The following is a 56,524-nucleotide window of genomic DNA, read 5'->3' as shown; positions in this document are numbered from 1 at the left end:
CATCGGGCCCTCGCCCGACAAGATGCTGCTCGGCCGGCTGTTCTCGTACCCGGACACCCACCGGTACCGGATCGGCCCGAACTACGCGCAGCTGCCCCCGAACCGCCCGCGCTTCGGCCGGAACTCGTACGCGAAGGACGGCCCGATGCGGTACGAGCCGAGCCGTACGGGAGCGGTCTACGCGCCGAACTCCTACGGCGGCCCGGCCGCGGACACCGCGAGCTTCGGCGACCCGGCGGGCTGGGCGACGGCGGGCGAGATGGTCCACGAGGCGTACAAGCTGCACAGCGAGGACGACGACTGGGGCCAGGCGGGCACGCTGGTGCGCAAGGTGCTGGACGACGCCGCTCGGGAGCGGATGGTGGGCAATATTTCCGGCCATCTGCTGGACGGGGTGAGCGCCCCGGTCCTGGAGCGGGCGCTGCAGTACTGGCGCAACGTGGACAAGGACCTCGGCGACCGGATCGCCAAGAAGGTCAACGGCGGCTGAGAGCCTGTCGCGGAACGGAGTCAGGGGCGGTGCCGGCCGGCACCGCCCCTGACCTCTGTGTTTCAGCCCCTCACTGCCTGGGGGCGTTGTTGGCGACGCCGTTCTCGTCACCGTCGGCCGGTTTGCCGGGGACCACTCCCCCGGTCGGCGGCTCCGGGGACTGGCTCGGCGGCGGCACCTCGGGCGACTGGCTCGGCGGCACCTCGGGCGACTGGCTCGGCGACTGGCTGGCCGTGTCGCTCGGGCTCTGGGCCGGAGTGGAGGGCGACTGCGTGGTCGACGGGTCGGTGCTCGGCGACTGCGAGGGGCTCTGCGAGGCCGGCGGCAGGCTGGTCTCGCCCTGCTCGACGTCCTCCAGGTCGAACGTGGCGTGGGTGCCGTTCAGCGCGCCGAGCGTGTAGTCCGCCCAGATCTCCGCCGGGAAGCCACCGCCGTTGGCCCGGCCGGAGTTGGCGGTACCGGTCAGGCTGACCTGGCCGCCGCCCTCCTTGGGCGACTCGCCGAAGAGCGCGACGACCGTGGTCAGGTCCGGGGTGTAGGCGGCGAACCAGGCCGACTTGTTGTTCTCCGACGTACCCGTCTTGCCCGCCGCCTCGTAGGACGCGCTGGACGCCTTGCTGCCGGAGCCGTTCTGGACGACGCCCCGCAGGACGGAGGTGACGGTGTCGGCGGACTTGCGGCTGATGACCTGGCTGCCGACGCCCTCGACCGGCTCGACCGTCCGCTCGCGGTGCTTGGCGGACTTCACGATGAACGGGGTGACCTTCTTGCCGTGGTTGTCGAGCGTGGCGTACGCGCCCGCCATGTCCCAGGTCGAGGCGTTCATCGTGCCCAGCGTGATGGCGGGGCGCTCGGGGAAGTTCTTGTCGGGGACGCCGAGCGCGAGCGCGGTCTTCTTCACCTCGGCCGGGCCGACGTCGACGACCATCTGTGCGAAGGCCGAGTTGATGGAGGCGTTCATCGCCTTCTGCACGGTGACGTCGCCGTAGCTGCGGTCGTCCTCGTTCTGCGGGGCGAACGGAGTGGTGCTGCCCACGACGGGCCGCTTGCTGGTGCCGTCGTAGCGGGTGTTGACGCCGATCAGGTCGCCGTTCTGGGTCTTGGACCCGTTCTCCAGCGCGGAGGCGAACACCAGCGGCTTGAAGGTGGAGGCGGGCTGGTAGTCCTGGCGCGTGGCGTTGGAGTAGTAGTGCTTGACGTAGTCCACGCCGCCGTACATCGCGACGACGGCGCCGGTCTTCGGGTTCACGGAGGTGGCGCCGGCCTGGACGGTCGCGTCGACCTTGTTGCCCTCGCGGTCCAGCTTGGACTCCAGCTGGCGCTCGACCGAGGCCTCCAGCTGCTTCTGCCGCTTCTTGTCGATGTTGAGCGTGAAGGTCCAGCCGCCGGCCTGCCGCATCTCCGCGGTGACGCCCTGCTTGTCCAGTTCCTTGTTGGCCGCCTCGACGAGGTATCCGGTCTGGCCCTCCATGCCCTTGGCGGGCTTGGCCTTCTGCGGGACCGGGAACTTCAGCTTGTCGCGCTCGGCCTGGTCGAGCCATTTCATCTCGACCATGTTGTCCAGCGTGTAGGCCCAGCGGTCCTTGACCAGCTTCCTGCCGGTCTCGCTCGCGGTCTGCCAGTCGTACTGGCTGGGGGCCTGGAGCACGGAGGCCAGGTAGGCGCCCTGGGAGACGTCGAGGTCCTTGGCGTCGACCCCGTAGTAGGCCTGCGCGGCGGCCTGGATGCCGCTCGCGCCGCGACCGTAGTACGCGGTGTTGATGTACCCGGCGAGGATGTAGTTCTTGCTCTTCTTGCTGTCGACCTTGAGGGAGATCACCAGCTCCTTGAGCTTCCGGCTGATCGTCGGATCCTGCGTCAGGTAGTAGTTCTTCACGTACTGCTGGGTGATGGTCGAGCCGCCCTGCTTGCCCTTGCCGCTGAGCGTATTGAGGATGCCGCGGGTGGTGCCCTTCAGGTCGATGCCCTCGTCGTCGTAGAACGTCTTGTTCTCGGCGGCGACGAAGGTGTGCTGCACGTCCTCGGGAACCTCCCCGAGGTCCACGATCTGGCGGTTGACGCCGTCGCCGGTCCGGGTCAGCAGGGAGCCGTCGCTGTACTGGTAGACGTTGCTCTGCCGCTCGGCCAGGGCGTTGGCCTTCGGGATGTCCACGTACATGTAGAGCGCGACGAAGGCGCCCATGAGCAGCAGGCAGAGCCCGAAGAAGGTGCCCAGCATCTTCTTCCAGGTGAAGAGCCTGCGTATGCGGCCGCCATTGGGGGCCCGCCGCGCTCCGCGCCGCTGGGCTCGTCGCGCATCAGCTCGACCCATCGCTGTGTTGCTCCTGTTTCTCTGCTGGACCGGATCACTCGGCCCAGCCAGCTAACACCGTCGGCGAGGACAAAAAGCAAGCGATGCGGTCTTTCTCGGACGTGACAATCAGCACCCGTTCTCTAGGGAACCGACTCACGAGAGGTGCCCAGGGTTGCGAAGACCGTTAATGTGTAATCACATTGCTAGCACGAGCCAGCCGTACGAAACGGGGGATTCCATGACCGACCACAGCAATCCGCACGATGTGGCCACCCTGCCTGCCGAAATCGCGCCCGACGCCCCGCAGATGCCCGAGCCCCAGGTGAGAGAGGTGACGGCGCACAGCATTCCCGGCGGTCTCGGCCTGCTGCTGACCGTGCTCGGGGTGATCGCCGGCATCGGCCTGGCCGTCATCGGCGGCGTCGTCGGCTCGAACGGGAACAACGGCGTGGGCGTCCCGGTCTGCATCTTCGGGGTCCTGCTCGTCATCGCCTCGTTCTTCTGCATGACGGGTGTGAAGATGGTCGCACCGGGCGAGGCCCGGGTGATCCAGCTCTTCGGCCGGTACGTCGGCACGATCCGCACGGACGGACTGCGCTGGATCAACCCGCTCACCAGCAGCCGGAAGATCTCCACCCGGGTCCGCAACCACGAGACCGCGGTCCTGAAGGTCAACGACGCCTACGGCAACCCGATCGAGCTGGCCGCGATCGTCGTCTGGAAGGTCGAGGACACCGCGCAGGCCCTCTTCGAGGTCGACGACTTCCTGGAGTTCGTCGCCACCCAGACCGAGGCGGCCGTCCGGCACATCGCGATCGAGTACCCCTACGACGCCCACGACGAGGGCGGCCTCTCGCTGCGCGGCAACGCCGAGGAGATCACCGAGAAGCTGGCCGTGGAGCTGACCGCCCGGGTGCAGGCGGCCGGCGTCCGGATCATCGAGTCGCGCTTCAGCCACCTCGCGTACGCCCCCGAGATCGCCTCCGCGATGCTCCAGCGCCAGCAGGCCGGAGCGGTGGTCGCGGCCCGGCAGCAGATCGTCGAGGGCGCGGTCGGCATGGTCGAGATGGCGCTGTCCCGGATCGCCGAGCAGGACATCGTCGAGCTCGACTCGGAGCGGAAGGCCGCCATGGTCAGCAATCTGATGGTGGTGCTGTGCGGCGACCGCGCGGCGCAGCCGGTACTCAACACGGGCACGCTCTACCAGTGACCGGACAGCCCCCGGAGCGCAGGAAACAGCCGCAGCGCAAGCAGATGCTGCTGCGGCTGGACCCCGCGGTGCACGACGCCCTGGCCCGCTGGGCCTCCGACGAGCTGCGCAGCGCGAACGCCCAGATCGAGTTCCTGCTGCGCCGCGCGCTGTCGGAGGCGGGCCGGCTGCCGGGGACGGCCCGGCCGATCCCGCGCCGCGGGCGCCCGCCGAAGAACCGGCCGGAGCCGGACGAGGGCCGGGGACCGGACGCGGGCACCGGTACGGGCACTGGCACTGGCACTGGCACTGGCGACGACTGAGGGCACGGGTGCGCACGGGCGCGGGAGAGCGGGACCGGAAGGTGGGCCCCGGGCGACGGACCCTGGCCGGAACGAATCATTCCCAGAAGACGCGGGCGCGGGGAGAGGCTTTCCCCGCGCCCGTTCCCGTACCCCCACCCCCCGTATACACCCGAGGTATACACACCATGTACAGTGCTCCGCATGTCTATCGGCCACACCCTGCTCGGGCTCCTGGAGTCCGGCCCACGCCACGGCTACGACCTCAAGCGAGCGTTCGACGAGAAGTTCGGCCACGACCGCCCCCTGCACTACGGGCAGGTCTACTCGACCATGTCGCGGCTGCTCAAGAACGGGCTCGTCGAGGTCGACGGGATAGAGAGCGGTGGCGGCCCCGAACGCAAGCGGTACGCCATCACCGAGGCCGGCATCACCGATGTCGGCGCCTGGCTGGCCCAGCCGGAGAAGCCCGAGCCGTACCTCCAGTCGACGCTCTACACCAAGGTCGTCCTGGCCCTGCTCACCGGGCGCAGCGCGGAGTCCCTGCTGGACACGCAGCGCGCCGAGCACCTGCGCCTCATGCGCATCCTGACCGACCGCAAGCGCGGGGGCGATCTGGCCGACCAGCTGATCTGCGACCACGCGCTCTTCCACCTCGAAGCCGATCTGCGCTGGCTGGAACTGACCGCCGCCCGGCTCGACCGACTCGCCACGGAGGTGGGCGCATGACCCCCGCCGGTTCCCTGCTCAGTGCCGAGGGCCTGTACAAGACGTACAACCAGACGCCCGCACTCGACGGTGCCTCGTTCTCCATCCACCCCGGCGAGGTCGTCGCCGTGCTGGGCCCCTCCGGCTCGGGCAAGTCGACCCTGCTGCACTGCCTCGCGGGCATCGTCACCCCGGACCGGGGCACGATCACGTACGCGGGCCGCGAGCTGTCCGCGATGTCGGACGCCGAGCGCAGCGCGCTGCGCCGTACCGAGTTCGGCTTCGTCTTCCAGTTCGGCCAGCTCGTCCCGGAGCTGACCTGCGTGGAGAACGTCGCCCTGCCGCTCCGGCTGGCCGGCGCCAAGCGCAAGGACGCCGAGCGCACCGCCCTGCACTGGCTGGAGCGACTGGAGGTCGACACCGTCGCCGCCCAGCGTCCCGGTGAGGTCTCCGGCGGTCAGGGGCAGCGCGTCGCCGTGGCCCGCGCGCTGTCCGCCTCCCCGAAGGTGATCTTCGCGGACGAGCCGACCGGCGCCCTGGACTCGCTGAACGGCGAGCGCGTGATGCAGCTGCTCACCGAGGCCGCCCGGTCCACCAACGTCGCCGTGGTCCTGGTGACCCACGAGGCCCGCGTCGCCGCGTACTCCGACCGTGACGTGACCGTGCGCGACGGGCGGACCCGCGACCTGGAGCACATCGGATGACCATGCTCGACGAGAAGAACGCGGCGGCCCCGCCGGCCGCCCCGCGCCCCATCGCCCCCACCGGTCTCGCGGCCTGGATGCGCGACCTCGGCCTCGGCATGCGCTTCGGTGCCGGGGGCGGCCGCGAGGGCTGGATCCGTACCGCGCTGACCGCCGTCGGCGTCGGCCTCGGGGTGGCCCTGCTGCTCACCGCGGCCTCCGTGCCGCACATGCTCCAGGAGCGCTCCGACCGCAGCGCGGCCCGCGCCGCGAGCATCCTCGACGCCTCGTCGGGCAAACCCGCCTCGAAGTCCGACACCTCGGTGCTGCTGTCCGACGTCGAGACGGAGTTCCGCGGGCACGTCGTCGAGGGTTGGCTGATGCGGGCGGACGGTGCGCACCCGGCACGCCCGCCGGGCGTCGACCGCTTCCCCGCCCCCGGCGAGATGGTGGTCTCCCCCGCGCTGAAGGAACTGCTGGACTCCCCGGACGGCGCCCTCCTCCAGGAGCGGCTGCCGTACCGGGTCACCGGCACGATCGCCGGTCCCGGCCTGGTCTCGCCGAGCGACCTGGTCTACTACGCGGGCAACGACACCCTGGCCGCCGGGCACGGGGCCCAGCGGATCGCCGGGTACGGCGACCGGGGCATGGCCGAGGAGATGCCGCCCATCCTGATCGTGCTGATCATCATGATCTGCGTGGTGCTGCTGATGCCGGTCGCGATCTTCATCGTGACGGCGGTGCGGTTCGGCGGCGACCGCCGCGACCGCCGGCTCGCCGCACTGCGCCTGGTCGGCACGGACACCCGGATGACCCGGCGGATCGCGGCGGGCGAGGCCCTGTTCGGGGCGCTCCTCGGCGTGGTGACGGGCGTGGTGTTCTTCTTCGTCGGCCGGCAGTTCGTCGGCGGCATCGAGATGTGGAACGTCAGCGTCTTCCCGGCCGACCTGGTGCCCGACCTCCGGCTGACGGCCCTGGTGGTCGTCGCGGTGCCGCTGACGGCGGTGGTGGTGACGCTGGCCGCGATGCGCGCGGTGGTCGTCGAGCCGCTCGGCGTCATCCGCAACGGCCGCAGCCGCGGGCGCCGGCTCTGGTGGCGGCTGCCGCTGCCGTTCGCCGGCCTGGCGGTGCTCGGTCTGACCGGCAAGGTCGACATGTACGAGCCGGTCAACCCGTACCGGATCGCGGGCGGGGCGGTACTGGTCCTGGTCGGGCTCGCACTGCTGCTGCCCTGGCTGGTCGAGGCGCTGGTGAACCGGCTGCGCGGCGGCCCGGTGCCCTGGCAGCTCGCCGTCCGCAGGCTCCAGCTGAGCAGCGGGTCGGCCTCCCGGGCGGTCAGCGGCATCACGGTCGCGGTCGCGGGCGCGGTGGCGCTGCAGATGCTGACCGCCGCGGTCGCCGACGAGTTCACCAAGGTGACCCAGCAGGACGCCACGCGGGCGCAGTTCTCCTCGTACTCCGAGAAGGTCACCCGGGACGGCGCCACCCGGACCGTCGAGGCGCTCCGGGCCGCCAAGGGCGTGAAGTCGGCCATCGGCAAGGTCAACGTGTACGTCACCAATCCCGGTGACGCGAAGGGCAACCCGGAGGTCCAGCGGACCACCAGCCTGACCGTCGCCGACTGCGCGAGCCTGCGCGAGATGGCCCGGATCGACTCCTGCAAGGACGGCGACACCTTCGTCTCGCACCCCACGAAGAACAAGGAGATGTCCCAGTGGATCGACCAGACGGCCCGCAAGGGCGAGGACGTCATGGTCGACTCGGGGGACCTCAAGAGGTCGGTGCGGTGGACGCTGCCCGCCGACGCCCGGACGGTCACCGCCCGGAACACCGCGCTGGGTGACGAGACCAGCGGCATCCTGGCCACTCTCGGCGCGGTGGACCCGAGCACCCTGCCGGACGCGACCACCGAGGCGCACGTCCGGATCGACGAGAACGTGAAGGACGCCGCGGAGTACGTACGCAACGCCGTGGCCGAGGTCGACCCCATGGCCCGGGTCTCGTCCCTCACCTCGGAGGCCCGCGACCGGAAGTACGCCAGCGTGCAGCGCGGCCTCCAGGTCGGCGGCACGGCGACGCTGCTGCTGATCGCGGCCTCGATGATGGTCTCCCAGCTGGAACAGCTGCGCGAGCGCAAGCGCCTGCTGTCGGTCCTGGTCGCCTTCGGCACCCGGCGCTCCACGCTGGGCTGGTCGGTGCTCTGGCAGACGGCGGTGCCCGTGGTCATCGGGCTGGCGGTGGCGGTCGCGGGCGGACTCGGCCTGGGCGCGACCCTGATCCACATGCTCGACAAGGAGGTCACCGACTGGTGGCTGTTCCTGCCGATGGCCGGCGCGGGCGGCGCGCTGATCCTCCTGGTCACGCTGATCTCCCTGCCACCGCTGTGGCGCATGATGCGCCCGGAGGGCCTGCGCACGGAGTGACGGCACAGCGATGCACGAGGGGGTGCGGACCGACGGTCCGCACCCCCTCGGCCGCTCCGCGCGGCACCGTCACACCCTCCCGCGCCGGTCCTCACCCGACCGGCGCGGTCCTCATCCGTCGCCGTCCGTCACCCGTACCGGCAGCGCCTCCATCGCCTCCCGCAGTGCCGCCGCGAACTCCTCGAACTCCTCGTGCCGTGCCGCCCCCGCCCGCATCGCCAGGGCCACCCTTCGCGACGGTGCGGGGTCCGCGAAGTATCCGGTGGCCAACGCGTCGTTGCGGCCGGTCTCGACCGGTACGGCGGTGCGCGGCAGCAGCGTCACCCCCAGTCCGCCGGCCACCAGCTGCACCAGCGTGGAGAGCCCGGCCGCGGTCGTGGTGACCGGCGCCCCCTCCGTGCGCCCCGCCTCCCGGCATATGTCGAGGGCCTGGTCGCGCAGGCAGTGCCCCTCGTCGAGCAGCAGCAGCGGCAGCTCGCGCAGCGCCTCGCGCGGGATGTCGACCCGCCCGCCCAGCCAGTGGTCCCGCTCCATCACCAGCACGAAGTCCTCGTCGAACAGCGGGAGTTCGACGACCCCCGGCACCCCGAGCGGCACCGCGAGCAGCAGCAGGTCCAGCCGCCCCGCCGCCAGCCCCTCCAGCAGCGAGGAGGTCTGCTCCTCGTGCACCTGGAGGTCCAGTTCCGGGTAGCGCTCGTGGACCAGCCGCAGCACGGTCGGCAGCAGGTACGGGGCGACGGTCGGGATCACGCCGAGCCTGAGCACCCCGGTGAACGGCGCCCGGACCGCCTCGGCCTCCTCCATCAGCTCGCCGACGGCCTCCAGCACCGCCCGCGCCCGCACCGCCAGCCGCTCACCGGCCGGCGAGAGCAGCACCTTGCGCGTCGTACGCTCGATGAGCTGGACACCCAGTGCCTCCTCCAGCGCGGAAACGGCCCCGGACAGCGCGGGCTGACTCATCCCGATTGCTGCCGCCGCGTCCCTGAAGTGCAGATGTTCGGCGACGGCCGCGAAGGCGCGCAGCTGCGAGAGGCTGGGCTGTTTGGGGCGATTGGCCTGAATCCCTTGCGCCACTGATAGGCACCTCCGATCATCACAGCAAAGTGTAGCTATTTCCGTGATCAATGCACCCTGTGCCAAGGTGGACTCCGTCCAACCCTCAGGAACTCCCCCAAAAGGGGATTCCAACGCTGCAAGGAGAGCGCGTGCTCACTGTCGGTGACAAGTTCCCCGAGTTCGACCTGACCGCTTGTGTCTCGCTGGAGAGCGGCAAGGAGTTCGAGCAGATCAACCACAAGACCTACGAGGGCAAGTGGAAGATCGTCTTCGCGTGGCCGAAGGACTTCACCTTCGTGTGCCCCACCGAGATCGCCGCCTTCGGCAAGCTGAACGACGAGTTCGCCGACCGTGACGCGCAGGTCCTCGGCTTCTCCGGCGACTCCGAGTTCGTGCACCACGCCTGGCGCAAGGACCACCCGGACCTGACCGACCTGCCCTTCCCGATGATGGCCGACTCGAAGCACGAGCTCATGCGTGACCTCGGCATCGAGGGCGAGGACGGCTTCGCCCAGCGCGCCGTCTTCATCGTCGACCAGAACAACGAGATCCAGTTCACGATGGTGACCGCCGGTTCCGTGGGCCGTAACCCCAAGGAGGTCCTGCGGGTCCTCGACGCCCTGCAGACCGACGAGCTGTGCCCCTGCAACTGGACCAAGGGCGAGAACACCCTCGACCCGGTCGCGCTCCTCGCGGGCGAGTGAGCTGACAGCGACATGGCACTCGACGAACTGAAGGCCGCCGTCCCGGACTTCGCCAAGGACCTGAAGCTGAACCTCGGCTCGGTCATCGGCAACAGCGAGCTCCCGCAGCAGCAGCTGTGGGGCACCGTCCTCGCCTGCGCGATCGCCTCGCGCTCGCCGAAGGTGCTGCGCGAGCTGGAGCCGGAGGCGAAGGCCAACCTCTCCGCGGAGGCGTACTCCGCCGCGAAGTCGGCCGCCGCCATCATGGCGATGAACAACGTGTTCTACCGGACCCGGCACCTGCTGTCGGACCCCGAGTACGGGACGCTCCGGGCGGGCCTGCGGATGAACGTCATCGGCAATCCCGGCGTGGAGAAGATCGACTTCGAACTGTGGTCGCTCGCCGTCTCCGCGATCAACGGCTGCGGCCAGTGCCTGGACTCGCACGAGCAGGTCCTGCGCAAGGCCGGTGTGGATCGCGAGACCATCCAGGAAGCCGTCAAGATCGCCTCGGTGATCCAGGCGGTCGGCGTGACCCTCGACGCCGAGGCCGTGCTCGCCGAGTAGGCCGGGCAGTACCCTGTTGTACGAGTGGGGCCCCGTGGACGACCGACCGTCCCCGGGGCCCTTCTCGCATCCGCCCGGCCCGCATGCGCTCCGGCCGGCCCGTACGCGCTCCGGCCGCGCCGGGCCGCTCATCACGCGCTGCCTGCCGCTTCCCGCTCCGTGCCGCCCGCCCACGCGCCGGCCGGCTGCGCCGTCCGACGCCCGGTGGTCCGGGCGGTCTACGCGCCGTCCTCGGCCCCGCCCCGGCCGGACTTCCCGACGGGTGATCCCGGCGCGGGCGTCGAGGCGACGTCGACCGCGCTCGCGCCGCGCGGCTGCGGCGCGAGCCGCAGGGCCTCCTCCCGCCCGAACGTCCGCAGATAGCCGACCACCGTGTTGGTGACCGCGACCAGCGGCACCGCGACCACGGCTCCCCCGATGCCGGCGATGAGACCGCCGGCGGCGACGGAGAGCACGACGGCCAGCGGGTGCACCCGCACCGCCCGCCCCAGGATGAACGGCTGGAGCACATGGCCCTCGATCTGCTGCACGGCGAGCACCACGACCAGCACCATCAGCGCGGTGAACACGCCCTGGGTGACCAGTGCGACGACCACCGCCAGCGCCCCGGAGATCACGGCGCCGACCAGCGGGATGAAGGCGAAGAGGAAGATGAAGACGGCCAGCGGCACCGCCATCGGCACGTCGAGGAAGAAGATCCCGAGCCCGATGAAGATCGCGTCGATCAGCGCCACTATGACGGTGCCCCGCACATAGGCGGTCAGCGTCCGCCAGGCGCGCGGCCCGGCGCCCGCGACGCCCGGCCGGGCCTGGGCGGGCACCAGCTTCAGCACCCATTCCCAGATGCGCTTCCCGTCGTACAGCAGGAAGAGCGTCGAGAACATCGCCAGCAGCATCCCGGTGAGGATCTCCACCATCACCGTGACGCCCTCCAGCCCGGCGGAGGTGATCTGTTCGGTGTTGGTGCCGATGGTGTCGCTGAGGTTCTTCGCGATGTCGTTGATCTGCTGCTCGGTGACGTGGAAGGGGCTGTCGAGCAGCCAGCGCTTCAACTCGTCGATGCCGTCCCGCACCCGGTCGGACAAGGTGTCGAGGTTGTCCATGACCTGCCAGACCACGAACCAGCCGACCAGTCCGATGACGACGAAGCCCAGGACCGCGGTGACCGCGGTGGCCAGCCCGCGCGGCAGCCCGCGCCGGCGCAGCCGGGCGACCGTCGGCTGGAGCATCGCGGTGACGAGCAGCGCGGCGACGAAGGCCAGGACCACCAGTTCCACGGCGCTGATGATCCGCATCAGCACCCAGAGCGTGCCCGCGAGGACGAGCAGCCGCCAGCCCGCCTCGGCCGCGACCCGCATGCCCCAGGGGATCGCCGCGACCGGATCGGGCCGGGCGGCCACGGAGGGCGCGTACGAGGGGGGCGGCGGCACGTGGTCGGTGACGGCCGCGGCACCGGACCGGGCGCCCTCCGGCGACACGGCCCCGGCCGGCTCCGCTGATCCGGCGGACACCGCGGACACCGCGGGCACTGCGGCGGCCTCGGCCGGACCGGAGCCGGACCGTGCTGTCGTATCCTCCTCGGCCTCGGCCCGGCGCCGCTCCAACCGGTCGCCCAGTTCGGTCAGTTCGGCCCCGAGCCGGCCGAGCCACCCCGGAATCTTCGACATGATCGTTCCTCTTCCCCCGTCTTCTCCCCCACCGCTCCCCGCCGGGCGGTCCGGACCGACCGTACACGCGCGAAGCCCCCCACCGTAGGACGGCGGGGGGCTCTGCACGTTCGAACCGTGAACCTCTGGAGGTTCCGCAGGTCTAGTACCAGTGGTTGGCCTGCCAGAAGGACCAGGCACCGCACGGGCTGCCGTAGCGGCTGTCCATGTAGTTCAGGCCCCACTTGATCTGGGTGGCCGGGTTGGTCTGCCAGTCGGCACCGGCGGACGCCATCTTGGAACCGGGCAGCGCCTGGACGAGGCCGTAGGCACCGGAGGACGGGTTGGTCGCCCGGTAGTTCCAGGTGGACTCGTGGTTCACGATGTTGCTGAAGCACTGGAACTGGTCGCCGGGAACCATCTGGCGGGCCATCGCCTGGACCTCGGCCACGGTGTACGAGCCCTGCGCGGCGAAGGAGGAGGCGCTGCGGACCGAGGAGCGGCTGGCACGCTCGGCGCGCTCCTTCTTCTCCTGGCGCTCCTTCTCCACCCGGTCCTCGGCCGCCTGCTTCTTCGCCTTGGCGTCCTTGGCGGCCTGGATGCGGGCCGATTCCTCCGCGGACTTCTTCGCCGCGGCGTCGGCCGCGGAGGCCTGCGCGTCGGCCTGCTGAGTCAGCGAGGCCGTCTGCACCTGGGCCTGCTCGCCCGCAGGGATGTCGGCGAGAAGCGTCGTGTCGGCTGCGGTCGCCTCGAAGTTGTTGTCGTCGACAGCGGGAGTGCTGCCCGACGCAACGCCCACGACGGCGCCGACGGTGGTGACCGCAGTGGCAGATGCCACGGCGAATCCCCGGACCGAGATCCGGCTCACACGGTGTCCTTCCAGCATCGCCCGCTTAGGTGACCTCGCGGACGCAATCGTGCCCCTGGCGCTGGCCTCCCCACTGCTTGGGTCACGGGAGGCACGGGCCCGGTGGGCGACTCCGCGAAGGAGTGCCGCGTGGTACTCGCGGGCGGCATACGGACGGCGTTTGTTGAGTTGTGTGGTGCGTGGCACCTTTGGAGGTGCTCGTGTGCCGTATGCGGGGCCTGACGGAAGCAAGACTCTGCCGGAACGGGGCACCGGGAAGCAATTCTCCGTTGCGTGTGAAAGCTCACACCTCGTTCGGAGCAAGTGATTTACGAAAATACCGCCGCAGCACGGTGCCGCCCGGCTAAGCTACTGCGCTCGCCGGGCGGCACCAACTGTCGTATCCCGTATCAGATCTGGCCTTCCTCCAGCATTTCGGTCACCAGTGCGGCGATGTGCGAGCGCTCGGAGCGGGTGAGCGTGACGTGCGCGAAGAGCGGATGCCCCTTCAGCTTCTCGACCACGGCGACGACCCCGTCGTACCGGCCGACCCTGAGATTGTCCCGCTGGGCCACATCATGCGTGAGGACGACCCGGGAATTCGCCCCGATCCTGGACAACACGGTCAGCAGGACGTTCCGTTCGAGCGACTGCGCCTCGTCGACGATCACGAAGGCGTCGTGCAGCGAACGGCCCCGGATGTGGGTGAGCGGCAGGATCTCCAGCATCCCGCGCCCCAGCACCTCCTCGATCACCTCGCGCCCGGCGACCGCCGAGAGCGTGTCGAAGACCGCCTGCGCCCAGGGGCTCATCTTCTCGGCCTCGGTGCCGGGGAGGTAGCCCAGCTCCTGCCCGCCGACCGCGTACAGCGGACGGAAGACCATCACCTTGCGGTGCTGCCTGCGCTCCAGGACGGCTTCGAGGCCGGCGCAGAGCGCCAGCGCCGACTTGCCGGTGCCGGCCCGGCCGCCCAGGGACACGATGCCGACGTCCTGGTCGAGGAGCAGGTCGAGCGCGATGCGCTGCTCGGCGCTGCGGCCGTGGATGCCGAAGACCTCCCGGTCGCCGCGCACCAGGCGCACATTGCCCTCGGCGGTGACCCGGCCGAGCGCCTTGCCGCGCTCGGACCGCAGGACCAGCCCGGTGTGCACGGGCAGTTCGGCGGCCTCGGGCACGTACAGCGTCTCCTCCCCGTACAGAAGGTCCACCTGATCGGCACCGAGCGGGAGCTCCGACATGCCCGTCCAGCCGGAGTCGGTGATGGCGAGTTCGGCGCGGTACTCCTCGGCGAGGAGGCCGACCGAGGACGCCTTGATGCGCAGCGGCAGGTCCTTGGAGACGACCGTGACGTCGTACCCCTCGGCCTGGAGGTTGCGCGCGACCGCGAGGATCCGTGAGTCGTTGTCCCCCAACCGGTAGCCGGCGGGCAGCACGCCGGGGTCGGAATGGTTGAGTTCGACGCGCAGCGTCCCGCCCAGATCCCCGAGCGGGATCGGGGCGTCCAGCCGGCCGTACCTGACCCGGAAGTCGTCCAGCAGACGCAGGGCCTGCCGGGCGAAGTAACCGAGCTCCGGATGGTGCCGTTTGGCCTCCAGTTCCGTGACCACGACGATCGGGAGCACGACTTCGTGCTCGTCGAACCGGGCCATGGCGTTCGGATCGGCCAGCAGCACGCTGGTGTCGAGAACGTAGGTGCGCCTGTCGGGCATGCGGCGCTTTGTGCTGGTCACCACGGAAGGACGTACCCCCTCGGACGAGGTTGGGGTGCGACGGCGTCGCGGAGCATCCCAATGGGAGAGAACGGACCGGGCTCTGGCCCCGTTGCGCGGGCCGAGCACCGGCCCTCCGCGTCGGCCGCACGGTGTGTACGGTCCTTCGTGTGCAAAGGGCCTCCCGGGCGAGCGGACTCCATGCCGCTCATCTGGACACGACATCCGCCTGGTTCCTGACCGGATGTCGACCTGTCAGGGGTATTCCCTCGAACACGCGAAGCCATGCCGCCCGGGGCGGGTGAGCTGGGAGTTGTGCCCCGGCCGCATGTGATCCGGGATGCGGTCCGGGGCCTGTCCGGGATGCGATCCGGGGTGTGGTCCGGAATGTCCGTCCGTACCGTTGTGCCCCCGCGCCCCGGACGGGCCGGGGGGCGGCGAACGCGGCGTCAGCCGCCGTAGCGGCGGTGGCGGGCCGCGTAGTCGCGCAGGGCACGCAGGAAGTCGACCCGGCGGAAGGCCGGCCAGAAGACCTCGCAGAAGTAGTACTCGGAGTGCGCGCTCTGCCAGAGCATGAAGCCGGACAGCCGCTGCTCGCCGCTGGTGCGGATGACCAGGTCCGGGTCGGGCTGGCCCCGGGTGTAGAGGTGTTCGGAGATCAGGTCGGTGGAGACGATCTCCGCGAGGTCCTCGAAGGACGTCCCCTTGGCGGAGTGCTCCAGCAGCAGCGAGCGGACCGCGTCCGCGATCTCCTGCCGCCCGCCGTAGCCGACCGCGACGTTGACCAGTATTCCGTCGATCCCGATCGTGGCCTGCTCGGCCTCCTTGAGCACCGTCTGGGTGTGGGAGGGCAGCAGGTCGAGCGTGCCGACGTGGTGGACCCGCCAGCGGCCGTCCGCCGCGAGGTCGCGCACCGTGTTCTCGATGATCTTGAGGAGCGGGGTCAGCTCGGCCTCGGGCCGGTCGAAGTTGTCCGTGGACAGCAGCCAGAGCGTGACGACTTCCACGTCCGTCTCGCTGCACCAGCCGAGGAGTTCCTTGATCTTGTCCGCACCCGCCTGGTGGCCCTGCGCGGCCGTGCCGCCGGACGCCTTCGCCCAGCGCCGGTTGCCGTCGAGGATGACGCCGATGTGCTTGGGCACCTGGGTATGGTCCAGGCGGGACTCCACCCGGCGCGCGTAGAGCCCGTACACCAGGTCGCGCAAGTTCACTGAGTTCACCTCTCGGTTCCGTGCGGGCCCGCCCGCCCCTGTGCCCGGGGTCGTCCCCCCGGGTCACCGCGCCGGTACACAGAGTCCGTCGCCACCGCCATGTCATGACGGCCCCCCGAAGCCGCCACATTACTGCGCAGGGGGCGTACCGGCCCAACCCGGTCTGTCACAAGTCCGTGATAAGGAGAGAAACGTGACTGATTCCCCTCTCCATTACCTGGCCGCCGGTTCGCGCTACGACTCCATGGAGTACCGCCGCACCGGCCGCAGCGGTCTCAAGCTGCCCGCCGTCTCGCTCGGTCTCTGGCACAACTTCGGCGACGACCGCACGCTGGACTCCCAGCGGGCGATCCTGCGCCGCGCCTTCGACCTGGGCGTGACCCACTTCGACCTGGCCAACAACTACGGGCCGCCGCCCGGCTCCGCCGAGCTCAACTTCGGCAAGATCTTCCACCAGGACTTCGCGCCGTACCGGGACGAGCTGATCGTCTCCACCAAGGCCGGTTACGAGATGCACCCGGGCCCGTACGGCGAATGGGGCTCCCGCAAGTACCTGCTGTCCTCGCTCGACGCCTCGCTGAAGCGGATGGGCCTGGACTACGTCGACGTCTTCTACTCCCACCGCTTCGACCCGGAGACCCCGCTGGAGGAGACGATGGGGGCCCTGGCCTCCGCCGTCCAGCAGGGCAAGGCGCTGTACGTGGGGGTGTCCTCGTACAACGCGGAGCAGACCGCCGAGGCGGCCCGGCTGCTCCGGGAGATGGGCGTCCCGGCCCTGATCCACCAGCCGTCCTACTCGATGATCAACCGCTGGATCGAGGACGACGGCCTGCTCGACACCCTGGAGGAGGCCGGCATGGGCTGCATCTCCTTCGTGCCGCTCGCCCAGGGCCTGCTCACCGGCAAGTACCTGACGGGCATCCCCGAGGGTTCGCGCGCCACCCAGGGCAAGTCCCTGGACCCCGGCCTGCTCTCGGACGAGGTGGTGCGCCGGCTGAACGGGCTGAACGACATCGCCCGGCGGCGCGGCCAGTCGCTCGCCCAGCTGGCGCTGTGCTGGGTGCTGCGCGACCCCCGGATGACCTCCGCCCTGATCGGCGCCTCCAGCGTGGCGCAGCTGGAGGAGAACGTCGCGGCGCTCGCCGGGGCCCCGCTGTCCGACGAGGAACTGGCCGAGATCGACACCTTCGCCGTGGACACCGCGGGCACCAACATCTGGGCCGGGCGGAGCTGACGGAGGACGGGCCGCGCGGGACCGGTGCGTGACCGGTCCCGCGGCCCGAAAGAAAACGGGCCGGTCCGTGGGGGGGGATACGGACCGGCCCGAGGGGGGGTTTCCACCATAACCCTTCGTAAGTGATGCTGCGCGCCACGCCACTCCACAATTACTCTCCGAGTTCACTGAACTCCGTTGCGCGCGCGTCACCGGGTTGACGGCCCGCGGGCCGCCCGGCGGGCTCTCAGTGGCCCCCGACCGGCTTCACACAGCCGGTTCCCTCCAGGTACTTGCCGTGCGTCTCGGCCTTGACGACCCCGCCGGTCTCGCCGTCCAGCGACCCCACCACGCAGAGCCTGCCGAGGTCGAGGATGAAGGTGGTGCGGTGGGTGCCGAAGGTGCCGGTGGATATGGACCCGGGCGGGTAGCCCAGGTCGGTGAGCGCGGTACGGACCCGGGGTTCGGTGCTCCTGCGGCCCTCCGCGATCCCGGAGAGGCCCGCCACGACCTTCTTCACCTCGGCGTCGCCCCGCTCCCGGTCGGCCGGGGACAGCTCGGCGGTGGACTGGAAGGCGTGGTTCTCCCGGTACTTCGAGGCGTCGCTGCCGTCGACGGGTCCGTCGGCCCCGGCACTCCCGGCGTTCCCGGCGGACGGGGCGCCGCTCGTGCCGGACCCGTCGGTCCCGGACCCGGATCCGGCCCGCTCCGTGCCGCAGCCGACGAGGGCGAGGAGGGGTACGAGAACGAGTGCCGTCGCGGTGGCGGCGGTTCCTGCCGCGCGTCTCACAGAGGTCATGCGCCGAGTATGGGACAGGGCCCGGCCCCGGGGGCCGTCCTCCCCGAATCGTCCGGCACCGTCCGGATCGCGGTCATCTGCCGGGCGGGGGCGCGGAGTTGGGGTCGGGGTCCGGATCGGGTCCGGGGTCGGTCGCGGGAACGCGGGCGGGGCGGTTCAGGGGTCGGCGGGGGTGTGGGTGCGGGTGGGGCGGTCGCCGGGGTTCAGGCGGTGGCCGGGGCGCCGCGGTGGCCGCGGGTGAAGCGGATCGTCATGGTGTCGCCACCGGCGACCACGAAGCTGCCGCCCTCGCAGCGGATGACGGCCTCGCGCACCTCGCCCCGTTCGTCGCCGTGCTCCTCGGTGCGGGTGACGGTCCAGCCGCCGTCGGGCGGCGGCGGCAGGTTCGTCACGGGGGCGAACTCCCACTGCCCCGAGGGCACGCACCAGTCGGGCAGCCGGGGCCAGGCACCCGGGCCGACCCGCAGGGCCCCCTCCGACGCACAGGTCAGGAGCACCGACTGGCCGTCGGCCAGCAGGAACTCGACGGCCTCCGGTTCCCCGACCCGCCCCTCCGGCCGGTAGAAGACACCGAGCACCCCGACGATCCGGGCACCCCTGAGCCAGTCGGCCCTCCTCTGCCGCGGGACGCGCGGTGCCCCGTCCTCGTTCCCCGTCCTCATGACGATCCCCTTCCCCGGCGCTCACCGTCCAGGGTCGCACCCTTCGCGGAGTACGGGGCGGTGATCGTCCGGGGCCGCGGCCGGTTTCCGCCCCGGTTCCCGCCCGGGCGGTCACCGCGGTTTGCGGGCCTCGATCAGGAAGCGGGTGGTGTGGGCGACGAACGGGCCCTCGGTCTCGATCCGGTGGTGCAGTTCGGCCAGCCGCGAGCGGTACTCCTCGACGGTGAAGCCCGGCACCATCCAGATCACCTTCCGCAGGAAGTAGACGACGGCGCCGATGTCGAAGAACTCGGTGCGCAGCCGCTCCGCCCGCAGGTCGACGACCTCCAGTCCGGCCGCCTCCGCCGCGGCCCGGGCCCGCTCGGGGTCCCGGGCGCCGCGCACCCGCGGCGGCTGCGGGCCGAGGAAGTACTCGACGAGCTCGAAGACGCTGGCCGGGCCGACCTGCTGCGAGAAGTACGTGCCGCCGGGGGCGAGCACCCGCGCGATCTCCTCCCACCAGGTGGTCACCGGGTGCCGGCTGACCACCAGGTCGAAGGCCTCGTCGCCGAACGGCAGCGGCGGCTCGTCCGGGTCGACGACCACGACCGCGCCGCGCGGGTGCAGCAGGGCGGTGGCACGGGCGACGTTCGGCGGCCAGGACTCGGTGGCGACGACGAGCGGCGGCAGTCTCGGCACGGACGCGAGGACCTCGCCGCCGCCGGTCTGGATGTCGAGCGCGGCCCGGGCCCGCCCCATCCGGTCCGCCATGGCGCGGGCGTACCCCCAGGAGGGGCGCTGCTCCGTGGCCCGGCCGTCGAGCCAGGAGAAGTCCCAGCCGGCGACCGGCACGGCGGCGGCCTCGGCGACGAGGGCGTCGAATCGCGCGCGTTCGGTCTCCGCCGCCGCGCCTGTCTCTTCTTCCTCGGGTGTACCGGCCATGGGGAAATGGTGTCAGCCGGGCGTCGGCCCGCGCGACCTCAATACCCCGGGGCCACCGCGGATCGTGGCGGGGCCGGGGACCGCCCGGCCGGTTCTCAGGCGGCCAGGGCTCCGAGCAGGATGCCCAGCAGCGCGCCCGTGATCATGAACGGGCCGAACGGGATGCCGGTCTTGCGCCCGGCCCGGCGCAGGACCATCAGCCCGAACCCGTACGCCGCTCCGAGCAGGAACCCGGCGAACCCGCCGGCGAACAGCACGGCCCAGCCGTACCAGCCGAGGGCCACGCCCAGTGACAGGGCGAGCTTGACGTCGCCGAAGCCCATGCCGTTCGGGTTGATGAGGAAGAGCAGGAAGTAGAAGCCGCCGAGCGCGGCCCCGCCGAGCAACCCGGACAGCCACGATCCGCCGTGCTCGGGAAGGAGCGCCGCGATGCCCAGGAGCACGGTGACGGCGCCGGCCGCGGGCAGGGTCAGCGGGTCGGGCAGCCGGTGGACGCGGCGGTCGACGGTCGCGAGGAGCACGCCGACGGGGGCCAGCAGCAGCCAGGCGGCGAGTTCGGGGCGGGCCCCGGTGGCGGCGGCGAGCGCGGCGCAGACGAGCGCGGTGACGACGGGGACGAGGGTGCCGGGGGCGTAGCGCGCCGGATGCGTGGGGGCCGGGGACCCGGGGTCGGGGGACGCGGACTCGGGGGGTGTGGAGTCGTCGGGGGCGACCGGCCCGGTGCCCGCGGCGACGGGCACGGGCGCGGCGGCGCACTCCGGGCAGCGGGTGGAGCCGAGCCAGCCGCGGGCGATCCCGGTCAGGGGGTGCCCGGCGGGGCAGGTGTCGCGCCATGCCTCGTCCGGCTCGACGGAGAACCGGTGGGCGGCGCGCGGGACCAGCAGTCCGGCCGCTGCGCCCCAGAGTGCGGCGAGCACTGTCAGCATGGCTTCCACGGAGCCGACCCTAAGCGGGTGCCGGGCACCGGTCATGGGTCCTGGGACCCACTGCGCACCGTTCCGGACCCAGCAGCCGTCACCGGGCGCTACCTTCATGGCCATGGCTCAATGGCGCAATGGCAGCGGTACGTTGACGGTCACCGACGCACAGGGAGGTCAGGGGCGGCGAATCCCGTTGCGGATCGCGGCCTCGTACCGGGCCCGCAGCCGGGGGCTGCTCGGGCAGGACGGGATCGACGGTGCCCTCATGATCACCCCGTGCGGGAGTGTGCACTGCTTCGGGATGCGGTTCACCATCGACGTGGCCTACCTGGACCGGAAGTTCAAGGTCCTGGCGGTGCGCACGATGAAGCCCGGACGGCTGGGGCTGCCCCGGCTGCGGGCCCGGCACGTGATCGAGGCGGAGGCCGGGGCGATGGAGGAGTGGGGGCTGCGGCCGGGGGCGCGGGTGGAGATCGTCCAGGACTCGGCCGACGGCAACTGAGGTGGCCGTGGCACCCGTTTCGTGACGCCCGCTTTGTGGCACCCGTTTCGTGACGCCCGTCCCGTAACGTTCGTTCCTTAACGCCCGTTTCACAAGGAACCTCCCGCAACGCCCCTTTCGCGGCGACCTGTTCGTGAGGGATTGGGGGCGTTCCCGGCCCCCGCTCCCCGCCCCGCCTCCCGCTACGGCCGGAGCTTGGTGCGGGAGAGCGGCAGGGCGGGCGCGATCGACCAGAGGACCTCGGCCTCGTCCTCGCCGGGGTTGTCCCAGGCGTGCGCGGCCCGCGCCGAGAACGTCGTCGAGTCACCGGCCTCCAGGAGCCTGGGCTCGCCGTCCACGCTCAGCCGCAGCGTGCCGCGGACCATGTAGGCGAAGACCGTCTCGGCCTCCAGGCTGTACGCGCCGCCGGAGCCGCCGCCCGGCCGCAGGATCGTCCGCATGACCTGGACGTGCCGCTCCTCGGCGGGCGTGAGGAGGAACTCCTCGATGCCGTGCCCGCCCATCTCCAGCCTGGCGCCCAGACCGCTCTTGACGACGTCCTGGTCCGGATAGTCGAAGAGCGTGGCGATGCCGGTGCCCAGGGCCTCGCAGATACGGATCAGGGTCGGGACGGAGACCGAGGTCTTGCCGCGCTCGGCAAGGCTGACGAATCCCTTGGTCACACCCGCCGCCTCGGCGACCTGCGCGAGCGTCAGCCCCTGCGCCAGGCGGAGCTCGCGCAGCCGCGGACCGATCGTGGACATGTGGCTGTCAGGGGCTTCGGACATGGCGGACACGCTACCTGTCGGGGTCGTCACCGTCGGTGGCCGGGGGAAAAAGCAGGTCGGAAGGGTCTTTACCCATCGAGTTTAGTGCTGTAAAACTCTGACGAAAGTTTAATGGCACTAAACAGGGTGCCCCGGCGGCCGCCGCGCCTCCCCCTTCGCCGGCCGCCGCACCCCTCCCCCGACCGTTCCGCACCACCCGAGGAGTAAGCCGATGAGCTCCCCGTCCTCCCAAGAGAGCACCGCGCGCACCGTCCGCGGCGTCGTCTTCCGCTCCCCGGACCAGGAGGTGACCGTCACCGACGTCACCCTGGCCCCGCCCGGCCCCGGCGAGGTCGAGGTCGCCGTGACGGCGGCCGGCGTCTGCCACTCCGACCTCCACGTCCTGCGTGGCGAGTGGGACCACCCCACCCCGGTCGTGATGGGGCACGAGGGCTCCGGCGTGGTCACCGCGCTCGGCGACGGCGTCACCGGCCTGGAGATCGGCGACCACGTCGTCCTGTCCTGGGTCCCCTCCTGCGGCACCTGCCGGTTCTGCCTGGCCGGGCGGCCCGCCGCGTGCGCCCTGGTCGCCGAGGTCGTGGCGCCCGGCGGAGTGCTGTACGACGGCACCAGCCGGCTCTCCGTCGACGGCGAGAAGGCCCACCACTACCTGGGGGTCTCCTCGTTCGCCGAGCGCGTCGTGGTCCCCGCCTCCGGTGCGATCAAGGTCCGCGAGGACGCGCCCCTCGACGTCATCGCCCTGGTCGGCTGCGCCATCGCCACCGGTGTCGGCGCGGTCCGCAACACGGCGGGCGTCGAGGCCGGGGCCACCGTCGCCGTCATCGGCTGCGGCGGCGTGGGCCTGTCCTGCGTGCAGGGCGCCCGGCTGGCGGGGGCCGGCCGCGTCGTCGCCGTCGACGTCGTACCGGAGAAGCTGGAGCTGGCCCGTCGGCTCGGCGCGACGGACACCGTCGACGCCCGGGACGGCGACGTCGTCGCGGCCCTGCGCGCCCTGGTCCCGGAGGGACTGGACTACGTCTTCGACGCCATCGGCAAGATCGAGACCACCGAGCAGTCCATCGCGGCGCTCGGCCAGGGCGGCGCCGCCGTCATCGTCGGCCTCCCGCCGGCCGGCCGCACCGCGCGCTTCGACCCCCTCGCCCTCGCCGAGGCCGACCAGCGCATCCTCGGCTCCAACTACGGCTCGGTCGACGCCGCCCGGGACATCCCCGCGCTGGTGGACCTCGTGGTGTCGGGCGACCTCGACGTGGAATCGATGATCTCGGCACGGCGTCCGCTGGACGAGGCGGGCGACGCACTGGCCGACCTCGCCGCCGGCCACGCCCTGCGCCAGCTGCTGATGATGGAGGAGGACCGGACATGAGCACCGCCGGAAAGCAGACCACCGACGCGAAGCCGGCCGACGGCCTGGCCCACCGCTCCGTCTCCACCTTCGAGGTCGGCGCGCAGAGCGTCGCCAACGTCGCGCCCAGCGCCGTCATCGCGTTCGCCCCCGCCAGCATGGCCGCGTCCGCGGGCAACGGCGCCTGGTTCTCCTTCTTCCTCGCCATGGCCGCCGTGCTCGCCATCGCGTACTGCATCTGCGTCTTCGCCCGCAGGCGCGCCGGGGTCGGCTCGTTGTACGCCTTCTCCCGGCTCTCGCTCGGGGCGCCCGGCTCGTTCGTGACCGGGTGGGCGCTGCTCATCGGGGCGGTGTGCATCGGCTCGGGTTCGCTGGCCGGTGCCGGCTACTACACGGCGCGCGCCCTCGACCAGATCGGCATCGGGCTCTTCACCGGCATCCCCGGACAGATCCTGCTCGACGTGCTGCTGGCCGCCGTCGCGATCCGGCTGACGATCGCCAGTGTGCGGACCGCGGCCCGGGTCGCCTCCGTCCTGGAGGTCGTGTCGATCGTCCTCATCGTCGTCGTGCTGGTCCCGGCCTTCTTCAAGAGCGGGAACATCATCGACACCGAGCAGCTGAGCCTCAGCGGCTCCACCCTCGACGGCGTCGTCTTCGCCGTGGTGCTGGGCGTGCTCGGCTTCGTCGGGTTCGAGGGCGCCGCGTCGCTGGGCGCCGAGGCCACCGACCCGTACCGGGCGATCCCCCGCTCGGTGATGGGCAGTGCGGTGCTGGCCGGTGTGCTGTACATGTTCGCCACGTACGCCCAGGTCGCCGGGTTCGGCGGGGCGGACGCCCTGGCGGGGAGCGCCGACCCGATGGACGAACTGGCGGAGCTGTCCGGCCTCGGCTTCCTGAAGTTCTTCCTGCACGCGGGCTTCGCGGCCTCGTTCGTGGCCGTGGTGATGGCCTGCGTCACGGTCTCCGCCCGGCTGCTGTTCGGCATGGCGAAGGAGGGCGTGATGCCGGCCCGGCTCGGTGTCGCCCACCCCCGCCACCGGACCCCGTCCGCGGCCATCTGGGCCGTCGCCCCGTTCGTCGCGGTCCCCGCGGTGCTGGTGGTCGGCGCCGGGACGGAGCCGCTGGACGCGACGACGTACATCGACACCATCGGCGTCTTCGGCTACATGCTCAGCTACACCCTGGTGTGTCTGGCCGCGCCGCTGTTCGTGCGCCGGATCGGGGCCCGCGGGCTGCTGGTCTCCTGGACCCTCGGCCTGATCGGGGCCGCCGCGATGGTCTACGTCTTCTACCGCAACCTGTGGCCGGTCCCGGAGTCCCCGCTGAACGTGCTGCCGTACGTGTTCGTCGGCGCGCTGGTCGTCGGGATCGCCGGATTCGCCGTGCTGCGGGTCCGCAGGCCGGAGGTCGCCGAGCGCGCCGGAACGTTCGCGGACGACCTGGACTGACCCCCGGGCCCGCCTCCCGGCGCCCGCCCGTCCCCCGGTGCCCCGCTCCCCCGCTTCCCGCGGGCGGTGCGGGGCACCACTCGTTGGGCCCGACTTTGGGGCCAAGGGCCCAGGTCACCCGGCTCGTACATCCGTACGCTCACGCTCGAACCCGAAATGTTGAACTGCGGGCTCGGGCATGGCAAGTGGACGTCGGAGAGGGAGAACCGTGACTGGTGGCGGGGGCTGGGGAAGCGGAAGCGCGGGCCGCATACCGCCGGGGAACGGGGGTGCCGGCTCCGGCCAGAGCGGCGGCGTGTTCTTCGCTCTGACCCGCAGCTGGGCCGCCGGTGCGCTGGTGTACATCGCCGCCGGGTACCTCGTGTCGCGCGGGCTCGTCGAGATGCTGGCCACCGAGGAGCGGCTGGCCAGCTTCGGCTGGCGGCTGGGGGTGCTGCACGTCCCGAACGTCATCACGACCGTCCTCACGGTGCTGGCCGCCGCCCGCGTCCTGCCCGACGAGCACCGCGAGTCCCGCCTCGTGTCCCTGTCGGCCGCCCTCGGCGTGCCGGTTGCCGCGCTCGGCTACGGGCTCGCCGTGTCCTGGCACGTCATGAACATCGAGGGCACGCTGATGCCCATCGTCTCGCTGGCGACCGGCGCGGCGGCCGGACTGGCCGTCGACCGGCTCCTGGACGACCGAGCGGACGACCCGGCACCGGCCCCGTACCACCCGTACTCCTGGCGGGACGGCGGTGCCACCGCCATGGAGTACCTGGGGGTGGTCGTCCTCGTCGTCACGCTGATCGGCGCGATGTCCATGGCGGGCGTCGGCGGCCAGATCGGCGAGCGCATCCGCTGCGCGGTCAGCGCGCTGGGCGGCGGCGGGGGCGGCTGCTCCACGGGCGGCGGCAACAACGGGGAGAACACCGCCAAGCCGAAGACGGACGCCGACTACGAACCCAAGATGTGCCAGGTCTCCAGCATCACCGACACCGTCGGCGGCAAGGTGAAGATCGGCTGGTTCGAGTGGGGCAACGAGTACGGCTTCCAGCAGAAGGTCAGCCAGGCCAGCACGGACGTGAACGAGGACGGCAAGGTCGACGAGAACGACAAGCTGGTCTACATGACGTTCACGGACGCGGCGTCGGCCGGCGCCACCGCCAGCACCCCCGGCGTCAAGCTCGGCAAGCTGGGCAAGGCCGATGTGGACGTCGGCGGCGGCATCAAGATCACCAACGGTGACACCTGGGTCTTCAAGAGCGAGGAGGAGGCCCAGAAGATGCGCGACGACATCGAAGAAATGAAGATGTGGGAGACCTCCACGAAGTACAGCGGCGGCTACGGCGGCGGCTGGTACTCCGGAATGAAGTGGGCCGACAAGAAGAAGCAGGTCGAGGACCAGATCGGCAACAAGAAGATCTCCTACTCGACCATCGGCCTCAACGGGTACGCGGACGGCGGCCTCTCCATCAGCGCGGGCGACGAGTCCGAGCTGGGCGCGAAGCTCGGCGGCAAGGCGAAGTTCTCCCCCGAGGTGACCATCACCAAGGACGACGTCAACGGCAACGAGTCGTACACGTACACCGCCAAGCTCGAACTGGAGGGCAAGGTCAGCGGTTCGGCCGGTCCGCTCGGCGGCACGGCCGGCGTGAAGGACAACCGGACCGGGGCGATCACCGTCACCCGCGACCAGAAGACCGGCAAGATCGTCCGCATCGACATGACCCAGACCCTCGAAGGCGGTTCCACCTCCAACAAGGGCGAGGTCAAGGGCGACAACGGCGAGAAGGGCAAGGACAAGCGGGGCGGCAAGGTCAGCGGCTCCGACTCCTCCGGCGAGACCGGCATCCAGGTGCAGAGCAACTCGATCGTCTTCGGCAAGGACACGGACAAGGCCACCGAGGACAAGCGGGCCATCGCCGAGCAGTGGCTCGACGGCTCCGGCAACAACACCGCCCCGTTCGAGTACATGTTCGGCGACCACTCCATGCAGGACCGGCCCACCGGCGGCGACCCCTTCGAGCAGCTGATGTTCGAGGACGGCCTGTCGAGCTCCATGAAGTACAACGGCCTGACGGACGCCCAGGAGTTCGGCTTCGAGGTGTCGCTCGGCATGAGCCTCGGGTTCTCCATCTCCGACGAGCACAAGAAGGAGACGCTGACGGACGCGGAGTTCCTCGGGGCCCCGCAGGGCGACAAGCGCTCGTACCTGCCGTACAGCTACTGCGCGAAGTAGCGACGGCGGTGCGACGGGCGGTACCGGGCCCGGCTACGGTGCCCGGTAACCGCGGCCACCACGCACGACGACAAGGCGATAGGCGATGACGACGACGATGAAGATGTCCCGGGCGATCGGCGCAGCTGCTGCCGCCGCCATCGGCCTCGCCCTGCTCGCCGGCTGCGGCGGCGACCCCGCCGCCGTCCCGGAGGGCTGGGGCACACTCGACACCAGGAGCCTCTCCGTCGGTTACCCGGAGGACAAGGGCTACAAGGAGCAGGCAAAGGCCGACCGCGCCGAGTCCAACGCCGCCGTCGCGCTCAAGAAGGAGGGCGGGGTGCGGTCCGGCATGGTCTCCGTCCAGCTCGACTTCGCCACGGGGGTGGACGACGCCGACGAGGCAGCGGCGGCGGCGGGCGCCGGGATCGGTCTCGGGGCGACCCGCAAGAACACCGAGGACGTGCGGCTCGCGGGCCCGGAAGGCGCCCGCGACGCCCGCCGGATCGACTACGAGTTCCTGTCGAGCGGCAAGGACGGGACCCCGGCGCCCGGCACCCGGATGACGGGCGTCGTGGTGGCCGGTGTCGACTCCGAGGACGTGCCGTTCGCCGTCCGGATCAACGCCGTGAAGGGCGCGCTGAGCAAGCAGGACCTCGACGCCTTCGTCGACTCCATCACGGTCAAGTAGGCCGAGTAGGTTGGTTCGGTCAAGTAGGCCGAGCAACGGACCGGGAGCACCCGTTCATGCAGATCCTGCCCGGTGGCACTGCCACGTTCCTGCTGCTGTTCGGCCTGTTCCTCGGCGCGTTCGCGGTCCGTTCGGCGCTGCGCCTGTACCGGGTGCTGCGGCTGCTGCAGCGCGGTGAGCGCGTCGGGGGCCGGTGCACGGACCGCCTGACGGTGGACCGGGGCCCCGGCTCGGAGCGCGGCTACACCACCGAGTACGTCTTCGCGTTCCGCACCCGCGACGGCCGCGACGTCGAGTTCACCGCCCGCGCCCCGGGCCCGTTCGGCTTCGAGGTCGGGGCGCCAATCCAGGTCAGTTACGACCCGGCCGACCCGGAGCACAGGGTCACGATCGCCGGGCCGGAGGCGTGGGGGCCGGTGCTGATGCCGGCGGTGTTCACGCCCATGCTCGGGGCGTTCGCGGGGATGCTGCTGGCCGGTTTCGCGGCGATGCGGGGCTGGATCTGAGGCACGGTACGCCCGTGACCCCGGGCGTGCACGGACCGCGGGCATTCCCCCGGGCGTGCACGGACCCGTGACCCTCAGAACGTGGCGCGGTCGAACGGCTTCGGAAGCCCCTCCAGCGCCCCGGCCTCCCGCAGCCGCTCGTTCGCCCCGATGACCGTGTCGATGTCCGGGAGCTTCGTGCCGCCGCACGTGAGGTCGACGACCAGACCGTCGTGCGCGGTGCGGACGTACGTCCCGGGCAGGTCCTCGGGGGCGCGGGCGGCCCGGCCGGCGGAGAGGAAGACCGCCCGGCCGCAGCGGGGGTCGCTGTTCTTCAGGTCGAACCGCTCGGCCACCGCCCGGTACTGGGGCCGGTCGTACACCTGGCCCGCGTCGAACTCCCAGTGCTCCGCGAGGAGCCGCAGGATCTCCGGGGCGCGGCGGATCACCTCCGCGGTCTCGTCCACCTCGCGCGAACGGAAGGAGAGCGCGACGGAGTTGCCCGCGTACTGCGAGGTGCTGCCCGCGTGGATCGCCAGGGACACGTGCGCCGAACCGGGGTTGCGCGCCCACAGCGACGCGGTGTAGCCGATCACGTCGAGGTCGGGGCCCGTGTTCCCCCGCTCGATGTACTCCGCCAGCGCGGCGGCCGAGGGCTCCAGCACCGGATCGGACGGGCTGCCTTCCCCGGCCTCGTGCCACCCGTCGAAGGTCGAGCCGTCCATGTCCTTGAGCGCGGCGAACGTCACGGCCCAGCGCTCGGCGACGTCCGCCACTGATTCCCCACGAAGGCCCCAGAGGCCGTTCACCACGACGTTCAGCACGACACGTTCTCCCTGGGGCCCGGGCCCCGGTCCTGGATCCTCGGTTCTCGGCTCGCTGTCCGCCGTTCTTCCGGCGCTCAGTTGCCGACCACGTCCCCGGGGGTGTTGATCACCTTAACCGGGATGCCCCGGTCCTCGAACATCTCCCGCGCCGCCTCGGCGACGTCCGGGTCGGACATGTGCCACTCGACCGGCTTGCCGCGGGCCGCGTCGACCTGCCGACTGGCCTGGTCCGCCCACCGGTCGGCGACCTTCGGGGTGAGCGTCCCGGTGTCGGCGTCGTAGAAGTCCTTGCCCCGGTACCCGTACTTCGCCTCCAGGTAGGTGCCCCGCGAGGCGTCCCAGCCGTCGAAGTCGACCGGCTTGCCCGTGAGTTTGTCCAGCGGCACCCGGTACTCCTTGCCGCGGCCCACCTTGGAGATCTGCTCCTGGTAGCGGGCACCCATCTCGGTCGGGTAGCTCCAGACGCCCGGCTTGATCTCCTGCCAGTTGCCCTCGCCGCCGTCCTTGGAACCGGTCGTCGGGTCCTTCAGGTCCTTGTACCACTCCGGCTTCGGCTGGTTCTGGGCGCGCTCCAGGTCCTTCTTCCGCTTGGCCGCCTTCGCGGCCGCGGCGGCCTCGTCGGCCAGTCGCTGGGCTTCCTCGGCGGCTGCCTTCTTCTCCGGGTCGACCTCGCCGCAGTCCTGCGCGAAGAACCCGACGGGCACGGACGTGCGCGGGCCGGCCAGGACCCCGGTGCCGGTTCCGGGCAGACCCGGTGCGGTGCCACCGCCGTACGGGACCCGCAGGCGGCCGCCCAGGCCGACGGTGCAGCCCTTGAGACCGGCTTCCTCGGCGGCGTCGTCGGCGTGCTGCCGCGCTTCCTTCGCGGCCTTCTCGGCGGCGTCGACGTCGCCCGCCTTGGCGGCCTTCTTCGCCTTGGACGCGGCCTCCGACGCCTTCTGGGCGACCTCGCCCAGCTTGCCGAGTTTCCCGAGCTTGCCCAGCTTCCCGAACTTGCCGATGAGCTTGGCCTCGCCGTACCCCGGGATGAGGAGGGAGCCGATGTTCCAGAGACCGGTGCCGATCGCCTGGCCCTCGTTGCCCTCCTTCCACATGTCCCGGACCTCGTCGCCGATGAACATGTCGTCGAGGACCTTGAGGCCGGTGCCGCCGGACGCCTTGGTCCAGTCCCAGATCGCACCGAGGTAGTCGCCCTTGGACCACTTGTCACCGGCGCCCTTGGAGTCCTGACTCCACTTGTCGCCGAGGCTCTTGCCGTAGTCCATCAGGCCGTTCCACGCATCGACGGGGTGGAAGATCGTGTCGATCGTGCCCGTGATGTCGCCCCACAGGCCGTCGCCGATCAGGCCCTCGAAGAAGCCGCCGGTCTGGTGCGCGGCGCAGGAGAAGAACGCGCCGATGCCCGAGGTGCAGCTCTCGTCGTCGCCGTCGCCGTTGTCGCCGCCGTCGTCCGGGACGTCGCCCCCGTCCACCTCTCCCGAGGTGTCCACGTCGTCGCCGCCGTCGTCGACCTGGATGGTGTCGCCGCCGGTGGAGCCGGAACTGCCGGAACCGCCGGATGCGTCCGAACCGCCCGACGCCCCGGAGCCGCCCGACGCGTCGGCGCCGCCGGAACCGCCGGAACCTCCCGAACCGGTCGTGGTGCCGCCCGCCGTGTCCGAGCCGCCGGAACCCGAGTCCGATCCGCCCGAGTCCGATCCGCCGGAGTCCGATCCGCCGGTGGTGGTCGAGCCCCCGGAGTCCGTGCCGCCGGCCGCGTCGGACCCGCCCGAACCCGTGCTGCCGCCGGACGAGGCCCCGTGACCCGCCTCCACCTCGCCGCCGCCGGGCGCGGGGCAGGCGCTGCCGGTCAGCCGGCAGATCGCGTCCTGCATGCCGCCGGTGATCTGGGCGCCGATGCCCGTGACGACGAGCCCGGCGATGAGGGCCACGACCACCAGGACCATGCCCAGGTATTCCATCGCGGTCTGACCGGCGTCGTCACGGCGCCACCTGATCATGCGCGCGATGCTGAACCGCCGGTGCGGGGCACGCTGTTCGGGGCTCAGGTCGAACCACTCGCGGGAACTCGCCCGGAACAGCAGGACAACGACGACAACGGGGATCACCAACTGTGTGATGCCCCGCCCGCCCCCGTCCTTGCCGAGGGTCGACAGCGCCCCTGTGATGAACCAGACGTGCACGGCGAGCAGGCCGCGCCAGATCCAGACGCCGCCCGTGCGCACGTAGAGCGACAGCACGAGACCGATCACGCTCGGCAGCGCCGCGTACAGCAGCAGCCCGAAGAGCTGGCCGTCGACCTCGTTGACCGCCGACGCCACCGTCAGGACACCGGTACCGCCCAGCACCGCGGCCGCGAAGAGCAGCCGGACGAGGATCAGTACCGCCTGCAGCGGTCGCGGCAGGGACTGTCTGCCCTGCCGGGTCATGGCGATGCCACCACCGTCGGCGCCGCCCGCAATCGCGAATCCACCTGTGCCAGACACGACGAGTCCCCCAGCTTGCCGGTGCGCGGCCACAGTTCAGCCACTCCACGCATCCGACCACACCGGCACCCTTCGGGGCATGGGCCCCAGGGCCCAATGCAACGCTCAAAGTCACCGATTCTTATGGGAGTTGCGGAGCAATGGAACAAACGGGACACCCCTCGGCACCCCGCCGACCCCGGTCGACACCGGTCGGCCCCGCCGCCGCTACCGCACGGGGACCTCGCTGCCGAACAGCATCCAGGGCGACTGGTCGTAGGAGGCCACCCCGGACAGCTGCGGCTGCACCGCGGCGATCTCGTGCCGCACGGCGAGCGTGTCGGGCCAACTGTCGAAGCACGCCGTCCCGTTGATGACGACACTGCTCCAGTCCGTCGCCACGGAGGCGCCCTCGCGGTCGACGACGAACCCGATGCAGAGCACGGAGGCCCGCCCTATCGCCTCCCGGATCGCCCGCGCGGCCGCCTCCTGCTCGTCCCGGGTCAGCAGGCCGAACCCGAATTCCAGCGCGACGACCCCGTCCCGCATCCGGTAGACGCGGGAGGGCACCTCGGTGCCGCTGCTCGTCCACAACAGGAAGTCGACCGTGTCGAGCCGTTGCAGCCCGGCCAGCAGCACGAGCTGCTCCCGGGTCACCCAGGACGGAGCGGCCCGGGAGCCGGGCCCCGGACCGAGAAGCGTGACCCGTCTGGTGACGGGGTGGGCGAGCCGCAGCCCCGCCGCGTCGAGGTCGCCGAAGAGGGACTCGGCGTCCGGTCGGCTCCAGCCGAGATGGTACGAGTAGAAGAAACCGTCACTCATCGACACATCACCCCATGAACGGATACAGGTGGAGCGTGCAGATCAACGTGCGTGCGGGCGCGCCGGACGGACGCCCGTGACGGGCGCCGGGTCGGGTGTGCTCACGATTGGTCACGCATGAGCGTAATGAGATTCATCCGTGCGGGCGTGGGCCCACGGACCCAGGGCGGACCCCAATGGTCCGGTACCGGACCCCGGCCCCGGCCCCGGCCCCGGTACCGACGCCGGTGCCCCGCCGCCGGTGCCGGGGCCGTGCGGGTGCCGGTTTATACGATGGACAGACCCCGGTCCGTCGCCCATGGTGTACGTCGATGACACGCACCGATTCGCCTCCCGCATGGGACGAGCGCACCCAGCTGGCCACCTTCCTCGACTACGCCCGCGACACCGCACGCGCGAAGTGCGAGGGCGTCTCCCCCGACGACGCCCGCCGGGCCCCGCTGCCGGGCTCGCCCCTGATGACGATCGCCGGGCTGATCAACCACCTCAGCTGGGTCGAGTACCACTGGTTCGAGGTGGTCTTTCTCGGCGGGGAGGACGAGGGCCCCTGGACGGACGAGGACCCCGACCGCGAGATGCGCATCGCGGTGGACATGCCGCTCGCCGACGTCCTCGCCCTGTACGCGGAACGGACCGCCCGTTACCGCGAACTGGTCGCCTCCCACGACCTGGACACCCCGGCGGAGCGTCCGCGCCGGGACGGCAGGTCCCCCGATCTGCGCTGGATCGTCCTGCACCTGATCGAGGAGACCGCCCGGCACAACGGCCACCTCGACATCATCCGCGAGATCGTCGACGGCACCACCGGCGTCTGATCCGGCACCCGCACCGCACACCACGCCCCGCCCCGGAACACCGGGCGGGGCCGTGGTGTGATGGCGCCGTGAGCCGCGCCACCGAAGAGACCAACCGCCGCATGCTCCGGGCCCGGGACGCGATGGACCGCGCCTACGCGCAGCCGTTGGACGTCCCCGCCCTGGCCCGGATCGCCCATGTGTCCCCGGCGCACTTCGCCCGTACCTTCCGGGCCACGTTCGGCGAGACGCCGCACCGCTACCTGCAGCGCCGCCGGGTGGAGCGCGCGATGTTCCTGCTGCGGGAGACCGACCGCCCCGTGACGGACATCTGCTTCGAGGTCGGCTTCGGCAGCCCGGGGACGTTCAGCCGCACCTTCCACGACATCGTCGGCAGGTCGCCGCGGACGTACCGCAAGGAGACGGTGGCCGCGGGCGTGCCGACGTGCTTCACGATGGCGTGGACCCGGCCGAGCGCCTGACCGCCGGCCCCGTACCGCTTCCCCCGCGCCCCCTTCCCGCACCCCTTGTCTCGTGCCCGCTCCCCGATCGAGCAGTTCCGGATAAGTTTTCCCCGGGACGGCCCCGTAGCGTGATGCACATGTTCAACGCCATCACGCACTCGCAGATATACGTCCTCGACCAGGACGAGGCCCTCGACTTCTACGTGGGCAAGCTCGGCCTGGAGGTCGTCGCCGACATCGACATGGGTTTCATGCGCTGGCTGGCCGTCGGCGTCCCCGGCCACCCCGAGCGCCAGGTCCTGCTGGAGAAGCCGGGCGCCCCGGCGATGTCCGAGGAGACGGCGGAGCAGGTCCGCGACCTGGTGACCAAGGGGGCGATGGGCGGCTGGCTCATCCTCACCACCGACGACTGCCGCAAGACGTACGAGACGCTGCTGGGCCGGGGCGTCGAGTTCACCGAGGAGCCCACCGACCGCCCGTACGGGACCGACTGCGGTCTTCGCGACCCCTTCGGCAACCGCATCCGCTTCACCCAGCCGAAGGGCTGATCGGCCGTCACGTCCCGTGCCCCTTCGGCGATACAGGACCGGATCCGACCTATTGGGTTCCTATGGTCGTCACGTCCCGAAGAACCCCGAGGAAGGACGTGACCGATGAACCGCATCGTGCCCGAAGGCCGCACCGCCGTCGCCCCCTGGGTGGTGACCGACGACACCGGTGCCCTGTTCGACTTCCTCACCGCCGCGTTCGGTGCCGAGGAGCTCGCGCGGGTACCGGTCGAGGACGGCAGCATCGGCCACGGCGAGATCCGGATCGGCGACACGACCGTACTGGCCTTCGACCGGCGGTCGGACTGGCCGGTGATGCCTTCGCTGCTGCGGGTGTACGTCCCCGACGCGGACGCCGCCATGGCCGCCGCCGTCGCCCACGGGGCGCGGGTGGTAACCGAGGCCGCCGATGCCGCGTGGGGGGATCGCGGCGGCCGGGTGCGGGACCCGTTCGGCAACATCTGGTGGGTGGTCAGCCACATCGAACAGGTCGCGCCGGACGAGACCTGGAAGCGGATGTCGGAGCCGAAGTACGTCGAGTCGATGCGCATGGCCCAGGAAACCCTGGACGCCGAGCTCAGCGGCCGCGAGAAGGGCGTGGCGAGCGCCCCGCTGCGCCCGGCGGACTGAGCCGGCCGACCAGGGCGCCGGGTGCCGGTCCCGGCGCCCGGCGCGCTACCCGGCGTTCTCGGCGTGTTCGGCCGCCTTCTCCACCATGACCCGCACGAACCCCGCCAGGACCCGGTCGGCCCCGTCGGCGATCGGGGGTTCGACGGCCAGATGGGCGGCCTGCCGGGCGTCGATCAGCGCCAGCACCAGCAGGGGGTGCTTGGAGTAGACGTTGTGCTCGTCGCCGTTGTTCTCGCTCCGGGCGGTGTGCAGCGCCTCGAAGGCGACCACGGCCGCGCTCTCCGGGGCGACGTCGGCCAGCATGTCCGCGATCGAGCTCAGGATGTACAGCCGGTACTCGTGCCGGATCTCGGTGGCGAATCCCGCCAGTTGGGCCGCCAGGTCCTGGGCCGTCCGCCGCGGCACCTCCCGCACCACCTGCTCCACGGTGTACGCCATCGAGTACCACGTGTCCGCGCCGGGACCGGCCGGGGCCGTCCGCAGGCAGTCGGCGACGAGTTCCGCGGCCTGTCCGGGCGCCGCGGGCAGCAGTGCGTCGGCCACGGAGCACAGGACGTCCAGGCGCCGTTTCGGGTCGGTGATGCCGTCCGCGATGTCCCTGGCCCGTGCCGGGTCGGTGTCGACCAGGGCCATGGCGGCGATCGCCCCGGCCCATCCGTCCTCCCCCGGTCCCGCGTGTTCCCGGGCGATCCGCTCGGCCTCCCGGAAGATCCGTCCCGCCCGGCCCGGGTCGCTCCGGACCAGCTCCCGCCCGACGGCCACCATCGCCTCGACGCGTACGTCCGCCTGGTCGGCGGGGATGTCGCGGGCGATCCGCTCGGCCCGGTCGGGATCGACGTCCAGGAACCGCACGACGACGTTCAGCCGCTCCTCCGCCCAGTCCCCCTCGCGGGGAAGGTCGCGGACCATCCGCTCCGCCCGGTCCGGGTCCACGGGGACCAGCTCGTACGCGAGCGAGAACAGGGCCCCCACCCGGTCGCCCTCGCCGGGCAGGCTGCGGGCGATCCGCTCGGCGCGGTCCGGGTCCCGCTTCTCCAGTACGGAGCAGAGCTCGTTCAGGGCCTGCACCCGGTCGTTCCCGTCGGAGAGGCTGCGGGCGATCCGCTCGGCCCGTGCCGGGTCGGCGAGGACCGACTCGCGCGCGAGCGACAGCAGCGCCGCCGCCCGGCCGCCCGCTCCGGAGAGGCCGCGGGCGATCCGTTCGGCCCGGTCGGGGGCCCTGACGGCCAGGGCCCCCGCGACCGCCGCCAGGACCGGTTCGAAGTACCGGGCGTGCTCCGTCGAGGCCATGCCGACGGCGATCCGCTCCGCACGGTCCGGCGCCACGGCGGCCATCTTCCGGGCGACCGAGGCCAGGAGCTTGGCGTCGTCCCGGCCCATCGGTTCCTCGACGATCTCCCGGACCATCCGCTCGGCCCGTGCCGGATCGCACGGGGCCATGCCCTCGGCGGCGACGCACAGCGCCTCCCGGCGGGTCCTGCGGTGCCGCCAGCCGCGGATCTCCCGGGCCGTGGTCTCGGCCCGCTCGGCCATCGACATCGCCCGGACCCGGTCGACGCCGGCCAGTTCCGCGGCGGTCCCGGCCAGGGTCCGGACCCGGGTCAGGGGGTCCGGCAGCGCGCGTGCGTACCCCTCGGCCTCCTGGGCGAGACGACCGCCCCGGTTCGGGTCGGCCGGGAGGACTGCGGCCGCGAGGTGTGCCAGCGTCCGGGCGAGTTCGTCCGTGCCGGAGATCTGGCGGCCGACCTCCTCGGCCCGCACCAGCAGTTTCCGGGCCCGCTCCCTCGAACGCCCACGCTCCTGCTCCCGGGTCCGCGCCTCGCGCCCGGCGCGTTCGGCCCGCCGGGCCTCGGCCGCGTCCCGGTCCGGCCCGTCGTCCCGGTCCGGTCTCTCGTCCCGCACGGCCCCGGAGTCCCGCGCACCATGCCGCCTGTCGTCCCTCGCACCGTCCCGCCCACCGGAACCGCTGCCGGACTCAACGTCCCGGCCGACGGGGCCGGAACCGCCACCGGGCCCGACACCCGGATCACCGGAGCCGGAACCGCTCCCGCTGCCGCTCCCCGGGCCCGCCTCGCGCACGGCGGAGCCGGAGCCGGTCACGGTCGCGACGTCCCGGTCGGCGATCATCGTGACCACGGGGGCCGGGAGCCACGACGGCCCGGAGTCGTCCGGCACGGGGACCCGGTCGAGGATCTCCGACACCGTCGGCCGGTCCCCCGGGTCCTTCGCGAGGCAGTCGGCGACCAGCGGGAGGAGGCTCGCGGGCAGCCCCGTCAGGTCCGGATCCTCGTGGACGGAACGGTAGTTGACCGCGTGCGGCGCCCCCTCGCCGAACGGACCGGCGCCCGTCGCCGCGTAGACCAGCACCCCGCCGAGCGCGAACACGTCCGCCGGGGGACCCGCCTCGTTGCGGACCACGTGCTCGGGGGCCATGAAACCGGGCGTGCCGATCATCAGGCCGGTCCGGGTGAGCTGGGTTTCGTCCGCCGCCCGCGCGATCCCGAAATCGATCAGCCGCGGCCCGTCGGCGGCCAGGAGCACATTGCCGGGCTTGAGGTCGCGGTGCACCATCTTGCAGGCGTGCACCGCCGCCAGCCCCTCCGCCAGACCGGCCGCCAGCCGTTCCAGCGCCGGTACCGGGAACCGCCCGTGGTGCCGGACCGCCTCCCGGAGCGAGGGGCCGGGTATGTAGGCGGTGACCAGCCACGGCGCGTCCGCCAGCGGATCGGCGTCCACCACCTGCGCGGTGTAGAAGCCCCCGACCTGGCGTGCGGCCTCGACCTCGCGGGCGAACCGGCGACGGAACTGCGGGTCCGCCGCCAGTTCCGCGCGCACCACCTTCACCGCCACGAGCCGGCCGCCGCGGGAACGGCCGAGGAACACCTGCCCCATCCCGCCCTCGCCCAGCCGCTTCAGCAACCGGTACGGCCCCACCGTCCGCGGATCGCCGGCCTGCAGTCCCTCCACCACAACCTCCATCGGCGCGCACCGGCGGTTCGCCGCGACTCGCCATCACGGCTCGGACACCTCAACTACCTTATTGCCGTGGACCAGTTGATCACCGAAGACCCGACGCACATAGGCCCCTACCGCCTGATAGCCCGCCTGGGCGCCGGCGGCATGGGCCTGGTGTACCTCGGCCGCTCGGAAGCCGGACGGACCGTGGCCGTGAAAGTGGTGCAGGCCGAACACGCCCAGCACCCGGAATTCCGCAAACGATTCGCGCGCGAGGTGGCCGCGGCCCGGCGGGTGGGCGGGACGTGGACGGCGGCCGTGCTCGACGCCGACACCGAGGCACCGGTGCCCTGGGTGGCGACCCAGTACATCCCCGGGCCCGACCTGACCACCGTGGTCGCCGAGGACTTCGGTCCGCTGCCCGAGCATTCGGTGCGCACCCTCGCCAACCGTCTCGCGGCGGCCCTGCAGTCGGTCCACGGGGCGGGCCTGATCCACCGCGACCTGAAGCCGTCCAACGTACTGGTGACGGTGGACGGCCCCCGGGTCATCGACTTCGGCATCGCGCGGGCCATGGACGGCCTCGCCGGGGACAGCCTGCACACCCGTACCGGAATGCTCATCGGCTCCCCCGGCTTCATGTCGCCCGAGCAGGTGCGCGGCCTCGAACTCACCCCGGCCAGCGATGTGTTCTGCCTGGGTGCCGTCCTCGTGTACGCCTCCACCGGCCGCCTCCTGTTCGGCGCCACGGGAATCGGTCTGAGCGCGCACCTCTTCCGGATCGCGGAGGAGGAGCCGGACCTGACCGGCGTACCGGAGTCGCTCGTCGACCTCGTGCGCGCCTGTCTGCACAAGGACCCGGCGCAGCGGCCCACCCCCGCCGACGTGGCCGCCCGCACGGCTGCCGACTCCGACGGCGAATGGCTGCCCGGTTCGGTGCTCGCCCAACTCGGTCGTCATGCCGCGCAGTTGCTGGACTTCGCCCCCGAGACGAGGACCGCCCCGGCGGACCCGCGCGTCCCGGCCCCGTCCGGGCATCCCGCCCCGTCCCTGCCGCTCCCGCCGCCGCCCGCGTACACCCCGACGGCGTCGGCCCCGACGGCGTCGGCCCCGACGGCACCCGCGGACCATCGCCCGTCACCGGGCGGCTACTCGAAATCCCACGCCCCGGTGGGTGCCCCGGCTCCGCACCCCCAGCGGTGGTGGGGGCTGGGGGTGGCCGTACTGGCGCAGCTGCTGGTGCTGACCGGCGTCACGATCACGACCATGGCGCTGCCGGCCATCGCCGCCGACATGAACCTTTCCGCCGACGACATGGGCTCGATCTCCGTCGCCCACGCGCTGGCCTTCGGTGGACTGCTGCTGCTCGGCGGGCACGTCACCGATCTCCTGGGCCGCAAACGCGCGCTGGTCATCGGTGCGGCCGGTTTCGCGGCGGCGTGCGCGATCGGCGGCCTGGCCCCCTCCTCCGGCCTGCTCATCGGCGCCAACGCGCTGCAGGGCGCGTTCGCCGCGCTGCTCTCGTCGTCGTCGCTGGCCCTGGTGTCCACCGACTTCACCGATCCGAAGGAACGCGGCAGGGCCTTCGGGATCTACGCCGCGGTCCTCGGCGGCGGTCTGGCGTTCGGCTTGTTCGTGAACAGCTGGCTGTTCGAGAACCTGAGCTGGCGCATATGCCTGTTCGCCGCTGCCGCGGTCGCCGTGCTCGTCGTGATCGGCGCGGCCGCCCTGGTGCACGACCACCCGGCGCGCACCTCCGCCCGTCTCGACCTGCCGGGCCTGCTGCTCGGTTCAGGCGCGCTCCTCGCCCTCGTCCTCGGTCTCGACCGGGCCCGGGTGGAGCACGGACCCGACATGACCACGTCGGGCGGCTGGACCGACCTCCCGACCCTGCTGCTCCTCGCCGCCGGTGTCCTTCTGCTGGCGGCCTTCGTGAAGTGGCAGACCGGGTCGTCCGGCTCGCTCCTCCCGCAGTCCTTCCTCATGGACCGCAACCGCCTCGGCGCCCTCCTCGCCCTGGCTTCCCTCGGGCTGGGAACGTTCGCCGTGATCCTGATCCTGACCAGGTACCTGCAGGGCGCCCTCGAATACTCCCCCGGCCGGATCGGACTGACCCTGCTGCCCATGGCCGGTGCGGCCGTCGTCGCCACCCAGGTCTCCGCCCGCCTGCGCCACCGGCTGGCGCCCGGCGTCCTGATCGCGCCGGGGCTGCTGCTGGCAGCGGCCGGGCTCGCGGTCCTGGCCGGCCTCGACGCCGACAGCACGTACACCGCCCGGATACTGCCCGGCACCGTCCTCATCGGCTTCGGCGCCGGTCTGGCCCTCACCCCGCTCCTCACCACCGTGACCGACGGAATCACCGCCCGGGGTTCCGGCGGGACCTCGGCGGTGGTCCACGCGGCCCAGCAGCTGGGCTGCTGGATCGCCACGCCCCTGCTCGGCACGGTCCTCGCCTCGGCGGTCTCCACCCGGCTGAGCGGCGCGACGAACGTTCCCCCGCAGCTGGCCGCGGCGGCCGAGTCCGGCTATCCCCTCAGCCCGCAGGGTCTTCCCGAGGCGTTGGCCACCGCCGTGAAGGAGCTGAACGAGGCGATCGTGGACAGTTACTCCGTCGCCCTCTGGTGGACGGCCGCCCTCACCCTGCTCGCGAGCCTGCTCGCCGGGCTGCTGATCACGGCCAGGGCCCCGGGGGCCGCCCCCGCCCCCCGGTGATCCGGCGCGCGGGTACGGGGCCCGTGCCCATGCCCGTACCCTCGCCGTACCCCGAAGAGACGCAGGTCACATCCACCCCTGTCACAACCTGCCGGGCCGTTCCGTCAAGGAGGTGTAGTCATCGAAACGGCAAGGAGTTCACCATGGACGCCCGTCTGAACCTCTTCGAAAACCCGGTCGCGACCAAGTTCCTGAGGCACGTCGTCTCGGCGGGCAAGGTGATCGCGGACTCGACGCTGCCGGCCACCACACAGCACCTGATCGAGATCCGGGCCAGCCAGATCAACGGCTGCGCCTTCTGCACCGACATGCACACCAAGGAAGCCGCCCACATCGGGGAGACCCCGACCCGCCTCAACCTGGTCGCCACCTGGCGCGAGGCCACGGTCTTCACCGACGCCGAGCGCGCCGCCCTGGAACTGGCGGAGCAGGGCACCCGCATCGCCGACGCCGCCGGTGGCGTCACGGACGAGGCCTGGGCGAACGCGGCCAAGCACTACGACGAGGACCAGCTCGCCGCCCTGCTGTCGCTCATCGCCCTCATCAACGCCTTCAACCGGCTGAACGTCATCAACCAGCAGCCGGCCGGCGACTACAAGGTCGGCCAGTTCGGATAACCGACCGGTTCGAAGCACCCGGCCGGTTCGAGGCACCCGGACCTCGACGACAGGGGCCCTGCACCGCGAGCACGTCGCGGTGCAGGGCCCCTGTCGTCGAGGTCGGGGGCCTACGCGGTCCGGTACGCCCGGAGAAAGGTCCGCACTCCCTCGACGACGAGCGGTCGGACGCGGGCGTCCTCCGCCGCATTCGCGGAACCGAGCCTGTCCAGCGCGACGCCGAAGGTCAGCGCGAGGAACTGGTCGGCAGCGAGTCGGGGGTCGGGGACGTCGAGCAGCCCGGCCCCGGCGAAGGCGGCGAGCCGCTCGGCGAGCGCCTCGTCGGGGGTGTCGGCCATGGAGTTGTAGCCCCGGTGCGGCAGGTTGCCGGATTCCGCCCGGACCAGTCGTCGCAGCGTCGCGTACTCCGCCGAGTCGAGCATGTCGGTCGCGATGCGCATCGAGAACGTGACCAGGGCGTCCTCCAGGCCGGCGGCCCCGGTGGGGACGGTGAGGGTCTCGTCGAGGGTGCGCCGGACCGTGGTGACCAGTGACCGGCCGATGTCATCGACGACTGCCCGCAGCAGCGTCCGTTTGTCGCCGAAGTAGTCGTAGACCGTCCGCTTGGACACCTCGGCCCGGGCGGCGACCGCGTCGACGCTGGACCGGTCGAAGCCGTCGGCGAGGAACAGCTCCCGGGCCGCCAGGAGGATTGCGGCCCGCTTCCGCGCGGACCCCTCGCGCAGCGTCTTCGTGGTCGGCGTCTTCATGGTCGGCATGGGCACATCCTAACCTTCCTACACTGCACGGTGTAGTGTAATACTGGCTCGGCGGGTGCCGCACTCGTGCACCCGCTCCGTCCGGCGGAGCCACGCATGAGCCACCTCGGGCACCGCTTCCCCGGGTTCACCCCGCCGGACGGCCTCGGACCTGTCCACAGAGCACCCTGCACCCCGCGCCCGCGCCAACGGCCGCCGTGTCCGCGCCGGGCCCGGCAGGGCGGCAACACCACGCGTACGGCCGGTCTCCTCCCCGCCCGGCAACGACGGAAAGGACGTCCATGACCACAACTCAGGCTCCCCCGGCCCGCATCGGGATCGGGAAGGCAGCTGTCGGGGCCCTCGGCATGCTGGCGGTCGCCACCGGCGCCCTGGAATCGGTGGTGACACCGACGCTCCCGCTCCTGCAGCGCGAGCTGGACATGAGCCCCGCCGAAGGCGCGTTACTCAGCGTCGTGCTCCTCATGACCGGCGCGCTCGTCACACCGGTCGCAGGCGGGTTCGGCGACCGCTACGGCGGAAAACGGGTCCTGATCCGGCTGATGACGGTGGTCTGCGCCGGTGGTCTGGTGTCCGCCCTGGCGCCGAACCTGCCGGTGCTGCTGCTCGGTCAGGTACTGCAGGGAGCGATGGTGGGCGCGCTGCCCCTGTCGTTCGTCCTCGTGCGCGAACACCTCCCCGCGGGAGAGTCGAAGGTGGCCATCGGGGTGGTCAGCGGGTTGTTCGTGGGGGGCGGGATGGTGGGAACACTGTCGGCCGGGCCCGTGGCGGAAGGGCTGTCCCGGCACTGGATGTTCGCGCTGCCGACGATCGCGGTCATCGGGGCCACCGTGCTGGTGAACAGGCTGATGCCGCATGACCCGCCGGCCCGTTCGGACGGTACCGGCGTCGACTGGCCCGGCCTGGTCCTCCTGAGCGGGACGCTGGTCACGCTCATGCTCGTGCTCGTGCTGGCGCCCGACATCGGCTCGCGGCCACTCGTGCTCGGAGGCCTCCTCGTCGCCCTGGCCGCCTTCGTGACCGGATGGACGGCCGTCGAGCGTCGTGCGGCCTCGCCGATGGTCGATCTGCGCATGCTGGCACGGCCCACGGTGTGGAAGTCGTGCGTGCTGACGTTCGTGATCTGCGTCGGCACCTCGGTGGCGGTCCTTCTCGTCCCGCAACTGTTCGCGGTGCCCGCCGACGAGTACGGCTTCGGGGCCGACGCCACCGCGATCGGCTTCTTCCTGCTGCCCGGCGCCGTGGCCGCGTCGCTGGCCGGGCCGATCGGCGGGATCGGAGCGCGGCGTTTCGGCTCGCGCGCCGTGGTCACCACCGGGGTCGTCATCATGGTCGCCGCCCTGATCGCCCTGGCGGCCGTGCACACCGAGGTCTGGCACCTCGTCGTCGGCAAGGCGCTGATCGCGCTCGCCAACGGCCTGTGCGTCACCGCGATGGTGACCGGCACCGCCACAGCCGTCGATCAGGGCGACACCGGCATCGCCACCGGCCTGGTCCTGGTGACGCGCGTGCTCGGCTACGCCGTGGGGACACAGATCAGCGGCGCGCTCCTCACCGCCAGAACCCCTTCCGGTTCGGATGTCCCGGCCGAATCGGCCTTCGTCACCGGCTTCGTCATGGCCGGCGCCGTCACGGCGCTGTCCCTGCTCGTCGTCCGCACCATGAGCAAAGGAGTCGAGGAATGAGCCGCACCGGTCCGTCGAGGGGTGCCCGTACCGCACCGGGGCGCGAGGTCCTGGTGTCCGGGGCCGGCATCGCGGGGCCCGCCCTCGCGTTCTGGCTGAACCGCCACGGATTCGCGGTCACGGTGGTCGAGCGGGCGGGCACGCTTCGTGGCGGTGGTTACCCCGTCGACGTGCGCGGCACCGCACTCGAGGTCGTCCGGAGGATGGGAATCCTGCCGCGGCTTCGGGACGCGCACATCGACCTGCGCCGGCTGACCTTCCTCGACGGGGACGGCGGCGAGGTGGCCTCGGTCGCCCCGCACGCCGTCACCGGCGGCGTCGCGGGGCGGGACCTGGAAGTACGGCGCGGGGATCTGACCGACGCCCTCCACGCGGCGGTCCGTGACGACGTGGAGTTCTTGTTCGACGACTCCATCGACACCCTAGACCGGTCCGGCCACGGGGTCGACGTCGTCTTCCGCGGGGGCGGCAGGCGCACGTTCGACATGGTGTTCGGTGCGGACGGTCTGCACTCGCGCACCCGCGAGTCCGTGTTCGGCCCCGAGGAGCAGTTCCACCGGTACCTCGGCTACTGCTTCGCCGGGTTCACCATGCGCAACACCTTCGGGCTCCTCCGCGAGACCGTGATGTGGAGCGCCCCGGGCAGGGCCGCGACGCTCTACGCCGTGGGGGACGACAACGACGAGGTCCACGCCTTCCTGAACTTCGCCCGGCCGGAACCGCCGTTCGACGCGTTCCGTGACCCGGAGGCCCAACGGGACCTGGTCACCGCGGTCTTCGCCGACGCGGGATGGGAGGTCCCGGGCATGCTCGCCGCCATGCGCGACGCGGATGACCTTTTCTTCGACGGGGTCGGCCAGATCCGCATGCCCCGCTGGTCCAGGGGCAGGGTCGCGCTGGTCGGCGACGCCGCGTACGCGCCCTCGTTCCTCACCGGGCAGGGCTCCAGCCTCGCGCTCGTCGGTGCGTACATGCTCGCCGGTTCCCTGGCCGGCCGGGACCACGCCGCGGGCTTCGCCGCCTACGAACACGGCACTCGCGAGTTCGTGGTCCTGAACCAGGATCAGGTCGGCGAGGGCGATGCCATGCTCTTCCCGACCACCGCCGGGGCCCTGGAGCAGCGCAACGACATGTTGCGCAATCTCGGCGCCACGCCCTTCGCGGAGGGACGACCTGCCCATTCGGCCCTCACCCTGCCCGAATTCACGCCCATGACGTGAGTCCGGGCACGCGCGCCGCGGAACGCTGCTGCGGGAAGACCGAACGGGTCCGACCCGCCGGTCACGAGGGCCGGATCGCGATGGGCGGCCCCACCGGATCGCCCGGACGCCCCCGCGCGGACGGACCGACCGGCCTCCTTCTGCCACAGCTGTGCGAAGTCCGATGAGTTTCTCGGCGATCCGCAGTCATATGGGCGATGGTTGGTGCACCGCGGCCGCGAGGCGGTCCGCACGGACACCGTCCGACCTGCCGCGAACACACCGCACGACCTCGGGAGAACCCAGATGCGCACCCTGATCAGCACCGCCTTCGTCTCGCTCGACGGCGTCGTGGAGGCCCCGGGCGGGGAGCCCGGATACCGGAACTCGGGGTGGACCTTCAAGGACATGGAGTTCGTCCCGGAGGCGTTCGAGATCAAGGGCCGTGAGCAGGAGGAGGCCACCGCGCTGCTGCTGGGCCGGGTCAGCTACCAGGCGTTCAGCCCGGTCTGGCCGGACATGGCGGACTTCGCCGGCTACCGGCAGATGCCGAAGTACGTCGTCTCCACCACCCTCACCGAGGGCGACCTGGTCCCCAATTGGGGCGAGACCACGATCCTGCGCTCGCTCGACGAGATCGCCGCCCTGAAGGAGACCGAGGGCGGCCCGATCATCGTCCACGGCAGCGCCACCCTCAACCGGAACCTCTCGGACGCCGGCCTGATCGACCGCTACCACCTGCTCGTCTTCCCCCTGCTGCTCGGCGCGGGCAAGCGCCTGTTCAGCGGCACCGACAAGGACACCCAGAAGCTGCGGCTCGTCGAGCACGAGGCGTACTCCAACGGCCTGCAGAAGAACGTCTTCGACGTCGTCCGCCGATGACGCCCGCGGCCCGGCCCCGGGCCCTGGCCGTCCAGGACGGCTGCTTCCGGCCGGGAGGTTCATGGTCCGTCGGCGGGTGCCGCCACCCGTTGCAGGCGTCGGCCGATGCGGAGCAGGGCGTCGCGGAGTTCCGGTGGCCGCACCTCGCTCAGATCGGCGTCGAAGGTGACGAACAGCCCGGCGACTCCCGCCCATGACCAGCCGCCGATGGTGAGCCGGCAGCGGTACGGGTCGATGGGTTCCACGACGGATCCGCCGGGTGCCCAGCGGGCGACGACCTGTGCCGGCAGCTCCAGATCGGCCGAGCCGACGCACGGCCACGGTCCCGCGGTGTCCCCGCGGTGGGGGTTCTGGACGACGAGGCGGGTCAGGTCGTCGTGGGTGAGCGGGGCGGCACGGAAGGCCGCCCCGGCCGGGGTGCGGGGGCTGATGCGGTCGACGCGGTAGGTGTGCCACGTGCGCTGCCGGTGGTCCCGGGCGACGAGGTACCAGCGTCCGGCCCAGACGACCAGGTGGTGGGGTTCGACCTCGTGGGGCTGCCGGAAGCCGGGTTCGCCCGGGGCGGGAACGGTTCCGTCGGCGTCCCGGTAGTCGAAGCGCAGCACGTGTGCGGTGCGGATGGCGGCGCCGACCGTCCGCAGGATGGCGACGTCGACGGGCGGGGCGGCGAGTTCCCAGTAGTTGCGCAGGGCCGTGAAGTCGAAGGCCTCGGTCGCGGCCCGCAAGCGGGCGGGCATCGTCTGGCGCAGGGTGGTCAGTGCCCTGCCGACGGCGTCGTCGATGCCGGTGACGGTGGCCGGGGCGGTCTGCAGGGCCACGGCGATCGCGATGGCCTGGTCGTCGTCCAGGACCAGGGGCGGCAGCTTGCAGCCGGCACCGAGGCGGTACCCGCCCCCGGGGCCCTTGACGGCCTCGACGGGGTAGTCGAGCCCGCGGAGGGTGTCGATGTCCCGGCGGAGGGTGCGCGCCGATACGCCCAGGCGGGCCGCGAGTTCGGCTCCGGACCACTCGACGCGCGCCTGGAGCAGGGAGAGGAGACGCAGGATCCGCTCGGATGTGTCGGCCACGGGACCCACCATCGCAGAGGAAGCGGACACTCCGTGGCCGCCACCGGTGTCACGGTGCGGCCATGAGCACCGACACCACATCGTCCTCCGTACCGTCACCACCACCGTCCGGACCCGACCACGGCCACGAGCCGCCGGCCGTCGGCCGACGCGCGTCCGTGGCCCTGGTGGTGGTCCTGTTCGCCTCGTTCATGGACCTGCTCGACGTCACGATCGTCACCGTCGCCGCCCCGGACATCGCCCGTGAACTCCACGCAGGCCAGGCCCAGTTGCAGTGGATGCTCGCGGCGTACACCCTGGCCCTGGGGGCGGGGCTGATCACCGGTGGCAGGGTCGGTGACGACTACGGCCGCCGCAAGGTCTTCCTCGTGAGCCTGGCCTGCTTCGCGGTCGCGTCGGCGGCGTGCGCGCTGGCCCCCTCCGCCGGGGCGCTGATCGCGGTGCGGGCCGTGCAGGGCCTGGCGGGCGGGTTCATGGTCCCGCAGGTGTTCGGGATCATCCGCTCCTCGTTCGGACCGGCCACGACGGCCAGGGCGTTCGGCGCGTACGGCGCGGTCCAGGGCCTGGCGTCGGTGGCCGGGCCGCTGCTGGGCGGACTGCTGATCGACGCGGATCTGTGGGGCCTGGGGTGGCGGACGATCTTCTGGATCAACATCCCCATCGCCCTCGTCGCCCTCGTCCTGGGGGTCCGGGTGCTGCCGGAGTCCACCGCACCCCGGCGGGCCCGCCTCGACGTGACCGGGGCGCTGCTCTGCGCGGTCGCCGTGCTGCTCGTCCTGCTGCCGCTGGTGCAGGGCCGCGACTGGGGCTGGCCCTGGTGGGGCTGGGCCCTGCTCGCCGCCGGACTCGCCCTGCTGGCGGTCTTCTTCGCCCACGAACGGTCCCTGGCGGCACGGGGCGGGCAGCCGGTCCTCGACCCGGCGCTGATGTCGGTCCGCTCCTTCACCGCGGGCCTGGCCGCTTCGGTGCTGTTCTTCGGCGCTCTCGCGTCGTTCTTCCTCGTCCTGTCGATCTACCTGCAGGACGGCACGGGGCGGTCGGCGTGGGGCGCCGGGCTGGTGATCCTGCCGTACGCGCTCGGGTCGACGATCACCTCCGGTGCCGGCGTCGCGCTGGCCGCCAGGGCCGGAAGGGCGCTGCTCGTCACCGGTTCGCTGGTCCTCGCCGCCTCGCAGCTGCTGTTGTGGTTCCTCGTGCGGGACGGTTCGGTCCCCGGCTACTGGCCCCTCGCCACGGCGATGCTCCTCGGCGGGTTCGGCCTCGGGCTGGGCGCCCCGATCCTGGTCAACGTCATCCTGGCCGGTGTCCCGGCCCACCATTCCGGAGCCGCCGGCGGTGTGCTGTCCACGGTGAACCAGATCGGCGGGGCGGTCGGCGTCGCCGCCCTCGGCACCGTCTTCTTCAACGCCCTGACCTCCACCGGCACCCCGGCGACGGTCTTCGGCCACGCCCTCGCCCAGGTCATGCCCTGGCAGGTCGGGGCATACCTGCTGGCCGCGGTCGCCATGCTCGCCCTGCCCAGGACCACCACCGCTCCCCGGCCCTGACCGGCGCACACCACTCACGTCACCGGACGAAGGGGCCGCAGCCCGTGGAGAGCTGCGGCCCGCCGGGGTCATCCGCCGAGCGCGACTGGGCCGAGGGCGGACGGCAGTTGGCGCACGGCCAGCGCGACGGCCTCGTGCGCCGTGGCGAATCGGCCGAGATCCTGGCTGATGAATCCTCGGCCCACCCCGTATGTGCCGTCTCCGTTCGCGGTCAGGCACGGTCCGGCGATGGTCAGGTCCGGGCGGGTGGTGGTCGAGAAACGCAACACCCAGTGGCTCGTGAACGGGTAGAGGGCGCGCAGGGCCGGTTCGGCGTACGCCGCCTCGACCAGGGTCCGGTACGCCTCCTGCCAGGCATCCCGTTCCAGCTCGTCGGCCTCCCGGCGCATGCTCCGCCACTCGGACTCCGTCAGGCGTGCGGGGTCGTGGTCGGGTACCTCGAACCGGCCGGTCAGGTGCACGAAGGGGGCCGCCCGGCGGATGTCGTCCAGGGGCGCCCCGTCGTGCCATGCCCGGGCCGCCCCGGCGATCTCCGCCAGGGCGTCCGTCCTGCCGTCGATCAGGGCCATCCCCTGGAACGGTTCCTCGCCGCGGATCGACCAGCGCCGTTCGTGCGTCCACGCGCTGATCCGCAGCGGCTCGCGGTGCGGCAGGGTGCTCACGACGGTCGCGTGGAGCAGCGGTTCGGAGTCGGGGGACGTGACGGGCACGGCGCCGAGGCAGGCTTCCGCCTCGGCCCGGAGCGCTGCGGCGAGGCTGCCGCGGGCCGCGACATCGGGGTACAGGACAGCGGGATCAGGAGGAGTGGACACGGCTCCCGATTGTGCCCGAACCACTGGTCCCCGGGGTGGCCCGACGGGATGTTCTCGGCGAGCCAGCCGTCGCGGCCCGGGACGGCCTGCGAGGTCCCTGCCAGCAGCGTCTCGATGGCGGGGAGGAGTTGCCCTCCCTCCGACGGGAGCACGGCACCCGCGTGGATCGTCCCACTGCCGAACGCTCCCTGATCCCTGCTCATCCCGCGTCTCCTCGTTCTCCTCGTTCTCCTCGTTCTCCTCGCGACCGTACCGCCCGGAATCGGATGCCGGTCGTGAGTCCCCGGAGCCCGCCCCGGTTCCGCCCGACGAGCCGTCAGCATTCGGGGTGACCCGTCCAGGACCTGACCAGCGCGGCCTCGGCGCAACTGCTGCCCCCCGCCCCGGGACCGGAGCGCCCTGCTCCCGGATCCCGGATCCCGGCACAGTGGCATCGGTGGCATCGGTGGCATCGGTGGCATCGGTGGCATCGGTGGGGATATGCCAGGAATTCCCTCCTTGTACCCAACCAGTCCTGCGACGTCACGCCCTGGAGTCGCCCGAAATGACAGGTATGTGACCTGTCGGTACGTTCGCCGCAGGTCGGCCGCCCGGTCGATGTCTCTGAGACGGAGAGAAGTGACATGTCTTCGCGTACCTTCACCGTGGCGGCCGCCGTAGTCAGTGCAGCCATCCTCACCACCGGCATCACCTATGCCTCGGCCGACGGATTCACCCGGGCCGAACCGGCCACCGAGCAGGCCGAGCAGCCCGCTCACCGGGCCGCCCCGCCCGCCCGACCAGCCGCCCCCGCACCGGCCCCCCTCGGCAGCGAGAGCGGAACGGAGAGCAAGGGGGACAACGGCGGCGGCCACGAAGGTTCCGGTCGCGGAGAACGCGATGGCGAAGGTTCCGGTCACGGAGGACGCGACGACGAGGGCGGCGGGCGCGACCGCGGCTACGACGGCAAGCGGGAGGAGAGGATCTACTTCAACGAACGGGCGTACCCCGCACATTCAGGGGGATGCGTCTCCGCAGCCAGCGGGCTGGGCTCGTCCAGCTTCAGCATCTACAACAACAGCCGGAATGCGGTCGAAGTCTTTCGGGGATTCGCCTGCGACGGCGGTTCCCCGGTCGCCACGGTCGGCCCCTACGGCAGCGCCTACGGCGTCGCGACACCCAATGTCCAAGGCGGCGGGTTCATCGACAACGGCGTCGTGGGCAGCTTCCGGGTGATCGGCCACGACGAGTGGTGACGGCCCGCACTCCCGAGCGCAGCCGGTAACTCCCGGTTTCCAGGCAGCGGCGTCGGCAGCTTGCACATGTCGTCGAAGACCACGGTGTCCGGGCCTTCCAGCCAGTGTGCCGGGGCCGGCCCGCACACCGTGGGCGAGGGGTCCGGTCTCGTTCTGGGGGCCGGACCCCTCATCGAGCCAAGGCCCGCCGGACAGGATCTGACCCTGCTGCGCGAAGTGCGCCGACAGGCCACCGACACAGAAGTCACCGAAGTCACGAAGTCACCGACAAGGCCGTCGTCGGCCTGCGACGCCTCGCCGACCACCTGGACACCACCACCGGCCTCGTCGACCACCACCGTCCGGTCAGGCCCTCACCCCTGGGCACTCCCGCACAAGGACTGGGCGCCGGCATCTGGACCAGTGATTCACGGGGCACCATCCGAGCGTGGTCAGAGGCTCCCCGGGACAGGCCCCGATTCATCCCGAGCACCAAACTTTGACCAGCTCCGGCACGTACGAGCGCAAGAACTTCTCGATATGCGCACGCCACTCCTCAAGATTGTCAGGCTCCTTGATGTCGTCCCCGGCATGGATTTCCAAGACTAGATGGCCATACCTCCCTTGTTCGCTTTCCGGAGACTCATACTGCCGCTGACCAGGCTTGGGTACACATTTAGCCCAGGCGACGGCACCGTCATCACCAACTGCCGCACTGGTGACATTTCCACCGAGAGTTATTCTCTTCAAGTTCACATAATCATCAGCCGCCTCCTCCGCGATATCAAGCTCTCCGGATTGGCGCGAAAACGAGATCGAGAGATCGACTCTCTCATCGACTATCAGGCCACAACTCAGACTTTCGTCCGGCGTTCCTCTCAGGCTCTCTTTGATCGCCCTGCCAGGAGGAAGCAGGGGCTTGACATCCGACGACGCAACGCTGACGTCACAGATCTTCCCGGGAATCGCATACCCATATTCGGAATTCTCACCCGAGCAGCCAGTGAGGAGCAGTGCGGCCATGCCAAGTATCATGATCTTGAGGTGTCGCATTACGATCCCTTTCCTGCCAGGCGGCGCGCAGCCGCGTTTCCGTTGTTGGCTGCATCATCGATGCGCTCAACGGACATCCACGTATCCTCCCGTTGCTTCATCTGCGGATTTTCATCGCGCCAGTGCTGGGCCAGTTCCTTGAGCCGCCCCTCGCGATCGAGGCCGGTAGCCAAGTTATCCCTCGCCTTACCTTGCTCAATCCTTGCCGTCTCTTCCTCGAGCCACTTAGCCGTAATGACATCCACTCCTCGCTGTGCCGCGTCGCCTGCGTACGGAACGAAGTTCACGACGCCGCCCCATGTGTGGTAGTCCCATTTCGCTTCCCAGGTGGCCTTGCTCTTGGCATCATCCACATCAACCTGAAGTCCCTGATATCGGGCCTCTTCGAGAAATCCGATCGTGCGGCCTGCCCTTCTCAGAGGTTCTTCTGATCCCTCCTTGCCCGTATTTATGTCGTGAACGATCTCGCGGTTGATGCTGTCCTGGAGTGTGCCGTAGGCAAACTGGTCACGGGATATTTGTTTCGCCACTTCAAGCACTTGCCCCCGATCCAAGGGGCTTTCTCCAGCGTTGTGAGCACTTGTTGCGGCGTGCACATCGTCCCCGTAGTTGCCCATGGCCACGGCCATGGGCGTGCGCAGGCTGGGCGGGAAGTCGTTCCCTTCGGCGGAGAGGTGTTTCAGCGCGCCCTCGAACACCCGGTTGTTCGCCTCCGAGTGCTGAACGTAGCCGCCACCCGAGTTGTTCGGGTCGATTCCCGTCGTCCCTGCCACCAGCGCCGCACCGAACCCGGCCCTGCCCTGTGCGTCCTCGATGTCGGAACCGCTGAGAGGGTCGCCCCAGATACCGTCGGAGTCGTGCGGGTTACGCATGGTGGGATGCCCGTCGACGACGTCCCAGTCCCGCTTCCGTGTCAGGTACTCCAGTCTGTCGTTGCTCTCCTTCATTCCATCGCCCGGGGCGGAATCGGCCTTGGGGTCGAGGAACGTTGCCGCCGCCTCCGGGTCCTTGCTCATGACCCCGAGCAGGCCGTCGAGAGGGTCGTTCGCGAACCACTCGTCCCGTGACGTGACAAAACTCTTGGGGAGGTCCCAGTTGTCGTTCCCCTTGTCCGCCTTCTCGGCGGCGATCAGATCGTCACCGAGGTCGTGCATGAACCGGTCCGAATACCCTTCGCCGTGCTGCATCAGGGTGACGAGGGACTGGTATCCACGGACCTTCTCGCCCTGCCACTCGTACCGTTTCATTCCGGCTTCCTTCATACCGGCATGGAAGTCCTTGTAGAGCTGGGACTTCGGGTCCTGCGTCGCAGTGGCCAGTACGTTGGCGAGCCCTCGCTCAGCCCCGAGGTAGTGCTGCTTGTTCCCCGTGTCCGAGTCGTAGGCGAAGGTGTTGAGCTGATTGGTCATCTTGATGGTGCCCTCGGGGCCCAGGTGGTTGAGCACCGTCCGGCTGAACGCCTTGTCGCCGGAGTTGTCACGCATCAGTCGCGCCCACTCCTCCGGGTCGGCAGGCTTCTCTCCCGCCAGGATCCGGTCCGCGTACTTCTTGGCCTCCCGCGCTTCCACCTCTTCGATGTCGCCGAGTGCGCCGGCGTTGAAGTCGTGTCCGGTGCCGCGGGCGGTGTCGAACATCTCCTCGAAGAAGCCCTTGATCCCGGCGGCGTCCCGGAGCGCCAGCTTGGCTCCTTGGTCTGCGTCGTCGACCGCCTGGACGGCTGAAGCCACCGCGACGGTCCAGTTGGCTTCGTGGATGGCGCGCGCTGCGTCGTCCCCGAAGAGGCCACCCTTCGTGCCTTTGGCCTTGCTGGTGTCGAGATGTGCCTGCCCCTTGGCGTCTATGTGTATGTCGGCTTCCTTGGCCGACTCCACCAGACGTCTCACGGCCTGTATTCGTTCGGTGAACTGTGCATGGATGTCCCGCAGGATCGATGCGATCGCCCTGGCTTCGACAGCAGCGGCGTCGAACTGCTTCCGCGTGGCGGTGAAGCGGGTTCTGGCGGCGTCGGCGCCCAGACCGGCCCATCCGCCGTCCGAAGCAACGGTTTGAACGCTGCCTCCATACGCTTCGCCCAGATCCTCGAAGCCGTCGGCCATCTGGTCCCATGAGGCGGCGGCAGTGGTCAGCGGGGACAACCGAATGGTGATGACGTCCTGGTACGTGAGCATGTCTGCTCCTTCAATAGCTCTGCCGGGCGCGGGCTCGCTCCGTACGGGCGAGCCATGACGGTCGAGGTCAGGCGTTCCGACGCGAGTCGGACGTCGGCACGTCGATCTGCGCCAAGGAGCTCTTCACGTCATGGTCGACGTACTGGAAATCCTTCTTCGTCCTGCTCAGATCTGCCTGATCCTGTGCGAGGCGCGCCTTGAGACTCTTCACCTGCAGGGCCCATTCGCCGTGCGCGTCCTTCAGGCCGGCGCCAGTGGCCCAACCCGTGAACTCCCGCTCCGCAGCATCGGTGGTCTCATCGGCATGGACACCCGCCTTGTCCAGGCCGGGACGCACCACTTCCACGAGCGCCTTGATCGCCCCGCGTTTGCCCTGAGCATTGGTCTTGAGGCCATCGGCACCGGCGGCACCGCCCGCGCCGTTCAATTGCATGCGGCCGTCCTGACGCGCCGCCACCTCGGCCTTGATCTGTTCCCACTCGTCCCAAGCCATCATGACCCCCGTACCCATTGCGGTCTGCGATGTACGCCAGTTGCCTCAAATCGTAGCTGCGGGAGTGGTGTTGGCTCCTGCGGGTAACGGGGCCGGTACCGCTACCCCGGGAGAGTGGCGGGCGGGAACGGCTCCAGCAGTGCGACACAGAACACGTCCGGCGCCCCATACCACCAACCGATGCACGGATGCTCACCCCGCCCACCCCTTGCATCCCTCAACGAGGCAGTCGCACCCAGGACTTGGTTCCACCCCACGGCGGCTTCGCCTCGCCCGTACCCCACTCCCCGCCCCAGTCGTCCACGACGGCCGCCAGCAGCCAGAGCGCCCGGCGCCGCCGCGTCTCGCAGAGCGTGGCGACGTCGGGCCGGTCGTGCCGGGGATGCTGGTCCCAGACCAGGATCCGGACCGCGTCGTCCCGGTGGCGCAGGGACACGTAGAGCTCCTTCCCCGGGCTGTTCCGGACGCTGACGGCAACCAGCTCGTCCACGACGTGCGTCGCGGGCCAGGCATACCGCGCAAGCCCGTGCGCCTCCAGCGCGGCGGTCACCGCCGTACGCCCGATGAACGGGCTGCGGGCATCACCCGGCAGCGTGAAACTCATCCCGAACCCGTGCCGGGAGGTACCTTCCTCCGTGCGCGGGCGGAACCGGAGGTGTGGTCGCGAAGCGGACCGCGGGCACAGAACCGGCGCTCCTGCCCCTGCGACGGCCGGACAGAGCGAGGTGATCGAAACCGAGCGCATGACTGACTCCCCTGGTACGGGTGGTGAGTTGGCGTTGTCTCTTTCCGCGTGGGCGCGCACGAGTGGCTCACGTTGTTGTGTTGTGGACGAGCAGTGGCCTGTCTCCCTGACGCGGAACCACCCCTCCCGGGGCAGGAGGCTGCGGGCAGGACCGCGCGATGCGCTTCCGGCTCGTCGGCACTGTGTGAGCGGTGCGCCACTCAACGTAGCGCAGAGTTGGCACAGGTACCGCAAAATTGGAGGCAATTGCCTCCCATCGTGTTGGACTGGGCGCCGCCGCAGCGGCAGACTGTGCCCACAGTCCGCAGGAGAGGGAGCCCATGCCGAGCAGTTCCACTCCGACAGAACGTCAGAAACGACTCGGCGCCGAACTGCGCAAGATGCGTGCAGCGGCCGAGGCCACCACCACGTACGCGGCCGGGCTGCTGGGTATCGACCGGACGAAGATCTCCAACATGGAGGGCGGGGTCCGCCCGATCTCACCCGCCCGCGTGCGCACTCTGGCCTGCAACTACTCCTGCGCCGACACCTTTTACGTCGACGCACTCGTCGAGATGGCGGAACAGCGCGAGCGCGGCTGGTGGGAGCAGTACAGGGGAACACTACCGTCAGGGCTGCTGGACATCGCCGAGCTCGAATGGCACGCGACACGCATCCGCACGGCACAGACCGTCCATCTCCCGGGTCTGCTCCACACCGACGGATACGCCCGATCGGTGTTCGGCGCCGTGCTGCCCGAGCTGTCCCGCCTGGAGATCGAACTGAGGGTCGCGCATCGCATGGAGCGGCAACAGGTGCTCGACCGTGAAGCACCCGTCGACTACGTGGGCTACGTCCACGAAGCAGCCCTGCGCATGCAGTTCGGAGGCCGGGACGTCATGCGCGAGCAGCTTCTGCACCTGTGCGAGATGTCGGAGCTCGAGCACATCGACGTACGGGTGATCCCGGTGGACCGTGGCGCGTTCCCCGGAGCCGGGCACGCGCTCCTCTACGCCCACGGCGTCGTACCTCAACTCGATACCGTGCAGCTCGACTCGGCTCACGGACCCGAGTTCATGCACGCGGATGCACAGCTGACCAAGTACCGCGCGCACCTGGACTGGATGGAGGACGCATCACTGCCCTCCGCCGAGTCCCGGGACTTCATTCGCGCCATCTCCCGTCAACTCTAAGGATGTTCAGCGTGTCCGAGATCAACTGGGAAGAGCCGTACTGCGGCGAGGGAAACAACTGCTTCAGACTCGGCACCGATGCCGAGGGCAATGGTTTCATCGCCGTCCGGGGCGAGGAGGATCGTTACCTCACCGACAGCCGCGAAGCACTCCAGCAGCTGATCCGCGACATCAAGGCCGGCAAGGCCGACCACCTGCTGTAGATGCAACACAGCAGGGGCCCGGTACCGCGAACGTGTCGCGGTACCGGGCCCCTGCTGGTGGCGCGGTTCCTAGGAAGACGTGCTGCGCGGGAAGGAGACCTCCACGCGCCGGTTCTTCTTCCGGCCCTCTTCCGTGCTGTTGTTGGCGATCGGGTACTGCTCGCCGTAACCACGGATCTCGAAGCTGATGCCCGACCCCAGTTCCTTGACCAGCACCCCGTGCACGGCGTTGGCGCGCTGCTTGGACAGCACGTCACCGTGGGCCGACGAGCCGAGGTTGTCGGTGAAGCCGAAGACGCGCACCTTGGTGGCGTTCTGCTTCTTGATCTCGGCTGCGATGGCCGCGATGCGGGAGTTGGCCGCAGAACTCAGCTTGGCGCTGTCCTTGCCGAACAGAACCTCGGCCTGGAGCGCGAACTTGACGTTCGCATTGGTGTCCTCACGACGCTCCTCACCGCCTTCGTCCTCGATCACCTGGACGATGTCGAGGACCTTGGCGGGGGCGAGCGTGCCGCCCTCGGGCATCTTCAGGTCGGTGTCGTTGGGGTCGACCTGCACCGGCGGCACCGACGTCGCCTCCGTGCCCGGGGGAACGGAGGGGCCGTCGTCGGCAACGGCGTTGGATGCGCCGAGGACGCCGACACTTGCCACCAACAACGCGGTCGCGACGACATGGCTCGCCAGGTACGGCGGCCTACGACGAGTACGGGTGTGGTTCACGTCCGCCTCACCCGGAGATCTTGAGCGACGTGGTGGCGAAGGTCGGCAGCATGAAGTCGACCTCGGTCGTGGTGCTGGGCGGCGCCGGGAACTGCATGAACACGGGGGTCGAGCCGTTGGGCTGGAGCGGCAGGATGCCCGTGGTGCAGAGGCAACGGCCGTCCGTGTCCCTCAGAACGTAGTAACGCTTCTTCCCTGCCTTGTCGACCAGCGCGGCA

52 protein-coding genes (2 of these 52 cut by a window edge) are annotated in these 56,524 nt (G+C 71.0%); 28 read left to right on the top strand and 24 right to left on the bottom strand.

The window, feature by feature from the left end:
- Positions 1-490 carry the 3' portion of a catalase gene (locus ABZZ04_RS22760; protein ID WP_356934015.1) on the top strand. The gene continues 980 nt to the left of window position 1, outside the view, so only the last 490 of its 1,470 coding nucleotides appear in the window; the start codon falls outside the window, past its left edge; the stop codon is at positions 488-490.
- A gap of 70 nt (positions 491-560) precedes the next feature.
- Here ABZZ04_RS22760 and ABZZ04_RS22755 read toward each other — a convergent pair whose 3' ends face one another.
- Positions 561-2,801 (bottom strand): transglycosylase domain-containing protein, encoded by a 2,241-nt coding sequence (locus tag ABZZ04_RS22755; RefSeq protein WP_356934014.1) that lies wholly within the window; start codon positions 2,799-2,801, stop codon positions 561-563.
- A 220-nt stretch (positions 2,802-3,021) separates the two neighbouring features.
- On the opposite strand from ABZZ04_RS22755, the gene ABZZ04_RS22750 reads away from it, so the two are divergent.
- The 5 genes from ABZZ04_RS22750 to ABZZ04_RS22730 all read left to right on the top strand — a co-directional run bounded on the left by ABZZ04_RS22750 (position 3,022) and on the right by ABZZ04_RS22730 (position 8,088).
- Positions 3,022-3,993, top strand: a complete 972-nt coding sequence (locus ABZZ04_RS22750) for an SPFH domain-containing protein (protein ID WP_356934013.1) — start codon at positions 3,022-3,024, stop codon at positions 3,991-3,993.
- Positions 3,994-4,037: 44 nt separating this feature from the next.
- Positions 4,038-4,295, top strand: coding sequence for a hypothetical protein (locus ABZZ04_RS22745; RefSeq protein ID WP_356934038.1), 258 nt, complete (start codon positions 4,038-4,040; stop codon positions 4,293-4,295).
- A 183-nt stretch (positions 4,296-4,478) separates the two neighbouring features.
- Positions 4,479-5,003: a PadR family transcriptional regulator gene (locus ABZZ04_RS22740; RefSeq protein ID WP_356934012.1), complete on the top strand. Its 525-nt coding sequence runs from the start codon at positions 4,479-4,481 to the stop codon at positions 5,001-5,003.
- Positions 5,000-5,686, top strand: a complete 687-nt coding sequence (locus tag ABZZ04_RS22735) for an ABC transporter ATP-binding protein (protein ID WP_356934011.1) — start codon at positions 5,000-5,002, stop codon at positions 5,684-5,686. The genes ABZZ04_RS22740 and ABZZ04_RS22735 overlap by 4 nt, the downstream gene beginning before the upstream one ends.
- Positions 5,683-8,088, top strand: a complete 2,406-nt coding sequence (locus tag ABZZ04_RS22730; protein WP_356934010.1) for an FtsX-like permease family protein — start codon at positions 5,683-5,685, stop codon at positions 8,086-8,088. The genes ABZZ04_RS22735 and ABZZ04_RS22730 overlap by 4 nt, the downstream gene beginning before the upstream one ends.
- Before the next feature lie 111 nt (positions 8,089-8,199).
- Here the strand turns inward: ABZZ04_RS22730 and ABZZ04_RS22725 are convergent, their stop codons facing one another.
- Positions 8,200-9,162 (bottom strand): hydrogen peroxide-inducible genes activator, encoded by a 963-nt coding sequence (locus ABZZ04_RS22725; RefSeq protein ID WP_356934009.1) that lies wholly within the window; start codon positions 9,160-9,162, stop codon positions 8,200-8,202.
- A 131-nt stretch (positions 9,163-9,293) separates the two neighbouring features.
- On the opposite strand from ABZZ04_RS22725, the gene ABZZ04_RS22720 reads away from it, so the two are divergent.
- Positions 9,294-9,848 (top strand): peroxiredoxin, encoded by a 555-nt coding sequence (locus ABZZ04_RS22720; RefSeq protein ID WP_356934008.1) that lies wholly within the window; start codon positions 9,294-9,296, stop codon positions 9,846-9,848.
- Positions 9,849-9,860: 12 nt separating this feature from the next.
- Positions 9,861-10,394, top strand: coding sequence for an alkyl hydroperoxide reductase (locus ABZZ04_RS22715; RefSeq protein ID WP_356934007.1), 534 nt, complete (start codon positions 9,861-9,863; stop codon positions 10,392-10,394).
- A gap of 218 nt (positions 10,395-10,612) precedes the next feature.
- Here the strand turns inward: ABZZ04_RS22715 and ABZZ04_RS22710 are convergent, their stop codons facing one another.
- From ABZZ04_RS22710 to ABZZ04_RS22695, 4 genes are all read right to left on the bottom strand, one after another.
- Positions 10,613-12,061, bottom strand: coding sequence for an AI-2E family transporter (locus ABZZ04_RS22710; protein WP_356934006.1), 1,449 nt, complete (start codon positions 12,059-12,061; stop codon positions 10,613-10,615).
- A 142-nt stretch (positions 12,062-12,203) separates the two neighbouring features.
- On the bottom strand, positions 12,204-12,908 hold the full coding sequence (locus ABZZ04_RS22705) for a transglycosylase SLT domain-containing protein (protein WP_356934005.1): 705 nt from the start codon (positions 12,906-12,908) through the stop codon (positions 12,204-12,206).
- Positions 12,909-13,297: 389 nt separating this feature from the next.
- On the bottom strand, positions 13,298-14,620 hold the full coding sequence (locus ABZZ04_RS22700; RefSeq protein WP_356934004.1) for a PhoH family protein: 1,323 nt from the start codon (positions 14,618-14,620) through the stop codon (positions 13,298-13,300).
- A 425-nt stretch (positions 14,621-15,045) separates the two neighbouring features.
- On the bottom strand, positions 15,046-15,807 hold the full coding sequence (locus tag ABZZ04_RS22695; RefSeq protein ID WP_356934037.1) for an isoprenyl transferase: 762 nt from the start codon (positions 15,805-15,807) through the stop codon (positions 15,046-15,048).
- A gap of 193 nt (positions 15,808-16,000) precedes the next feature.
- Here ABZZ04_RS22695 and mgrA point away from each other — a divergent pair, with 193 nt between their 5' ends.
- The gene (gene mgrA, locus ABZZ04_RS22690) at positions 16,001-17,041 is read left to right on the top strand and encodes an L-glyceraldehyde 3-phosphate reductase (protein ID WP_356934003.1); all 1,041 of its coding nucleotides are present in this window, start codon (positions 16,001-16,003) and stop codon (positions 17,039-17,041) included.
- Positions 17,042-17,267: 226 nt separating this feature from the next.
- Here the strand turns inward: mgrA and ABZZ04_RS22685 are convergent, their stop codons facing one another.
- The 4 genes from ABZZ04_RS22685 to ABZZ04_RS22670 all read right to left on the bottom strand — a co-directional run bounded on the left by ABZZ04_RS22685 (position 17,268) and on the right by ABZZ04_RS22670 (position 20,337).
- Positions 17,268-17,819, bottom strand: coding sequence for a hypothetical protein (locus ABZZ04_RS22685; protein WP_356934002.1), 552 nt, complete (start codon positions 17,817-17,819; stop codon positions 17,268-17,270).
- A 203-nt stretch (positions 17,820-18,022) separates the two neighbouring features.
- On the bottom strand, positions 18,023-18,481 hold the full coding sequence (locus ABZZ04_RS22680) for a hypothetical protein (RefSeq protein WP_356934001.1): 459 nt from the start codon (positions 18,479-18,481) through the stop codon (positions 18,023-18,025).
- A 111-nt stretch (positions 18,482-18,592) separates the two neighbouring features.
- The gene (locus ABZZ04_RS22675; RefSeq protein WP_356934000.1) at positions 18,593-19,402 is read right to left on the bottom strand and encodes a class I SAM-dependent methyltransferase; all 810 of its coding nucleotides are present in this window, start codon (positions 19,400-19,402) and stop codon (positions 18,593-18,595) included.
- 95 nt (positions 19,403-19,497) lie between these two features.
- Positions 19,498-20,337, bottom strand: a complete 840-nt coding sequence (locus ABZZ04_RS22670; RefSeq protein ID WP_356933999.1) for an A24 family peptidase — start codon at positions 20,335-20,337, stop codon at positions 19,498-19,500.
- 97 nt (positions 20,338-20,434) lie between these two features.
- On the opposite strand from ABZZ04_RS22670, the gene ABZZ04_RS22665 reads away from it, so the two are divergent.
- On the top strand, positions 20,435-20,824 hold the full coding sequence (locus ABZZ04_RS22665) for a DUF192 domain-containing protein (protein ID WP_356933998.1): 390 nt from the start codon (positions 20,435-20,437) through the stop codon (positions 20,822-20,824).
- Positions 20,825-21,006: 182 nt separating this feature from the next.
- Here ABZZ04_RS22665 and ABZZ04_RS22660 read toward each other — a convergent pair whose 3' ends face one another.
- Positions 21,007-21,591 carry an XRE family transcriptional regulator gene (locus ABZZ04_RS22660; protein ID WP_262376251.1) on the bottom strand — a complete coding sequence of 195 codons (585 nt, stop codon included), beginning with the start codon at positions 21,589-21,591 and terminating at the stop codon, positions 21,007-21,009.
- A 211-nt stretch (positions 21,592-21,802) separates the two neighbouring features.
- On the opposite strand from ABZZ04_RS22660, the gene ABZZ04_RS22655 reads away from it, so the two are divergent.
- From ABZZ04_RS22655 to ABZZ04_RS22635, 5 genes are all read left to right on the top strand, one after another.
- Entirely contained in the window at positions 21,803-22,954 is a 1,152-nt protein-coding gene (locus ABZZ04_RS22655; protein ID WP_356933996.1) for a Zn-dependent alcohol dehydrogenase, read from the top strand.
- Positions 22,951-24,381, top strand: coding sequence for an APC family permease (locus tag ABZZ04_RS22650; RefSeq protein WP_356933995.1), 1,431 nt, complete (start codon positions 22,951-22,953; stop codon positions 24,379-24,381). The genes ABZZ04_RS22655 and ABZZ04_RS22650 overlap by 4 nt, the downstream gene beginning before the upstream one ends.
- 208 nt (positions 24,382-24,589) lie before the next feature.
- Complete coding sequence (locus tag ABZZ04_RS22645; protein WP_356933994.1) at positions 24,590-26,599, top strand: hypothetical protein; 2,010 nt, start codon at positions 24,590-24,592, stop codon at positions 26,597-26,599.
- Positions 26,600-26,684: 85 nt separating this feature from the next.
- Positions 26,685-27,269, top strand: coding sequence for a hypothetical protein (locus ABZZ04_RS22640; RefSeq protein ID WP_356933993.1), 585 nt, complete (start codon positions 26,685-26,687; stop codon positions 27,267-27,269).
- A 56-nt stretch (positions 27,270-27,325) separates the two neighbouring features.
- On the top strand, positions 27,326-27,775 hold the full coding sequence (locus ABZZ04_RS22635) for a DUF3592 domain-containing protein (protein WP_356933992.1): 450 nt from the start codon (positions 27,326-27,328) through the stop codon (positions 27,773-27,775).
- Positions 27,776-27,849: 74 nt separating this feature from the next.
- On the opposite strand, the gene ABZZ04_RS22630 is transcribed toward ABZZ04_RS22635, so the two are convergent.
- The 3 genes from ABZZ04_RS22630 to ABZZ04_RS22620 form a co-directional block, all read right to left on the bottom strand.
- Positions 27,850-28,578, bottom strand: coding sequence for a hypothetical protein (locus tag ABZZ04_RS22630; RefSeq protein WP_356933991.1), 729 nt, complete (start codon positions 28,576-28,578; stop codon positions 27,850-27,852).
- Between the two features lie 77 nt (positions 28,579-28,655).
- Entirely contained in the window at positions 28,656-31,067 is a 2,412-nt protein-coding gene (locus tag ABZZ04_RS22625; protein WP_356933990.1) for a Tox-REase-5 domain-containing protein, read from the bottom strand.
- 207 nt (positions 31,068-31,274) lie between these two features.
- Positions 31,275-31,868 carry a hypothetical protein gene (locus tag ABZZ04_RS22620; RefSeq protein WP_356933989.1) on the bottom strand — a complete coding sequence of 198 codons (594 nt, stop codon included), beginning with the start codon at positions 31,866-31,868 and terminating at the stop codon, positions 31,275-31,277.
- Between the two features lie 311 nt (positions 31,869-32,179).
- On the opposite strand from ABZZ04_RS22620, the gene ABZZ04_RS22615 reads away from it, so the two are divergent.
- The 4 genes from ABZZ04_RS22615 (at position 32,180) to ABZZ04_RS22600 (ending at position 34,304) form a co-directional block, all read left to right on the top strand.
- Positions 32,180-32,683 (top strand): DinB family protein, encoded by a 504-nt coding sequence (locus ABZZ04_RS22615; RefSeq protein WP_356933988.1) that lies wholly within the window; start codon positions 32,180-32,182, stop codon positions 32,681-32,683.
- Positions 32,684-32,751: 68 nt separating this feature from the next.
- The gene (locus tag ABZZ04_RS22610; RefSeq protein ID WP_356933987.1) at positions 32,752-33,144 is read left to right on the top strand and encodes an AraC family transcriptional regulator; all 393 of its coding nucleotides are present in this window, start codon (positions 32,752-32,754) and stop codon (positions 33,142-33,144) included.
- Positions 33,145-33,263: 119 nt separating this feature from the next.
- Positions 33,264-33,674, top strand: coding sequence for a VOC family protein (locus ABZZ04_RS22605; RefSeq protein ID WP_356933986.1), 411 nt, complete (start codon positions 33,264-33,266; stop codon positions 33,672-33,674).
- A gap of 105 nt (positions 33,675-33,779) precedes the next feature.
- On the top strand, positions 33,780-34,304 hold the full coding sequence (locus ABZZ04_RS22600; RefSeq protein WP_356933985.1) for a VOC family protein: 525 nt from the start codon (positions 33,780-33,782) through the stop codon (positions 34,302-34,304).
- Positions 34,305-34,349: 45 nt separating this feature from the next.
- Here the strand turns inward: ABZZ04_RS22600 and ABZZ04_RS22595 are convergent, their stop codons facing one another.
- The gene (locus ABZZ04_RS22595; RefSeq protein ID WP_356933984.1) at positions 34,350-37,271 is read right to left on the bottom strand and encodes a serine/threonine-protein kinase; all 2,922 of its coding nucleotides are present in this window, start codon (positions 37,269-37,271) and stop codon (positions 34,350-34,352) included.
- 78 nt (positions 37,272-37,349) lie between these two features.
- Between ABZZ04_RS22595 and ABZZ04_RS22590 the strand changes: the two genes are divergently transcribed.
- Positions 37,350-39,971, top strand: coding sequence for a bifunctional serine/threonine protein kinase/MFS transporter (locus tag ABZZ04_RS22590; RefSeq protein WP_356933983.1), 2,622 nt, complete (start codon positions 37,350-37,352; stop codon positions 39,969-39,971).
- 143 nt (positions 39,972-40,114) lie between these two features.
- Entirely contained in the window at positions 40,115-40,588 is a 474-nt protein-coding gene (locus ABZZ04_RS22585) for a carboxymuconolactone decarboxylase family protein (protein ID WP_356933982.1), read from the top strand.
- A 110-nt stretch (positions 40,589-40,698) separates the two neighbouring features.
- Here ABZZ04_RS22585 and ABZZ04_RS22580 read toward each other — a convergent pair whose 3' ends face one another.
- Positions 40,699-41,346 carry a TetR/AcrR family transcriptional regulator gene (locus ABZZ04_RS22580; protein WP_356933981.1) on the bottom strand — a complete coding sequence of 216 codons (648 nt, stop codon included), beginning with the start codon at positions 41,344-41,346 and terminating at the stop codon, positions 40,699-40,701.
- A gap of 281 nt (positions 41,347-41,627) precedes the next feature.
- On the opposite strand from ABZZ04_RS22580, the gene ABZZ04_RS22575 reads away from it, so the two are divergent.
- From ABZZ04_RS22575 to ABZZ04_RS22565, 3 genes are all read left to right on the top strand, one after another.
- On the top strand, positions 41,628-43,031 hold the full coding sequence (locus ABZZ04_RS22575) for an MFS transporter (protein ID WP_356933980.1): 1,404 nt from the start codon (positions 41,628-41,630) through the stop codon (positions 43,029-43,031).
- The gene (locus ABZZ04_RS22570; protein ID WP_356933979.1) at positions 43,028-44,251 is read left to right on the top strand and encodes an FAD-dependent monooxygenase; all 1,224 of its coding nucleotides are present in this window, start codon (positions 43,028-43,030) and stop codon (positions 44,249-44,251) included. Before ABZZ04_RS22575 ends, ABZZ04_RS22570 begins: the two co-directional genes overlap by 4 nt.
- A gap of 285 nt (positions 44,252-44,536) precedes the next feature.
- Positions 44,537-45,112 (top strand): dihydrofolate reductase family protein, encoded by a 576-nt coding sequence (locus ABZZ04_RS22565; RefSeq protein WP_356933978.1) that lies wholly within the window; start codon positions 44,537-44,539, stop codon positions 45,110-45,112.
- A 59-nt stretch (positions 45,113-45,171) separates the two neighbouring features.
- On the opposite strand, the gene ABZZ04_RS22560 is transcribed toward ABZZ04_RS22565, so the two are convergent.
- The gene (locus ABZZ04_RS22560; protein ID WP_356933977.1) at positions 45,172-46,179 is read right to left on the bottom strand and encodes a WYL domain-containing protein; all 1,008 of its coding nucleotides are present in this window, start codon (positions 46,177-46,179) and stop codon (positions 45,172-45,174) included.
- 62 nt (positions 46,180-46,241) lie between these two features.
- Between ABZZ04_RS22560 and ABZZ04_RS22555 the strand changes: the two genes are divergently transcribed.
- On the top strand, positions 46,242-47,726 hold the full coding sequence (locus ABZZ04_RS22555) for an MFS transporter (RefSeq protein ID WP_356933976.1): 1,485 nt from the start codon (positions 46,242-46,244) through the stop codon (positions 47,724-47,726).
- Between the two features lie 68 nt (positions 47,727-47,794).
- On the opposite strand, the gene ABZZ04_RS22550 is transcribed toward ABZZ04_RS22555, so the two are convergent.
- The gene (locus ABZZ04_RS22550) at positions 47,795-48,538 is read right to left on the bottom strand and encodes a DUF6193 family natural product biosynthesis protein (RefSeq protein WP_356933975.1); all 744 of its coding nucleotides are present in this window, start codon (positions 48,536-48,538) and stop codon (positions 47,795-47,797) included.
- A gap of 623 nt (positions 48,539-49,161) precedes the next feature.
- Here ABZZ04_RS22550 and ABZZ04_RS22545 point away from each other — a divergent pair.
- The gene (locus ABZZ04_RS22545; RefSeq protein WP_356933974.1) at positions 49,162-49,773 is read left to right on the top strand and encodes a hypothetical protein; all 612 of its coding nucleotides are present in this window, start codon (positions 49,162-49,164) and stop codon (positions 49,771-49,773) included.
- 459 nt (positions 49,774-50,232) lie between these two features.
- On the opposite strand, the gene ABZZ04_RS22540 is transcribed toward ABZZ04_RS22545, so the two are convergent.
- The 4 genes from ABZZ04_RS22540 to ABZZ04_RS22525 all read right to left on the bottom strand — a co-directional run bounded on the left by ABZZ04_RS22540 (position 50,233) and on the right by ABZZ04_RS22525 (position 54,070).
- Positions 50,233-50,775: a hypothetical protein gene (locus ABZZ04_RS22540; protein ID WP_356933973.1), complete on the bottom strand. Its 543-nt coding sequence runs from the start codon at positions 50,773-50,775 to the stop codon at positions 50,233-50,235.
- Positions 50,776-50,804: 29 nt separating this feature from the next.
- On the bottom strand, positions 50,805-52,973 hold the full coding sequence (locus ABZZ04_RS22535; protein WP_356933972.1) for a DUF6571 family protein: 2,169 nt from the start codon (positions 52,971-52,973) through the stop codon (positions 50,805-50,807).
- A 67-nt stretch (positions 52,974-53,040) separates the two neighbouring features.
- The gene (locus ABZZ04_RS22530; RefSeq protein WP_356933971.1) at positions 53,041-53,469 is read right to left on the bottom strand and encodes a hypothetical protein; all 429 of its coding nucleotides are present in this window, start codon (positions 53,467-53,469) and stop codon (positions 53,041-53,043) included.
- A gap of 214 nt (positions 53,470-53,683) precedes the next feature.
- A complete protein-coding gene (locus tag ABZZ04_RS22525; protein WP_356933970.1) occupies positions 53,684-54,070 on the bottom strand; it encodes an ATP-binding protein in 387 nt (128 codons plus the stop codon).
- A gap of 461 nt (positions 54,071-54,531) precedes the next feature.
- Here ABZZ04_RS22525 and ABZZ04_RS22520 point away from each other — a divergent pair, with 461 nt between their 5' ends.
- Positions 54,532-55,383: a DUF5753 domain-containing protein gene (locus ABZZ04_RS22520; RefSeq protein ID WP_356933969.1), complete on the top strand. Its 852-nt coding sequence runs from the start codon at positions 54,532-54,534 to the stop codon at positions 55,381-55,383.
- 11 nt (positions 55,384-55,394) lie between these two features.
- Positions 55,395-55,586, top strand: a complete 192-nt coding sequence (locus tag ABZZ04_RS22515; protein WP_356933968.1) for a hypothetical protein — start codon at positions 55,395-55,397, stop codon at positions 55,584-55,586.
- Positions 55,587-55,655: 69 nt separating this feature from the next.
- Here the strand turns inward: ABZZ04_RS22515 and ABZZ04_RS22510 are convergent, their stop codons facing one another.
- Together ABZZ04_RS22510 and ABZZ04_RS22505 are read right to left on the bottom strand one after the other, a co-directional pair.
- Positions 55,656-56,306: an OmpA family protein gene (locus ABZZ04_RS22510; protein WP_356933967.1), complete on the bottom strand. Its 651-nt coding sequence runs from the start codon at positions 56,304-56,306 to the stop codon at positions 55,656-55,658.
- A 7-nt stretch (positions 56,307-56,313) separates the two neighbouring features.
- A protein-coding gene (locus ABZZ04_RS22505) for a hypothetical protein (RefSeq protein WP_356933966.1) crosses the window boundary here: on the bottom strand, positions 56,314-56,524 show its 3' portion. 410 nt of this gene lie beyond the right edge of the window; the window shows 211 of its 621 coding nt (coding positions 411-621); its start codon lies off the right edge, out of view; its stop codon occupies positions 56,314-56,316.

The sequence above is a fragment of the Streptomyces sp. NPDC006435 genome, assembly GCF_040612315.1.
Lineage (GTDB): Bacteria > Actinomycetota > Actinomycetes > Streptomycetales > Streptomycetaceae > Streptomyces.
Note: the sequence above shows the minus strand (reverse complement) of the source record. Positions and strands in the feature narration are given on the sequence as shown.

Excerpts from the sequence above, each read along its gene's own strand:
- ABZZ04_RS22755 (WP_356934014.1), bottom strand. The coding sequence starts at position 2,801 with ATGGGTCGAGCTGATGCGCGACGAGCCCAGCGGCGCGGAGCGCGGCGG.
- ABZZ04_RS22750 (WP_356934013.1), top strand. The coding sequence starts at position 3,022 with ATGACCGACCACAGCAATCCGCACGATGTGGCCACCCTGCCTGCCGAA.
- ABZZ04_RS22745 (WP_356934038.1), top strand. The coding sequence starts at position 4,038 with ATGCTGCTGCGGCTGGACCCCGCGGTGCACGACGCCCTGGCCCGCTGG.
- ABZZ04_RS22740 (WP_356934012.1), top strand. The coding sequence starts at position 4,479 with ATGTCTATCGGCCACACCCTGCTCGGGCTCCTGGAGTCCGGCCCACGC.
- ABZZ04_RS22735 (WP_356934011.1), top strand. The coding sequence starts at position 5,000 with ATGACCCCCGCCGGTTCCCTGCTCAGTGCCGAGGGCCTGTACAAGACG.
- ABZZ04_RS22730 (WP_356934010.1), top strand. The coding sequence starts at position 5,683 with ATGACCATGCTCGACGAGAAGAACGCGGCGGCCCCGCCGGCCGCCCCG.
- ABZZ04_RS22715 (WP_356934007.1), top strand. The coding sequence starts at position 9,861 with ATGGCACTCGACGAACTGAAGGCCGCCGTCCCGGACTTCGCCAAGGAC.
- ABZZ04_RS22710 (WP_356934006.1), bottom strand. The coding sequence starts at position 12,061 with ATGTCGAAGATTCCGGGGTGGCTCGGCCGGCTCGGGGCCGAACTGACC.
- ABZZ04_RS22685 (WP_356934002.1), bottom strand. The coding sequence starts at position 17,819 with ATGACCTCTGTGAGACGCGCGGCAGGAACCGCCGCCACCGCGACGGCA.
- ABZZ04_RS22680 (WP_356934001.1), bottom strand. The coding sequence starts at position 18,481 with ATGAGGACGGGGAACGAGGACGGGGCACCGCGCGTCCCGCGGCAGAGG.
- ABZZ04_RS22675 (WP_356934000.1), bottom strand. The coding sequence starts at position 19,402 with ATGGCCGGTACACCCGAGGAAGAAGAGACAGGCGCGGCGGCGGAGACC.
- ABZZ04_RS22665 (WP_356933998.1), top strand. The coding sequence starts at position 20,435 with ATGGCCATGGCTCAATGGCGCAATGGCAGCGGTACGTTGACGGTCACC.
- ABZZ04_RS22660 (WP_262376251.1), bottom strand. The coding sequence starts at position 21,591 with ATGTCCGAAGCCCCTGACAGCCACATGTCCACGATCGGTCCGCGGCTG.
- ABZZ04_RS22655 (WP_356933996.1), top strand. The coding sequence starts at position 21,803 with ATGAGCTCCCCGTCCTCCCAAGAGAGCACCGCGCGCACCGTCCGCGGC.
- ABZZ04_RS22650 (WP_356933995.1), top strand. The coding sequence starts at position 22,951 with ATGAGCACCGCCGGAAAGCAGACCACCGACGCGAAGCCGGCCGACGGC.
- ABZZ04_RS22640 (WP_356933993.1), top strand. The coding sequence starts at position 26,685 with ATGACGACGACGATGAAGATGTCCCGGGCGATCGGCGCAGCTGCTGCC.
- ABZZ04_RS22635 (WP_356933992.1), top strand. The coding sequence starts at position 27,326 with ATGCAGATCCTGCCCGGTGGCACTGCCACGTTCCTGCTGCTGTTCGGC.
- ABZZ04_RS22620 (WP_356933989.1), bottom strand. The coding sequence starts at position 31,868 with ATGAGTGACGGTTTCTTCTACTCGTACCATCTCGGCTGGAGCCGACCG.
- ABZZ04_RS22615 (WP_356933988.1), top strand. The coding sequence starts at position 32,180 with ATGACACGCACCGATTCGCCTCCCGCATGGGACGAGCGCACCCAGCTG.
- ABZZ04_RS22605 (WP_356933986.1), top strand. The coding sequence starts at position 33,264 with ATGTTCAACGCCATCACGCACTCGCAGATATACGTCCTCGACCAGGAC.
- ABZZ04_RS22600 (WP_356933985.1), top strand. The coding sequence starts at position 33,780 with ATGAACCGCATCGTGCCCGAAGGCCGCACCGCCGTCGCCCCCTGGGTG.
- ABZZ04_RS22585 (WP_356933982.1), top strand. The coding sequence starts at position 40,115 with ATGGACGCCCGTCTGAACCTCTTCGAAAACCCGGTCGCGACCAAGTTC.
- ABZZ04_RS22580 (WP_356933981.1), bottom strand. The coding sequence starts at position 41,346 with ATGCCGACCATGAAGACGCCGACCACGAAGACGCTGCGCGAGGGGTCC.
- ABZZ04_RS22575 (WP_356933980.1), top strand. The coding sequence starts at position 41,628 with ATGACCACAACTCAGGCTCCCCCGGCCCGCATCGGGATCGGGAAGGCA.
- ABZZ04_RS22570 (WP_356933979.1), top strand. The coding sequence starts at position 43,028 with ATGAGCCGCACCGGTCCGTCGAGGGGTGCCCGTACCGCACCGGGGCGC.
- ABZZ04_RS22565 (WP_356933978.1), top strand. The coding sequence starts at position 44,537 with ATGCGCACCCTGATCAGCACCGCCTTCGTCTCGCTCGACGGCGTCGTG.
- ABZZ04_RS22555 (WP_356933976.1), top strand. The coding sequence starts at position 46,242 with ATGAGCACCGACACCACATCGTCCTCCGTACCGTCACCACCACCGTCC.
- ABZZ04_RS22545 (WP_356933974.1), top strand. The coding sequence starts at position 49,162 with ATGTCTTCGCGTACCTTCACCGTGGCGGCCGCCGTAGTCAGTGCAGCC.
- ABZZ04_RS22540 (WP_356933973.1), bottom strand. The coding sequence starts at position 50,775 with ATGGCCGCACTGCTCCTCACTGGCTGCTCGGGTGAGAATTCCGAATAT.
- ABZZ04_RS22535 (WP_356933972.1), bottom strand. The coding sequence starts at position 52,973 with ATGCTCACGTACCAGGACGTCATCACCATTCGGTTGTCCCCGCTGACC.
- ABZZ04_RS22530 (WP_356933971.1), bottom strand. The coding sequence starts at position 53,469 with ATGATGGCTTGGGACGAGTGGGAACAGATCAAGGCCGAGGTGGCGGCG.
- ABZZ04_RS22525 (WP_356933970.1), bottom strand. The coding sequence starts at position 54,070 with ATGAGTTTCACGCTGCCGGGTGATGCCCGCAGCCCGTTCATCGGGCGT.
- ABZZ04_RS22520 (WP_356933969.1), top strand. The coding sequence starts at position 54,532 with ATGCCGAGCAGTTCCACTCCGACAGAACGTCAGAAACGACTCGGCGCC.